This is a genomic window from Alteromonas sp. 1_MG-2023 (assembly GCF_030547075.1).
Classification (GTDB): domain Bacteria; phylum Pseudomonadota; class Gammaproteobacteria; order Enterobacterales; family Alteromonadaceae; genus Alteromonas.
Genome location: NZ_JAUOQH010000027.1, coordinates 1 through 48,062, shown reverse-complemented (window position 1 = coordinate 48,062; position 48,062 = coordinate 1). Strand labels below are relative to the sequence as shown.

Annotated in this window: 43 protein-coding genes and 1 tRNA gene; 27 read left to right on the top strand and 17 right to left on the bottom strand. The window is 43.1% G+C overall.

The window, feature by feature from the left end:
- The first annotated feature begins 525 nt into the window (after window positions 1-525).
- The 3 genes from Q4561_RS19300 to Q4561_RS19290 are packed head-to-tail and all read left to right on the top strand — an operon-like array spanning window position 526 to window position 2,966.
- On the top strand, window positions 526-1,476 hold the full coding sequence (locus Q4561_RS19300; protein WP_303462887.1) for an SDR family oxidoreductase: 951 nt from the start codon (window positions 526-528) through the stop codon (window positions 1,474-1,476).
- A gap of 36 nt (window positions 1,477-1,512) precedes the next feature.
- The gene (locus Q4561_RS19295; RefSeq protein ID WP_303462886.1) at window positions 1,513-2,217 is read left to right on the top strand and encodes a fibrobacter succinogenes major paralogous domain-containing protein; all 705 of its coding nucleotides are present in this window, start codon (window positions 1,513-1,515) and stop codon (window positions 2,215-2,217) included.
- Window positions 2,218-2,225: 8 nt separating this feature from the next.
- Window positions 2,226-2,966: an alpha/beta fold hydrolase gene (locus tag Q4561_RS19290; RefSeq protein ID WP_303462885.1), complete on the top strand. Its 741-nt coding sequence runs from the start codon at window positions 2,226-2,228 to the stop codon at window positions 2,964-2,966.
- 11 nt (window positions 2,967-2,977) lie between these two features.
- On the opposite strand, the gene Q4561_RS19285 is transcribed toward Q4561_RS19290, so the two are convergent.
- Entirely contained in the window at window positions 2,978-4,108 is a 1,131-nt protein-coding gene (locus Q4561_RS19285) for a succinylglutamate desuccinylase/aspartoacylase family protein (RefSeq protein WP_303462884.1), read from the bottom strand.
- A 119-nt stretch (window positions 4,109-4,227) separates the two neighbouring features.
- Complete coding sequence (locus Q4561_RS19280) at window positions 4,228-5,043, bottom strand: ThiF family adenylyltransferase (protein ID WP_303462883.1); 816 nt, start codon at window positions 5,041-5,043, stop codon at window positions 4,228-4,230.
- Window positions 5,044-5,472: 429 nt separating this feature from the next.
- Between Q4561_RS19280 and moaB the strand changes: the two genes are divergently transcribed.
- The 7 genes from moaB to Q4561_RS19245 are packed head-to-tail and all read left to right on the top strand — an operon-like array spanning window position 5,473 to window position 10,672.
- Window positions 5,473-5,976 carry a molybdenum cofactor biosynthesis protein B gene (moaB, locus tag Q4561_RS19275; protein WP_303462882.1) on the top strand — a complete coding sequence of 168 codons (504 nt, stop codon included), beginning with the start codon at window positions 5,473-5,475 and terminating at the stop codon, window positions 5,974-5,976.
- A complete protein-coding gene (gene moaC, locus Q4561_RS19270; RefSeq protein ID WP_303462880.1) occupies window positions 5,976-6,494 on the top strand; it encodes a cyclic pyranopterin monophosphate synthase MoaC in 519 nt (172 codons plus the stop codon). Before moaB ends, moaC begins: the two co-directional genes overlap by 1 nt.
- Before the next feature lie 36 nt (window positions 6,495-6,530).
- Complete coding sequence (locus Q4561_RS19265; protein ID WP_303462879.1) at window positions 6,531-6,887, top strand: MoaD/ThiS family protein; 357 nt, start codon at window positions 6,531-6,533, stop codon at window positions 6,885-6,887.
- 2 nt (window positions 6,888-6,889) lie between these two features.
- Window positions 6,890-7,363 carry a molybdenum cofactor biosynthesis protein MoaE gene (locus Q4561_RS19260; protein WP_303462878.1) on the top strand — a complete coding sequence of 158 codons (474 nt, stop codon included), beginning with the start codon at window positions 6,890-6,892 and terminating at the stop codon, window positions 7,361-7,363.
- Window positions 7,364-7,412: 49 nt separating this feature from the next.
- Window positions 7,413-8,774: a molybdate ABC transporter substrate-binding protein gene (gene modA, locus Q4561_RS19255; protein WP_303462877.1), complete on the top strand. Its 1,362-nt coding sequence runs from the start codon at window positions 7,413-7,415 to the stop codon at window positions 8,772-8,774.
- Complete coding sequence (modB, locus tag Q4561_RS19250) at window positions 8,775-9,467, top strand: molybdate ABC transporter permease subunit (RefSeq protein ID WP_303462876.1); 693 nt, start codon at window positions 8,775-8,777, stop codon at window positions 9,465-9,467.
- Complete coding sequence (locus tag Q4561_RS19245) at window positions 9,446-10,672, top strand: ATP-binding cassette domain-containing protein (RefSeq protein ID WP_303462875.1); 1,227 nt, start codon at window positions 9,446-9,448, stop codon at window positions 10,670-10,672. The genes modB and Q4561_RS19245 overlap by 22 nt, the downstream gene beginning before the upstream one ends.
- Before the next feature lie 97 nt (window positions 10,673-10,769).
- Here Q4561_RS19245 and hemN read toward each other — a convergent pair whose 3' ends face one another.
- Complete coding sequence (gene hemN, locus Q4561_RS19240) at window positions 10,770-12,137, bottom strand: oxygen-independent coproporphyrinogen III oxidase (RefSeq protein WP_303462874.1); 1,368 nt, start codon at window positions 12,135-12,137, stop codon at window positions 10,770-10,772.
- A 375-nt stretch (window positions 12,138-12,512) separates the two neighbouring features.
- Here hemN and Q4561_RS19235 point away from each other — a divergent pair, with 375 nt between their 5' ends.
- The 3 genes from Q4561_RS19235 to Q4561_RS19225 all read left to right on the top strand — a co-directional run bounded on the left by Q4561_RS19235 (window position 12,513) and on the right by Q4561_RS19225 (window position 15,004).
- Window positions 12,513-13,163: an SGNH/GDSL hydrolase family protein gene (locus tag Q4561_RS19235; protein ID WP_303462873.1), complete on the top strand. Its 651-nt coding sequence runs from the start codon at window positions 12,513-12,515 to the stop codon at window positions 13,161-13,163.
- An 89-nt stretch (window positions 13,164-13,252) separates the two neighbouring features.
- On the top strand, window positions 13,253-13,894 hold the full coding sequence (locus tag Q4561_RS19230) for a DsbA family oxidoreductase (protein ID WP_303462872.1): 642 nt from the start codon (window positions 13,253-13,255) through the stop codon (window positions 13,892-13,894).
- Window positions 13,895-13,990: 96 nt separating this feature from the next.
- Window positions 13,991-15,004 (top strand): XdhC family protein, encoded by a 1,014-nt coding sequence (locus Q4561_RS19225; RefSeq protein WP_303462871.1) that lies wholly within the window; start codon window positions 13,991-13,993, stop codon window positions 15,002-15,004.
- A gap of 217 nt (window positions 15,005-15,221) precedes the next feature.
- Here Q4561_RS19225 and Q4561_RS19220 read toward each other — a convergent pair whose 3' ends face one another.
- Window positions 15,222-17,759 carry a TonB-dependent receptor gene (locus Q4561_RS19220; RefSeq protein ID WP_303462870.1) on the bottom strand — a complete coding sequence of 846 codons (2,538 nt, stop codon included), beginning with the start codon at window positions 17,757-17,759 and terminating at the stop codon, window positions 15,222-15,224.
- A 328-nt stretch (window positions 17,760-18,087) separates the two neighbouring features.
- On the opposite strand from Q4561_RS19220, the gene Q4561_RS19215 reads away from it, so the two are divergent.
- The 4 genes from Q4561_RS19215 to Q4561_RS19200 are packed head-to-tail and all read left to right on the top strand — an operon-like array spanning window position 18,088 to window position 22,073.
- Window positions 18,088-18,762 (top strand): histidine phosphatase family protein, encoded by a 675-nt coding sequence (locus Q4561_RS19215; RefSeq protein ID WP_303462869.1) that lies wholly within the window; start codon window positions 18,088-18,090, stop codon window positions 18,760-18,762.
- 28 nt (window positions 18,763-18,790) lie between these two features.
- Entirely contained in the window at window positions 18,791-20,005 is a 1,215-nt protein-coding gene (locus Q4561_RS19210; protein ID WP_303462868.1) for an acyl-CoA dehydrogenase family protein, read from the top strand.
- A 30-nt stretch (window positions 20,006-20,035) separates the two neighbouring features.
- Window positions 20,036-21,055 (top strand): phosphotransferase family protein, encoded by a 1,020-nt coding sequence (locus tag Q4561_RS19205; RefSeq protein WP_303462888.1) that lies wholly within the window; start codon window positions 20,036-20,038, stop codon window positions 21,053-21,055.
- Window positions 21,056-21,098: 43 nt separating this feature from the next.
- Window positions 21,099-22,073, top strand: a complete 975-nt coding sequence (locus Q4561_RS19200; RefSeq protein WP_303462867.1) for an NADPH:quinone oxidoreductase family protein — start codon at window positions 21,099-21,101, stop codon at window positions 22,071-22,073.
- A gap of 162 nt (window positions 22,074-22,235) precedes the next feature.
- On the opposite strand, the gene Q4561_RS19195 is transcribed toward Q4561_RS19200, so the two are convergent.
- The 5 genes from Q4561_RS19195 to Q4561_RS19175 all read right to left on the bottom strand — a co-directional run bounded on the left by Q4561_RS19195 (window position 22,236) and on the right by Q4561_RS19175 (window position 25,751).
- Window positions 22,236-22,583, bottom strand: coding sequence for a VOC family protein (locus Q4561_RS19195; RefSeq protein WP_303462866.1), 348 nt, complete (start codon window positions 22,581-22,583; stop codon window positions 22,236-22,238).
- A 17-nt stretch (window positions 22,584-22,600) separates the two neighbouring features.
- Window positions 22,601-23,323 (bottom strand): hypothetical protein, encoded by a 723-nt coding sequence (locus Q4561_RS19190; RefSeq protein ID WP_303462865.1) that lies wholly within the window; start codon window positions 23,321-23,323, stop codon window positions 22,601-22,603.
- Window positions 23,324-23,564: 241 nt separating this feature from the next.
- On the bottom strand, window positions 23,565-23,897 hold the full coding sequence (locus tag Q4561_RS19185) for a hypothetical protein (RefSeq protein ID WP_303462864.1): 333 nt from the start codon (window positions 23,895-23,897) through the stop codon (window positions 23,565-23,567).
- Window positions 23,898-24,061: 164 nt separating this feature from the next.
- Window positions 24,062-24,826 (bottom strand): SDR family NAD(P)-dependent oxidoreductase, encoded by a 765-nt coding sequence (locus tag Q4561_RS19180; RefSeq protein WP_303462863.1) that lies wholly within the window; start codon window positions 24,824-24,826, stop codon window positions 24,062-24,064.
- A gap of 10 nt (window positions 24,827-24,836) precedes the next feature.
- Complete coding sequence (locus Q4561_RS19175; protein WP_303462862.1) at window positions 24,837-25,751, bottom strand: haloalkane dehalogenase; 915 nt, start codon at window positions 25,749-25,751, stop codon at window positions 24,837-24,839.
- Window positions 25,752-25,996: 245 nt separating this feature from the next.
- Here Q4561_RS19175 and Q4561_RS19170 point away from each other — a divergent pair, with 245 nt between their 5' ends.
- The 4 genes from Q4561_RS19170 to Q4561_RS19155 all read left to right on the top strand — a co-directional run bounded on the left by Q4561_RS19170 (window position 25,997) and on the right by Q4561_RS19155 (window position 32,311).
- Window positions 25,997-28,117, top strand: coding sequence for a 3-hydroxyacyl-CoA dehydrogenase NAD-binding domain-containing protein (locus Q4561_RS19170; RefSeq protein WP_303462861.1), 2,121 nt, complete (start codon window positions 25,997-25,999; stop codon window positions 28,115-28,117).
- 10 nt (window positions 28,118-28,127) lie between these two features.
- On the top strand, window positions 28,128-29,309 hold the full coding sequence (locus tag Q4561_RS19165) for an acetyl-CoA C-acyltransferase (protein WP_303462860.1): 1,182 nt from the start codon (window positions 28,128-28,130) through the stop codon (window positions 29,307-29,309).
- 9 nt (window positions 29,310-29,318) lie between these two features.
- Window positions 29,319-31,118: an acyl-CoA dehydrogenase C-terminal domain-containing protein gene (locus Q4561_RS19160; protein WP_303462859.1), complete on the top strand. Its 1,800-nt coding sequence runs from the start codon at window positions 29,319-29,321 to the stop codon at window positions 31,116-31,118.
- Window positions 31,119-31,198: 80 nt separating this feature from the next.
- Window positions 31,199-32,311 carry an alpha/beta fold hydrolase gene (locus Q4561_RS19155; protein ID WP_303462858.1) on the top strand — a complete coding sequence of 371 codons (1,113 nt, stop codon included), beginning with the start codon at window positions 31,199-31,201 and terminating at the stop codon, window positions 32,309-32,311.
- A gap of 104 nt (window positions 32,312-32,415) precedes the next feature.
- On the opposite strand, the gene Q4561_RS19150 is transcribed toward Q4561_RS19155, so the two are convergent.
- The 3 genes from Q4561_RS19150 to Q4561_RS19140 all read right to left on the bottom strand — a co-directional run bounded on the left by Q4561_RS19150 (window position 32,416) and on the right by Q4561_RS19140 (window position 34,789).
- Window positions 32,416-32,811: a DUF3718 domain-containing protein gene (locus tag Q4561_RS19150; protein ID WP_303462857.1), complete on the bottom strand. Its 396-nt coding sequence runs from the start codon at window positions 32,809-32,811 to the stop codon at window positions 32,416-32,418.
- 350 nt (window positions 32,812-33,161) lie between these two features.
- Window positions 33,162-34,118, bottom strand: coding sequence for a sugar-binding transcriptional regulator (locus Q4561_RS19145; RefSeq protein ID WP_303462856.1), 957 nt, complete (start codon window positions 34,116-34,118; stop codon window positions 33,162-33,164).
- A 14-nt stretch (window positions 34,119-34,132) separates the two neighbouring features.
- Complete coding sequence (locus Q4561_RS19140; RefSeq protein WP_303462854.1) at window positions 34,133-34,789, bottom strand: HAD family phosphatase; 657 nt, start codon at window positions 34,787-34,789, stop codon at window positions 34,133-34,135.
- An 834-nt stretch (window positions 34,790-35,623) separates the two neighbouring features.
- Here Q4561_RS19140 and Q4561_RS19135 point away from each other — a divergent pair.
- Together Q4561_RS19135 and Q4561_RS19130 are read left to right on the top strand one after the other, a co-directional pair.
- Window positions 35,624-37,339, top strand: coding sequence for a cytosine permease (locus tag Q4561_RS19135; RefSeq protein ID WP_303462853.1), 1,716 nt, complete (start codon window positions 35,624-35,626; stop codon window positions 37,337-37,339).
- Window positions 37,340-37,348: 9 nt separating this feature from the next.
- Window positions 37,349-38,863 carry a mannitol dehydrogenase family protein gene (locus Q4561_RS19130; RefSeq protein WP_303462852.1) on the top strand — a complete coding sequence of 505 codons (1,515 nt, stop codon included), beginning with the start codon at window positions 37,349-37,351 and terminating at the stop codon, window positions 38,861-38,863.
- A 244-nt stretch (window positions 38,864-39,107) separates the two neighbouring features.
- Here the strand turns inward: Q4561_RS19130 and Q4561_RS19125 are convergent, their stop codons facing one another.
- Window positions 39,108-39,500, bottom strand: a complete 393-nt coding sequence (locus Q4561_RS19125; RefSeq protein ID WP_303462851.1) for a DUF3718 domain-containing protein — start codon at window positions 39,498-39,500, stop codon at window positions 39,108-39,110.
- Window positions 39,501-39,744: 244 nt separating this feature from the next.
- On the bottom strand, window positions 39,745-40,647 hold the full coding sequence (locus tag Q4561_RS19120) for a LysR family transcriptional regulator (RefSeq protein ID WP_303462850.1): 903 nt from the start codon (window positions 40,645-40,647) through the stop codon (window positions 39,745-39,747).
- 189 nt (window positions 40,648-40,836) lie between these two features.
- Here Q4561_RS19120 and Q4561_RS19115 point away from each other — a divergent pair, with 189 nt between their 5' ends.
- Complete coding sequence (locus Q4561_RS19115; protein WP_303462849.1) at window positions 40,837-41,289, top strand: MaoC family dehydratase; 453 nt, start codon at window positions 40,837-40,839, stop codon at window positions 41,287-41,289.
- 75 nt (window positions 41,290-41,364) lie between these two features.
- Here Q4561_RS19115 and Q4561_RS19110 read toward each other — a convergent pair whose 3' ends face one another.
- The 3 genes from Q4561_RS19110 to Q4561_RS19100 all read right to left on the bottom strand — a co-directional run bounded on the left by Q4561_RS19110 (window position 41,365) and on the right by Q4561_RS19100 (window position 44,187).
- Window positions 41,365-42,486, bottom strand: a complete 1,122-nt coding sequence (locus Q4561_RS19110) for a mechanosensitive ion channel family protein (protein ID WP_303462848.1) — start codon at window positions 42,484-42,486, stop codon at window positions 41,365-41,367.
- A 500-nt stretch (window positions 42,487-42,986) separates the two neighbouring features.
- Entirely contained in the window at window positions 42,987-43,169 is a 183-nt protein-coding gene (locus Q4561_RS19105) for an entericidin A/B family lipoprotein (RefSeq protein WP_303462847.1), read from the bottom strand.
- Window positions 43,170-43,185: 16 nt separating this feature from the next.
- A complete protein-coding gene (locus Q4561_RS19100) occupies window positions 43,186-44,187 on the bottom strand; it encodes a mechanosensitive ion channel family protein (RefSeq protein ID WP_303462846.1) in 1,002 nt (333 codons plus the stop codon).
- A 406-nt stretch (window positions 44,188-44,593) separates the two neighbouring features.
- On the opposite strand from Q4561_RS19100, the gene Q4561_RS19095 reads away from it, so the two are divergent.
- The 3 genes from Q4561_RS19095 to Q4561_RS19085 all read left to right on the top strand — a co-directional run bounded on the left by Q4561_RS19095 (window position 44,594) and on the right by Q4561_RS19085 (window position 48,062).
- Window positions 44,594-47,305 carry a TonB-dependent receptor gene (locus tag Q4561_RS19095; protein ID WP_303462845.1) on the top strand — a complete coding sequence of 904 codons (2,712 nt, stop codon included), beginning with the start codon at window positions 44,594-44,596 and terminating at the stop codon, window positions 47,303-47,305.
- A 193-nt stretch (window positions 47,306-47,498) separates the two neighbouring features.
- Window positions 47,499-47,804 (top strand): 4a-hydroxytetrahydrobiopterin dehydratase, encoded by a 306-nt coding sequence (locus Q4561_RS19090; protein ID WP_303462844.1) that lies wholly within the window; start codon window positions 47,499-47,501, stop codon window positions 47,802-47,804.
- A gap of 181 nt (window positions 47,805-47,985) precedes the next feature.
- Window positions 47,986-48,062, top strand: a tRNA-Met gene (locus tag Q4561_RS19085).

Sequence of the window (48,062 nt, the reverse complement as noted above, 5' to 3'; positions counted from 1 at the left end):
CAAATGATAAAGCTCTCCTGTGGATTCTTGACCACAAGAATTGCACTTTTGTGTGTGTTTACTCATCGGCACCTAACAATTTAGTGTATGGAAAAAATCCGCTATGTAGCGAGGAAAAATTCCATATTTCATTAATTTATAGGGCAGTTTATTTTTCAACCAACTGATTAGCAAGCTGTATTTACTGATCTTAAAATCGTAGTTGCAGAAATACGGAAAAATACCGTAATAAATCAAGAAGATGCAATTGAATTAAGGTCTGTATAAAAAAACAGTATTTTAAGAGTCGGTTTTTTACCCAAACTCTCGCTAAGGCTATATATTTTCCCGACTCAAGCCATTTCAAAAAAACGTTTTAATCCTGAAAATCATCACTTCGATACAAATAGGCAATATTTAGCGATTATCTCGCCTGCTAAATCATCATGGCAGACATTATAATGCACTACATAGTGCAATTTAAATCCCGATTAAGTAATCACGCTTCTAAGCTATTACTAAGTCAGCAATCATTGAAGGTAATTTATGTCTACTGATACTCAATTTGGTCCTGAAGGCTGGACTCCTGAACGTTTAGGCTCACTTACTGGCAAAACTTTCGTTATTACTGGCGCTAATACGGGTGCGGGTTTTCAGGCAAGTCGCATTTTGCTTTCAAAGGGTGCAAGTGTGGTGATGCTAAATCGCAATCCAAGTAAATCAGAAGCTGCTATTGCTGAGCTTGAAAGTGAATTTGGTGATACTGCCCACGTTAGCTATATTCAAATGGATCTCGCGAATCTTGCGTCAGTAAGACACGCAGCAGAAGAGGTGTTAGAAAAAGTACCTAACATCGATGCCTTAATGTGTAATGGTGCTATTGCACAAATTGCTAACCAAGAGCTTACGGTTGATGGGTTCGAAAGCCAGCTTGGTGTAAATCACTATGGTCATTTCTTACTGTGCGGATTACTTTTTGAAAGAATTAATGCGTCAGAAGGCAGAATAGTCGTTGTGTCTAGTGAAGGTCATAAAATGGGGCTAAGAAAAATTCAGTTCGACGATATGAATTGGGATAAAAACTATAATGCTAATAAAGTTTATAGCCATAGTAAATTAGCCCAGATGATGTTCGCCTATGAATTACAAGACAAAATCAAGGCAGCTGGCAAAAGTGTAAAGGTATATGTTTGTCACCCTGGTGCATCGAACACATCTTTAATCAGAGAAAGTGCTAGCTTTTTAACCCGTATTTCTTGGTCCTTCATGGTTAAGATTGGGCTTGCCCAAACTGCTGAAAAGGGCGCTTATCCGGAAGTGATGTGCGCCACTGAAACTAACTTAAAAGAGCGGGCATACTACGGGCCTACGGGGCTTATGAATTTTGGAGGTCCGGTAGGTGAAGGCGAACTTCAGTCATTTGTTTTGGACAAAGAGACACTAACTCGATTGTGGGCACTTTCTGAAAAAGAAACATCAATAGATTGGCCGCTTTAACTTAACGAGTAAAACCCTTTGTGTTTGAGCAATAAGATGAAAAAGATAATTTTTGGTATGGGTGTCAGTATGTTAATTGCAATGAATTCATCAGCTAGCGTTAGTAGTGCATTGGACGATACTCAGCTAACAGTTCAAGGCGCTGTAGAAGATAATGAAGGAAATATTTATCGTACAGTGAAGATAGGCGATCGGGTTTGGTTGGCTGAGAATTTAAGGTCGACCAAATTTCAGAATGGCGCGCCAGTCAGTACGGGATTTATACCAGATGATGATGAGAATAACCTTCCAAAATACGGAAGGCTGTATGATTGGAATGATGTTACTGATGAACGCAATATTTGTCCTTCTGGTTGGCGGGTCGCGTCTGACGACGATTGGAAAACCCTTGAAAGTGCGATAGGCATTGCTGAATCAGAGCTTGATAAAGAAGGGTGGAGGGGCGAAAACGATATTGCTATTACCCTTAAAGCTGAGCAGCCAAATACACTGTTTAAGCGTTTTGATCAGTCGAAGGTGAATCAGTACAAATTTTTTGCCACGCCGGCTGGTGTGAAATTGGGTAATTGGTATCTTACTCAAGGGGCGTACACTGAATTTTGGACAAGTACTAACGCTACTGACAAAGAGGCTTTTGCTAGAACATTGGCTTATTCTTGGTGGAACTCCCATAAAGGAGAGATACGCCGCGCTAAGCTAAAAAAGAGCTATATGTTTTCGGTTAGGTGCGTACAAATTTAGGTAGCAAAATGTTTCGCATAATTGCATCGATGGTTTTATTACTCATGCTGTCTCATACGGCTGGGTGTGCCACCGCTAAAGTAAGTTCGCCCAAATACCAAGCAGATGATGAAATTGTAGTACTTGCGCATGGGCTAGGGCGAAGCGATTGGGCGATGTGGCTTTTTGCCCACCGAATAGAACACGCCAACTATAAGGTATGTCTATTAGATTACGCGACGATAGGCGTTAGTGTTGCTTCGTTACTAGATGAAACTACCCGTCAAATCGATACTTGCCTACAAAATGCCCCTAAAGTACATTTTGTCGGGCACTCTCTTGGCGGTTTAGTCATTAGGGCATACCTACAAAACAACGAAGATGAATTAGAATCAGTAAACGTAGGTGAGGTAGTGCTAATAGGCACACCAAACAAAGGCAGTGAACTGGCCGATTATTATAGTGACTCGTGGCTAATGAACCTAGGCGGGGGAGTTAGTCGTGCGCTAGTAACGGGTAGCAGAAGCTTGGGCAATAACCTTGATGCGATAGATTTCAATATAGGTGTTATTGCTGGTACTAAGCCACTGGGCTTAACTAGAAACAAGTTCAAGGGGCCAAACGATGGTCTAGTATCGGTAGAATCTACCAAACTCGAAGGCATGAGTGATTTTATTACCATCGAGGTTGGTCATTCTCAAATGCGATATAGCGAAGAAGTGGCAAATCAAACTATACACTTTTTGCAACAAGGCGCATTTGAGCACTAGCACCACACCGCTCACCTTGGCCAGGTGAGCGTTTCGTAGTTGGTAAATACTTTATAGAGCTGTGTTCCGCTTAGCACTGATGCCGACGGAAAGTGCAATATGGGTATTAAATCGCATGGGGCGTTTAGCAAGCGGCTACCCTTGTCGTTATCAAGCTCATCAATGTTTAGAATCTTAGCCAGTGGTTCACCAGCCTCAATACTCTCCCCCGGTTTTGCTATGTATTCCACCATGCCGCCCCAGTCAGTAAATAAGGTCTTATAGTCTTTCAGCATAACTCCTAACCGAGTCATATCACTGGGTTTAATATTGCAATTGTGTAGTGAGCCCTTTGCATTTAAGTAACTGAGTATACTAAGCGCATCTACATCGCCTTCGGTGAAGTTAATCACCTCTTGGCTGCCCATTTCAAGGGTGAACGCTTCTACATTAAATTGAATAGTTCGCTGTAGGTTTGCGTCAATGTTTTCTTGTAGTGTCCACCATGGGCAAAACGTCGCTTCATCTAATGCGCCAGCGAAAACATTTGGGATAAAAATACAATGTGGTATGTTGAATAGGCTAGCGCTGAGCTTCGCATACTCAGGCACATAAATATGCCGTGTGGAAACAGGCCCATTATGTAAATCCAGCACAAAGTCAGCGTTCACCGCTAATTGCTGTAGCTTTAAGTTAAGCTGCTGTGCCAAACCTAAACCCCAAGGGGTGGCCAGTTTGGTATCAATAGCACTTGATAAAAAGGCTCTAAAGCGCTGCTTTATGCCTGGTACCGACTCTTCTGGCGTAACGGTTTTAGCAAATTGCTCTACGCTATCTTTGTCGAAATGATAGCCTCGGTTCCAATTAGTACCGTTTACTGGGTCGAAGCGGCCCATAGTGTACTCACCAGCTTTTATGTTGGTGCCAACAGGGTTGCAATTAGGCACTAAGATAACCTCACCGCAAATATCCATGTCTTTTAAGCGTTGGATAAGATGGTAAATCACCACGTTGCCTTGCACTTCGGCGCCGTGTATCGAGCTTTGAATATATACGGTGGGGCCTGGTCTTGCGCCTTTCATTCTGTATATTGGCACATTCATGTTTCTGCCAGAGGCGTTTTGCGCCACGACAATATGCTGTTTAACAACCTTAGTTGTCATAACTCTCTCTTTTTAGTTCGTTGTTATTCATGTCGTTGTTTGTTGCTGGTGGTCTCGCAAGTGCTCATCTAAGCGCTTATGTTAGCACTCGTGCTAATACCTATGATTGCTGTCGTGCGCTAGCCGTCGGTATTGTTGGTATCTTTATTTTGCTCACCGCAAACATCACACTGCATAGTATTAGGTAATGACCATTGTTGCCATTCATGTTGCAAGCCGTCGAAGGTTAACAAGGTATTTAGCGGCACTGAACCTACTCCCATCAATACCTGCATAGCAAGCAAGGCTTGGTAGGTGCCTACAATATTAACCACGGGCGAAAAAATCCCTGCTTCTGTACAGCTTAGTTCGGGGGCGCTGAATAACCTGCGTAAACACGCATAGCACTGGCTTTCACCGGGTTTGGCTACAAACAGTTGCCCCTCGAAGCGAATGGCTGCGCCGGAAATTAAAGGAACACCGTGTTTATAACACAAGCGATTTATGAGGTCGCGGCTTTGGGTATTGTCGGTACAATCAAGCACAATATCGTGCTCGCTAATCAGTTCGTCGTTGTTTATCTCTGCGCTGTGTGTATCTGCTAGCTGCGAATTATCTGATTGCAAGCTCGCTTCAATACCTACAGTTACGCAGTCGCTATTCAGTTGCGATAACCTAGCTTTTGCCGCCGCTACTTTAGAGTGGCCAACTTGGGTTTCATCGAACAAGGTTTGGCGGGGAAGGTTGGTATGCTCAACAATATCTTCGTCCACTAGCGTAATTTTGCCTACGCCACTGCCACATAAACTTGTGGCCGCTGCATTACCTAAACCACCTACACCAATAATTAAAACACGAGACGATGCCAACAATTCCTGCCCGTCAATATCAATTTGAGGCAGCACAATTTGTCGGTTGTATCGCATTACCTGCTTTGTTGTCAGTGGCGCTTTCATTTAATAACAAACCTTAGTGTAAGCGGTCAATTGGCGAGTAAACGTTAGCATTGAAAAGCATCTTTTTACCTTGCCAATTGGCATGCAAGCTATTAACTCCAATACTTTTACCCTCATAAATGATTAGTGTTTTCGTGTTACGTACCGTTAAAGGCTGTTTATCGATTTTTACGACAACATATACGGCAACCCTTTATAAATAACAGCTTCAATATTTTATCCCCAGTATTTTGCAGGCGCCGAGCAGTATTATAAAAATTCTGCGTGGCTGTATAGAACGGCTAGGTTTGACTAAAAACTCGGTGCAACGCGGTTGCTGTATATGTTGCCATTTCTATCAATGTGGTAAGCTGAACGTAACAAGTTGTATTAATTAGGCGTACTTTATCAAAGCCTGAATAAATGTCGCATATCAATTTAGGATTTCTTATGTCTGTAGTTAGTCAGCCGCTTAACTTGGCGGTGCTTACCATTTCTGATACTCGTACACTTGAAAACGATAAGTCAGGGGATTATTTAACTGGCGCATTAGAAACTGCGGGGCATAACTTAGGTGACAGAGCCTTAGTAAAAGACGATATCTATCAGCAGCGCGCTATAGTATCGGCGTGGATTGCAAACCCCGACATCCAGGGTGTGTTAGTTACCGGTGGCACGGGCTTCACCCACAGAGATTCTACGCCAGAAGCGATTAGTGTGTTGTTCGATAAACAGGTAGATGGCTTTGGCGAATTGTTCCGTCAGGTAAGCTATGAAGAAATTGGCACTTCTACCATTCAGTCTCGCGCTATCGCGGGCTTTGCCAATAACACAGTGATTTTTTGCTTACCAGGCTCTACTGGGGCATGTAAAACTGGATGGGAAAAAATTATTGCTAGTCAGTTAGATGTCGATTTTAAACCTTGTAATTTCGTTAAACACTTGGTGTCGTAATGGCCACATTTAGTCATTTAAACGCGGGCGGTGAAGCTAACATGGTGGATGTTAGTGATAAAGCCGTAACCGTCAGAGAAGCCACCGCTCAAGGCTATTTATATACTAGCCCAGAGGTTATCAGCCAAATAAGCAATGCTACTATTGCTAAGGGCGATGTATTTGCCGTTGCGCGCATTGCAGGTATTCAAGGGGCGAAACGCTGTGCCGATCTCATTCCTCTGTGCCATCCTCTAGCGCTTTCAAAAGTCGATGTAAACTTTGTCATAGAGCCCGAAAATAATCGTATTAAAACCACCTGTTTTTGTAAGCTAAGTGGAAAAACAGGTGTTGAAATGGAAGCCCTTACTGGCGTGAACGTAGCGCTGCTTACCTTGTTTGATATGTGTAAAGCTATCGATCCGGGTATGCGTTTAGAGGGTATTCAGGTGCTTGATAAAAAAGGTGGCAAAACAGGGCATTGGCAAAGCAATGAAGCTGCTAATACCACTGAACTGGCTGATAACAATAACAAGTAAACATTAGGTGAGTAATTTACCTTCATAGGAAATAACATGAATGTAACCGTGAAAACCTTTGCGCAATTACGTGAAATTACCCAAGAGGGCAGCTTTACCTTAACGCTGCCTGATAACATCGTCACTATGGGAGATGTTATTACTTTGCTAAAAAGTCGAAGTGACAAATGGGCGCAAGCCCTTGGTGCCAATGCTGATAGCGAGAATACTAGTGAGGAAGGGCACGAGAATGGCAGCGAGAACGGAAGTAAAATAGTCGGCAAAAGCGCCGAAACCGACGCCGGAAATAATAGCAGTGTACTAATGGCGCGAAACCAACAATTGTGCGATGTGAATACACACGTGGAATCTGGCGACGAACTTGCCTTTTTCCCACCAGTAACAGGGGGGTAGCTATGTTTGCACTAATTGGCGACGCCGACTTCGATCAACAATGGTTATACAATCGCTTGCGCCAAGAATCTAGCCAAAAAGCCAAAGGCAACGTAGGCGCTATTGTCACCTTTACTGGTTTAGTGCGCGACAACAATGTCGATGGCAATATTTTAGGCATTGAGCTTGAGCATTACCCCGGCATGACAGAGCAAGCCTTAACCGACTTAGTGCAACAAGCCATCACTCGGTTTTCGCTGACTTCGGCAGGCGCGGTGCATCGTGTAGGCCGATTGTATAACGACGAGCAAATAGTATGGGTGGGTGCTGCTGCACCGCATCGCGCCGCTGCTTTTGAAGCTGCGAATTTCTTGATGGATATGCTTAAGCAATCTGTACCCTTATGGAAAAAAGAATTTACGCGAGATGATTCACGCTGGGTAGACGTAAAAGCCTCAGACGACAAAGCTGCAATGGCATGGCTACGTGAAAAATAAGAGAGAAAATATAAGAATGGCTGTTTGCTCAATCTTGCCGACCTTTTCAATGTTCGCTTTTAACAGATTGCGGGAGCAAGCCTCAGAGAAAGCCAGCAGACCCGAAATTAATCACTCAGTCATTGGTACAAGCGATTATAAACGCGCTTGTACCAGCGCTTGCACCAGCGCTTATACCAGCACTCGTGTGAACGTACCTACAAATTCTCATACAAGCCCACATTCTATTGCTCATGCCATCACTTATATAGGTAAAAACGCGGGAAAATTATTAGGTCGCAATGGCATACTCATGGTGCATGTTTTATGTTTTCTTAGCCTATGGCTTTTCTGCAACGTAGCGGAATCGAAGAGCGTTTTCGACCCTAATAAACAGCCTGTTTCTAACAGCGAAGCTGTGCCTTTGCTAACCTCACCCTTACAGGTGGCAGTGGCTGCGAATTTTGCCAAACCTCTGCGAGAAATCGCCAAAGAGTATTATGTACGAAGTGGGCAAGAAGTAAGCGTTGCCGTATCGTCCAGCGGAACCTTGTTTGCCCAATTAACTCACGGGGCACAGTTCGATGTGTTTTTATCTGCCGATACAGCAAGGCCCAATGCCTTAATACAGGCGGGGCGTGTTAGCGCTGAAGATGTACATACTTACGCTAAAGGTAGGTTAGCTTTTGTATCTTCTACTAGTAAGGCTTTAACCCCATACTTTTCGGCTGATTCTCTAGCAGGCAAAAAGCTGGCTATTGCTAACCCTAAGCTTGCTCCCTACGGCGAAGCCGCCAAACAATACCTTACTAATACTGAACAGTGGAATAACGTTGCCCCCCATTTAGTAATGGGCAAAAACGTGCTGCAAACATATCAGTTTTTTACCACAGGAAACGCCGATTATGCCTTGGTAGCATACTCGCTTACGGTGAATCCAGAACTAGATAGAGAGCTAAATAGAGAGCTAAATAGTGAACTAAACAGCGAGCCTAGCGCGCCAATTACTCGCTCACCAACCACTCACTTACAAAAAAATAGCAAGGCCGTAGTACTTATTCCTGATAATTTGCATCAACCCATTTTACAAAGCCTCGCAGTGACTGCCGCGCTAGATAGAAAAGCAGCAGCTACGGCTTTTGCAGATTATTTATTATCATCAGCAGTACAAACAAGTTTACCTCTTTGGGGGTATCAGCCCGTTGATGATTCACTCCACGCTGATGTGAGTGCAAATAACCATGAGCAGGGAATTGCAAAAGCAGATAAATATAGCATTGGAAGTAAACGGGAAAGCGAGAGTGTAATTGCGGCTGTCCATGGCAGTGTTCAAAGCAGTATCCAGAGCAAGGCTCAAACAAGTGCCCAAAGCAATGTTCAAACCAGTACCCAAACCAGTGCCCAATCCAGCGTAGTTAGAGGCTTACACTAAATGCTAGAGAACAGCGCTTTTGCCGCCGTTGGTTTAACCCTAAAGTTAGCACTTCTGACCAGCATACTGTTGATACTGTTAGTTACCCCATTGGCCTGGAAGCTGGCGAATTGGCAACACAAATTGAAACCCGTTTTCATGTCAGTGCTTGCCTTGCCATTAGTGCTACCACCTACGGTACTAGGGTTTTACTTGCTAGTGGCTTTCTCGCCCCAAAACCCAGTAGGCCAGGGCTGGCAATGGTTAACGGGGCATCAACTTGCATTTAGTTTTGAAGGCTTAGTGGTAGGTTCATTCATATATTCGTTACCCTTTGCGTTACAACCCTTGTATAGCGGCTTCACTCAGCTAGATAAGCGCTATGTTGAAGTGGCCCATTCATTAGGGTTTAGTAAAATAGAAACCTTTTTTAGAATTATTCTGCCTTTGTGCAAAGCCCCGTTTATAGTGGCATTCGGTCTTAGCTTTGCCCATACCATAGGTGAGTTTGGTGTGGTGCTAATGATTGGGGGGAATATTCCAGGCGAAACCCAAGTGCTCTCAATTGCGTTGTATGAACATGTTGAAGCCTTAGAGTATGAAAGTGCTCACGCACTGTCGTTGGGCCTGCTTTTATTTTCATTTTTGCTGCTAACACTGCTTTATCGCTTTAATGGAAAAGGAGGGCATGGGTGGAGTTCAATGTCGCGTTAACCAATCGCATTAACGCGAAAGCGGTATTGCCTGAGTCCATGCAAGTGATAGGTATTACTGGGCCATCAGGAGCGGGCAAAAGTAGTTTACTTCGATCGCTAGCAGGCTTCGAACCACAAGCGAAAGTGAGTGTAGATTGGGTTGGTGATAATCAAGCAAATCCAAATAGCCGGTCGAAAGCCAAGTCTAAACCTGTGCGGGTGGGGCTCGTTTTCCAGCAACCTATGTTATTTCCTCATGTTGATGTAAAAGGCAATTTAGCACTGGCGCAGCGTCATGCAGGTGAAAAAGCGTTGTCTATCGACCATGCCCTTGCCGGGTGTGAGTGCGAACATTTACTGCACAAACCGATAGATAGCCTATCCGGCGGCGAAGCTCAGCGTGCGGCGTTAGCCCGGGCGCTAGTAAATGGGCCAGATGTGTTAATGCTCGATGAGTCGTTAAGTGCCTTGGATGCCGCTTTACGCAGTAAAATTCTTCGCTTTTTAGTAGAAACCTGTAAACGTTTAAATATAAAGCTAATTATGGTGTCTCACGATGTTCAAGATTTAGCGCTATTTTGTGATGGGCTAGTGGCTATTGTCGATGGTGTTATAACCGCAGCGGGGGAGGTAGCTTACGTTATGGCGCAAATCGCCAGCCAAGGCACCCTTGAAAACCCCTGTGCAATTCTTGAAGGTAAGGTAATGCCCAGTACGGATGACTTCCCTCATCCATTCACCCGTTTAGATTTTAGCGGCAATATCTTGTATGCGAAATCCATCTACGCGAATTCCATGCACGTTAAACCCAAGCAGGCTAAATCTATCGAAAGCACTGTCGCATGCTCTACCGTAAGCTCTGCAGAAAGCTTCACCGTAAGCTCTACAGTAAATAAAAGTGACACTCAGAATGCTGAGTTGGGGAAAATTGCGGTATTTGCCAGTGAAGTGAGTATCGATACCAATACACAGATAAACACGCCATCTAGCAGTATTTTAAATGCGCTGCCCTGTGAGATTATGGAAATTTATCAGCCTGACGGGCTACAAGGCTCTACCTTATCCCACTTAGGACAGCCGCTTCCACCCACCCAATTGCAGACTGCAATAGTGGTGCTTTCGCATGATAGCCAAACCCTTTATGCCAGAGTCAGTACTTTGTCTATTGAAAGGTTGGAGTTGAAGCCTGGGCTAAATGTTGTGGCTAGGTTTAAGCTTCAGTAAACTTAGGAAAATGTTTAAAACCTAGGTCTAAATATCTAGGTCTAAATATCTAGTCCTAGCCCCGTGATTGTTAGCTCACCACTTTTTAAGTACAGTGTTAAATTGCCGCTGAGTAGCGCGATATGTGATGGTCTTTGTTTAGGTAAGCATCAAATCGTGCGCATATTGCTCTTATATAAATACGAGACTTATCCGGTACGTTAATGTACCGCTCACTCAACTCAATAATACCGTCGTCTACCAAAGATTTAAGGCTGCTTAATTCAACACAAAAATAGCCGTTAAACTTAATATCGTATTTCTCTTCAATATCCTGCTTATCTAAATATAAATTACACATTAGCGACATGATCACATCGCGACGAATGCGGTCATCTAGGGTTAATGCTACGCCATTAGCAGTTAATGAAGTTTCGTTGTCTAGTCGGCTGTAATAGTCTTGCAGTTGTTTGGGGTTTTGACCGTAAGCATTACCAATCGTGCTTATTGCAGACACTCCCAACCCTAACAAGTCACTATTTTTATGGGTGGTATAGCCTTGAAAGTTTCGATGTAACACATGATTGTGCTTCGCCACCGCCAATGCGTCGCCAGATTTAGCGAAGTGATCTAACCCAATCATTTCAAACCCCGTTTTCGTGAAGCTGTCTACTGCCATCTGATGAAGCGCGGCTTTTTCATCTGGTGTGGGTAGGGTTTCTTGAGGTATTTTTCGCTGAGAGGCAAATCTATCGGGCAAGTGAGCGTAACTGAAAAGCGATATTCTATCGGGAGACATAGCTTTAACGGCCACAACCGTCGTGCGAAATTTCTCCATGGTTTGTTTAGGCAAACCGTAAATTAAGTCTAAGTTTACTGAAGAAAAACCAATGTTTTTTGCATCAAATACTAATTGAGCAATATGGGCTGTGCTTTGCACTCGGTTAATAGATTGCTGAACATCCACATTAATATCTTGCACACCAAAACTCACTCGGGTGTAACCCAAGTCATGTAAACCTTGCAAGTATTCAGAGTTAACGTTTCTTGGATCTAACTCAATAGAGAATTCCGCATCGGCAGATATTAAAAAGTGTTTTCTGATTAAATACATTAGATAGGTGTGCTGTAACACCGAAAGAAAGCTTGGAGAGCCCCCCCCTAAATGCAGGGCTAATACCTTCTTGTGCTTATAAAGCGACTTTTTCGCTACCATCTCTTTTTCAATGTAGCTAAGGTAATGGTCGGCCTTTTCGTTGTGTCTGGTTACAATTTTATTGCAGCCGCAGTAATAACAAAGCTTCTCACAGAAGGGAATATGAATGTACAAGCTAATAGTATCAGCACCACAATGCTCTGACGCATTTTCGAGTAAATCGTCATTCACTGCTTCAAACTTCAGCGCCGTAGGGTAAGAAGTGTAACGGGGCGCCTGTTGTGCATACTTTGTTATAGTCGTTGTAGCTTGTTCAATTGGCGAATTCATAGTTATCTTCTGTTTAGTTTGCGTGTGAAAAGTAGTGAAAGACTATCAAGCAAGGTATCTTTCCCTTTGCGTAAAACCCCATCTCATAATTTATAGTAATGCAAACTTGTAAGGTGTTTATTGATCTCGTTCAAGGTTTTAGTGCTAAACATATTCATTATAGTCTTTTTTCCAATATTGCTTGTGCAAGCGGTCATAGTAAGGAAAAAAACACTCAAATTACCCGAACCTAGCGGTGAACGTTTAGGTCAGTGTGAATGTCAGCGCGATTTTAAATCCGTATATGCAGAACCAGAGCCAGACATAAATTCGATACCACAGACAATAAGTAAGCCCGAAAAATACAGTGGCCCTCATACAAAACCACCTTTAACTGTGCTGATCGCCGGTGATTCTGCTGCCGCTGGGGTGGGGGTATCAACTCAGCAAGATGCTCTTTCTGGGATGCTATGCGAAGGGTTATCTGCACATTACTGCGTAAACTGGCGGTTAAAAGCCAAAACCGGAGTGAATAGTGCTTCGTTAGCTAACATGTTGCAGGACACTAATTCACACACTGACTCACCACTTACCTCAACCAGTATGGTTTTTGATTTAACCGTTATTTCCATTGGGGTTAACGATGTTACGGGGTTTACCTCCTTGTACCGATGGCGGCGCAATATAGTGCAAATTATTGAACTACTTCAAACGAGTTACCACTGCCAATCTATTGTGTTTACTGCACTTCCTCCTATGCATGAATTTCCAGCGTTACCCCAACCATTACGATGGGTACTGGGCCAAAAAGCCAAGTACTTGAATAACGCATTAGTGAAATTGGTGAACAAATATCAAGGGGTTAACGTACTCACTCTTTCACTGCACCCGCAAGAAGATAGCAGCAGTAACAATACGCTTGAGTATATGGCTGAAGATGGTTTTCACCCTCACAGTGCAGGATATCAATTGTGGGCTAACGCTATCATTAAGTTAGTGAACGAAGAAGTTGACGGGTTGGTCGGTAAAAGTAACAAAGTGAGTTGAAGCGTGACATTTCAACCCTACAATGCATTTATTAATTCAGTAGGTGTTAATACCACACTAAAATTTAAAGGCTTCGCGCTGGAGGTAGAATGAAAAAATTAACGATAGATATGGTCTCAGACGTGGTTTGCCCTTGGTGTATCATTGGTTACGAGCGACTACAAAAAGCCATCGCGCAGTTAGATGACATAGAAGTCACTATTCAGTTTCATCCGTTTGAGCTAAACCCTCAAATGCCGCAAGAGGGGCAGGATGTGCGCGAGCATATTATGGAAAAATACGGCCTTACTCCCGCGCAAAGCGATCAAAACAGACAACAGCTTATTGATGCCGGCGCATCAGTTGGTTTTACCTTCGATTATTTCGATGGTATGCGAATGGCTAATACGTTCAATGCACATCAAGTTCTGCACTATGCAGACGAGAAAGGTAAGCAAGAAGCGTTAAAACTGAGATTGTTTGCCGCTTATTTCACCGAAAGAAAGAACGTTAACGATGTAGAAGTATTAGTAACCGAAGCAGTATCTGTGGGGCTAGATGAGCATGAAGTGCGAGAGCTTCTAGCTAATCAAGCCTACGCCGATGTAGTGCGAGAACATGAAAATTTGTGGTTGCAACGTGGTATCCAAAGCGTGCCTACTTTTGTTATTGGCAATAGCGGTGTAGCCGGCGCTCAAGACCCAGATACGCTGGCGCAGTTTATAACCCAAGCTTCAAATGAACAGCAATAAAAACCACGGTAGTGTCTACAGAAATTAAGGTTAAATCATTGAACGAAAAATATTTTTCAGTGGCTGCGTTTTTAACTGGCTACGCTCAGGTGTGCTATGAGTAATCAGTTAGTACACTTGTTGGCCCAGTGGCAGCCACTGAAAGATTCCCACCAATGGGTACTGGGGCTTATTTATAAAACAGAAGGCTCGTGTTACAGAAAAGCCGGGGCGGTAATGCTGTTTAGCGATGCGGGCCATCAGCTTGGTGTGTTAAGCGGTGGTTGCCTTGAATCTGATATAAACAAGCAAGCTCAGCGTGTCATGCAAGATGGTAAACATCGTACGGCAGTTTATGATGATAACGATGAAGAAGACATCGCGTTTAAATTAGGCGTAGGCTGTGGTGGCGTTGTGCACTTAGCGCTACTGCCAGTTAACAATAGTAATCAATATTTACAGTTAAACACGGTTTATTCTTATTTGGTCAGTGGGCAGGCTTGTTTATGGATACAGGAAATTAATGGCGAACTTTCCTCTGCTGTTAGCGTTTGCGCTGAGGGAGATTCTGATAGCAGTGAGTCGAATGTAAACAAGCCGATTACTTGTGCCGTACTTGATACCCAAAATGGGAAAAGTGTTCTAACTGTACCTTGTCAGCCGCCGCCACATCTTCTTATTGTAGGGGGAGGGTATGATGCAACGTTTGTAGTTACTATGGCAGTAAATTTAGGCTGGTCTGTAAGCGTGTGGGATCCTAGGCCGGCGCAGGCTAGGGTAGAGCACTTTTCGAATGCCAATTTTATTATTGAATCTTCAGATCCTGAAGCGCTAAGTTTACATAGCGCAGCGCATAACGTAGATGCAGCCGTATTAATGTCTCACCATCGTGAGATTGACAGCAAAGCACTGGCTACCTTGAGTCGGCATCCTTTGAAATACGTGGCAATGCTGGGCCCAATTCACCGTAAAGAAGAAATATTCGCACTTGCTGGGGTTAAAGAAACTGATTTCAGTGGATATTTTGCCAGCCCAGCGGGGTTTGATATTGGTGGTGATTTACCAGAAAGTATCGCCTTGTCCATTATTGCTCAATGCCATGCCGTACTTGCGCAAAAATTGCCGCTTTGAATTTGCTAAGCGCTTCAAAGAATAAGCGCTTTCAAAAAATAAGCGCCTTCTATTAAAGTTTTTACAAGCTAAGCAGCAATAGATAACCTATTGAGAATAAGCCCCCAACTCACATTAGGTCTTTTTATTTGGGGGCTTGCTGTTTAAGGACTTAATATTTAACGGCTTGCTATGTGGCCTTCATAAACACACTTATAAACGCTGCAATGACCTTCGATTAAAAACGTTTTCGTACCGAAACACCATAGCTTCGTGGTGCCCCCGGATATGCCATGATTTTGCCTTCTTGCACAGGAACGTCGAACCCGCTGCGAGCAATGTATTGTTCATCAAAAAGGTTTCTAGCCCACACTATGACTTCTGTGTCCCACTCATCAAGTTGCAGTGAAAGCCGTGCATTTATAATCTTAAACGAATCCGATTGTTTATACGGGTCATTCGAGTCATCTAAATACACATCGCCAGTATATTGATAATCGGCGCTTATCATGGCGTTGTAACTCGCCACTGAAAAGTGGTGGTTTAGCATGGCAGAAAAGCTGTTTTGAGGTTCAAATCCAACTCTATCACCGTCGCGAGCACAAAAAGGCTCGGTAGGGGAGGCGCGGCCCGGATCGTCAATGCCAGTGTGCCATGAATAAGCCACCCAGCATGTGCCTTGTTTGAAAGTGTCAAAATTGGCTAGCGTGCGAGCGGCATTTAGGTGAAATTCTGTGTTTGCGCTAATTAGCCAGGTGGTTTCAAGCTCAAGCCCTTTCACATGAATATCGCCAGCGTTTTGCAAGTTAAAGCCCGTGCCGGTAAAAGTGGTGGCCTGGAAATCTTTAATGGTTGAATAATGCGCCGCAACATTTACGCGAAGGCCATAATTGGGCCATTCCTGCTTTAATCCTACCTCAGCACTGCGGGCTTTTTCGGCGTTAAACGTTGCGTCTAACGACGGTGAAATTCTGTCAGTATTAGTACCTCCGGCTTTGTAACCTGTCGCAAAGCTTGCATAAATGAGTTGGTTTTTACTGCTGTGATAGGCCAGCTTTACAGTACCAGTCAACTGGCTATCATCTATGCTTTCGTTCAGATCGGGTCGAGGAAGCACTGCCGCCGAGCCCAAAAAGAAATAACCCCACCCAGCTTGCTGAAATGGCGCAAGAGCATTTAGCAATGTTGAGTCAATCGCACCACTCGTGCTTAGCCCGGTACCTATGTTATCTAATGCTGTTAATGTGTCAGCTATGTTTGGCCTTCTGCCAAGACCATCTATATCGGGGCCTTGTTCGGTATAACTACCTACTATCGACTTTTCCTCATCTGTAAATCGCAAACCGGTAGTTAGCGTAAAGGAGTCTGAAAGTAACCAATCGGCTTGAGCAAAAAGGGCAATGCTGTCTTGTTCTTGATTAGCGGTATGCATAAATGCAGTATTACTGGGTGCTGGTGCGGCAGAGGGCGCAATTAGCCCACCCGTGGCTGCACTCAATCCATCAATAGCATTGGCAAGAGGGAGTAATTCAGCGCTTGCGATACTAAAAAAGGTGGCGAAGTCAGATTGGGTGGTTGTATTAAAGCTTAAGTTTAAATTTTGGCTAAAATAATACGCGCCTACCAATCCTCTAACCTTGTCGCTTTTATAATGTAGCCGAAGCTCCTGAGAAAAAGACTGTTGTTCAGCATCATTGGTTGCCATCAGTAAGTCGGCATCGGAAAAATCGGTATCCACAATATCCAAACTGTCGAAAGCCCGATAAGCCGAAATACTCACCAATGACCATTGATCATCAAGCGCAACGTCTATTTGAGCGGAAAGCCCTTTATCTTCCATTTTTGAAATGGGAGGTTGCGACAAAGCGGTGCTGAAGTCGTAGTAATCGTCTTTACCGTAAATAGTGGCGTTAAACGGCGCTTGAGATAGCAATGCATCGGTGCCAAATTTACCTGGAACATCATTTGCCTGAAAATTATTTTGCCACGTAAGCGCGCCGCAGCAACGTTCGTTTAATTCGCCGTAGTCGGCAATAATTCGCACGCGCACGTCATCAGAAGGGGTATAAAGCCACTGGGCTTTTATGGCAGAACGGTTTTTGTTGTTTAAGCTTTGCCCCGACGTTGCGTCGGTAATGTAACCATCGCCATCGGTTTTAAAGCCTGAAACACGCATAGCTAATACATCGTCAATTAATGAAAACGACGTGCCTGCACTTATTCTCAATAATGCATCGTTACCCGCAAGTACTTCTACAAAACCATCTCTTTCTGTATGGCTTGGCGCTACAGAGGTTAGTGTCATTGCACCTGCTGCGGTATTTTTACCAAACAAGGTGCCCTGTGGCCCACGCAATACTTCAATAGATTCAATATCGACTAAGTCATTAATAAGGGCATTTTGGCGAGAGCGGTATACCCCGTCTACATATAAGCCCACCGACGATTCAAAACCGAAGTTTTGTGATGATGTGCCTATGCCTCGAATGGAAAAACCTGAATTTGTCACACTTTGATTTTGAAAGGCGCCAAAGGCAGGCACATAATTTTGTAAGTCGAAAACGTCTTTCACCACAGTTTCAACTAAGTCATCGCCAGACAGTGCGGTAACTGCCACGGGCACTTCTTGTAGGTTTTGTGATGTCTTCTGCGCCTGAACGATAATGTGCTCTAACGTGGCTTCTTGGCTGTTCGCCAGTGTAGAAGTGCAACCTGCTGTTACAGCTAATACAACAATTAATGCATCTTGGTTTTGTTGGGACAGCAATTTATTCATTTTTGTTTTTTTACCTAACGTCTAACTCACTATAAACGAACAAAGTCGTTTAACTACAGCCAGAAACATAGCAGTAAATTTGCGCTTTGCACTTTTGTTTTGAAATTACCGCACAAAGCTCGTTCTGAACTGATTTTTCGTCGATAAACATAAACATGGAATCCATCTGCTTTAACTTAACGTAACTCGGTTTTAGATAAGACTTGTATACATAATCGGCTTTATTCTCCATAGCCTAACATGATGTATTCCCATTCAAAATATCAATTAAACTTATGCTGATAGATTTCTTACCATGGTTAACATATTGGTAACATCAGAGTGTAGAATGACTGACATCTATCTGGTTCGGCACGGCCAAGCTTCTTTTGGCGCAGCAAACTATGACAAACTTAGTGATTTAGGTATTCAGCAAGCCGAGTGGTTAGGTGACTATTTCCGCCAACGTGATATCACCTTCGACAATGTATTTATGGGGGACATGGTACGTCACAGAGAAACAAAAGATGGCATAGCTAAAGGCATGGGCGCTCTTCCCGAAGCCGCTATCAATAGCGAATTAAATGAATTCAATTTCCAAGCAGTGGCAACCGCATTTTTAAACCGTTACCCAGATCAAAAGGTGCCTGAAGGCGCTTCACGTCCCGAGTATTACCGCCTACTTAGAAAAGCCATGCTGGCATGGGCAGCGGATGAACTCGACCATAATCTATTAGATGAAAGCTGGGCAGCATTTGAAGCTCGCGTGGCCGCTATGCTTTCCATGCTTCAAAATACAGACGCTAAGCGGGTATTAGTTGTGAGTTCAGGCGGTGCTATCGCAATGATGCTCAAACACATACTCGGTTACGACTCAGCAACAGTCATTAATATGAACTTGCAGATTAGAAATGCGAGTTTTTCTCAGTGCTTCGCCAACGCGCGATCAGTGCATTTAAACAATTTTAACAGCGTACCACATTTAGATGTTGTGGATAGATTGCACGCTGTGACCTACAGCTAGACAGTGCTATTAGCAAAAAAGGACCGTTATGAATTTTGAATACAATGAAAGAACACAGACGCTTTTAACCCAATTAAAAGCCTTCATGAAAGAAGAAGTGTACCCCATTGAAAAGGAATATATTCACGAGGTTGAAAACGGCGAAAATCGTTGGCAAACCCCTAAAATGATGCAGACCCTCAAGCAGCGCGCTAAAGATGCGGGTTTGTGGAACCTGTTTTTGCCGGAAGAATATAAACCTTACGGCGCTGGCTTATCGAATGCTGAATACGCGCCTTTGTGTGAAGAAATGGGCCGTGTGTTGTTCAGTCCAGAAATTTTCAACTGTAGTGCGCCAGATACTGGCAATATGGAAGTACTCGCCAAGTACGGCAACGAAGAACAAAAGAAAAAATGGTTAGAGCCCCTGCTTCACGGTGAAATTCGTTCTGCGTTTGCGATGACAGAGCCTGCTGTAGCTTCAAGTGATGCAACCAATATTGAAACGTCAATTACCCGAGATGGTGATGAATACGTTATTAATGGACGTAAATGGTATACCAGTGGTGCCATGAATGAGAATTGCAAAATCATGGTAGTAATGGGGAAAACCGATTTTGATGCCCCTCGTCACCAGCAGCAATCACAGATTTTAGTGCCCATGGACACCAAAGGCGTAACCGTGGTTCGTCCAATGGCTGCGATGGGTTATTTTGATGAACCCATAGGCCATGCCGAAGTATTGTTTGAAAATGTTCGCGTTCCGGCAAGCAATTTATTGTTAGGAGAAGGCCGAGGATTTGAAATCGCACAGGGTCGATTAGGGCCAGGTCGCATTCACCACTGCATGCGTTTAATTGGCTGTGCACAGCGCGCACTTGATTTAGCCTGCGAGCGGGTAGAACAACGAGAAGCTTTCGGCAAGCCACTTAGCAAACAGCAATCTGTACGTGAAAGCATTGCGCAAATGCATTGTGACATTGAACAAGCGCGTCTGCTTACGCTAAAAGCAGCAGATAAAATGGATAAATACGGCAATAAAGTGTCTCGAGATATTATTGCGGCAATTAAGATTGTGGCGCCTAAGATGGCATGTAAAGTTATTGATGAAGCGATTCAAATGCATGGTGCAGCGGGTACAAGTCAAGACTATGCATTGTCTGCCATGTACGCTTATGCACGTACTATTCGTTTAGCTGATGGTCCTGATCAAGTCCATATGATGCAATTGGGCCGTAACTTAATTGCAGAAAAGAATGCTTAAGGAGTATATGTGGCTACGCACACGTTAGATATAGACACGTTAAATAGCTACCTGAGTAAAGCGTGCCCTGAAATAGGCACAGTGTTATCAGCAGATAAATTCTCAGGTGGGCAATCTAACCCTACATTTAAATTAAATGCTGATACTGGTGTATACGTGTTGCGTCGCCAGCCGCCGGGCAAACTTTTAAAGTCTGCCCATGCGGTTGACCGCGAATATCGCGTTATCAATGCACTAAGTAATACAGAAGTGCCTGTGCCTAAGGTATATCACTTATGTGAAGACCCCGACATCATTGGCAGTATGTTCTACATTATGGCCTACGTTGAAGGCACTATTTACTGGAACAGTGCGCTGCCAGAAATAGAAAGCCCGAAAACTCGCACTGCAATGTACGATGAAATGAATCGTGTATTGGCTGATATGCACAGCGTTGATATTGAGAGCGCTGGGCTAGCTACTTACGGAAAACCTGGCAGTTACTTTTCTCGCCAATTGAGTCGGTGGACACAACAATACCGTGCGTCTGAGTTGGAACATTTAGAAGAAATAGAGCAGCTTATTGCCTATTTAGAAGCGAACCTTCCTGAAGACGACGGCCAAATAGCCTTAGTTCACGGTGATTTCAGATTAGACAATATGATGTTTGATATGTCTAACCTTGATGCACCTAAAGTCATTTCAGTATTAGATTGGGAGCTCTCGACATTGGGGCACCCGTATGCTGATTTAGCTTATCAGTGTATGCAGCTGCGTTTACCTGCTGATATTGCCCATGCTTCTGGCCTTGGCGGTTTAGACAGAGACGCATTGGGCATCCCTAGCGAAAAAGAATATGTTGCTGCGTATTGTAAACGACGGGACATCGATCAAATAGACAACTGGACGTTCTATCTTGCATTTAGCTTCTTCCGCTTAGCGGCCATCATACAGGGCGTGGTAAAACGTGCTCACGATGGCAATGCATCAAGCGATAAGGCGATGCAGCTAGGGGCAATGGTTCGTCCACTAGCGCAAATTGCGAATAAAACGATTCATCAAGACAGTTAACGCGCAGATTCGCTAAGCAAAGAAACAAATTTTAGGAGTGGCTATGAAAGCTATTGTATGTGAAGCATTTGGTCCTATTGACGATTTGAAGTGCAAAGAGATGCCAGATCCAACTGTGAAACCGGGTCATGTAGTGGTTAATGTTGAAGCGGCTGGGGTTAATTTCCCCGACGGGCTTTTGGTACAAGGTTTGTATCAAATGAAGCCACCATGCCCCTTTATTCCAGGTAACGAAGTAGCAGGCGTAGTAGCCGAAGTCGGTGAGGGCGTAAAGCATATTAGTGTAGGGCAGCGTGTTATTGCTTTATCTAACTTAGGTGGCTTTGCAGAAAAAGTGCTAGTGCCAGCTACCCATGTGATGCCATTACCCGATCCTATCGATGTTAAAGAAGGGGCTGCATTAGTAACCGCACATGCTACCGCACACCATGCGTTAAAGCAGAGAGCTAAAATCCAGCCAGGTGAGACTCTGGTGGTAACTGGCGCGGCTGGGGGCACTGGTTTAGCCGCGGTGCAAATTGGTAAGGAAATGGGGGCCAAAGTTATTGCGGTTTGTTCTACGGAAGAAAAACTTGCGTTAGCCAAAGAACATGGCGCCGATATACTTATCAATTACAAAGAGAAAGATTTGAAGGAAGCCATTAAAGCCGCCACTGATGGCAAGGGCGCAGATGTAGTTTACGAATGTGTGGGTGGTGACACTTTCCATGCATGTAGCCGCAGCATGGCATGGGAAGGGCGTTTATTAGTGGTTGGTTTTGCGGGTGGCGAAATACCTCAATTCCCTGTGAACTTATCTCTAGTGAAAGGGTACTCAGTAGTGGGCGTATTTTGGGGGTCATTTACTCAGCATGATCCAAAAGGCTTCGCGGCTAATATGCAGGAGCTTCTAACGTGGTATGTGCAAGGTAAGGTGAAAGTGGTAGTCGACGAAGCGTTACCAATGGAGCGCGCCACCGAAGCCATGGCAAAAGTGATGAACCGTGAAGTAAAGGGCAAAATGGTTATTACGCCTTAGACCTTTAATGTTCACCTTAAAAGCTTACGTTTACTAGAACTTAAGTAAACGTAAGCTTATATAAACAAGAGCTTATGTAAATAAAAGAAGCATGACTTCAATAGAGGCCATGCTTTTCGCCTTTTTGGGAAACGCTAATCGAAAGGCCTGTCTGTACTACAATTACATTGAGGTAAGTTCGGTCATATGTAAAAGCTCACCGCTAGGGCCCCATAAATAAAATACCTTTCCCCAGGGTTCATGAGTCACTTCTGATATTTTAAGTTTATCCACCGCTTTTGTACAAAGCGCGTGGGCTGCATCAATGTCTGTTACGCAGATTTGTAACATGAAATTATTGGCCAAATCTTCGTTATAAAAGCGCTGTAGCAGTAATTGACAACTGCCGTTTTCAAACAAGGTTAAATCGCTAGAAACAAACTCAGCCTTAAACCCGATTTGGGTATAAAAAGCTTTAGATACGTCATAGTCTCTACTGGGAATAAAAGCTTTAATATCTATAACTTCCATGCTTTTCTCCTACTATCTTATAGAACAGTAATTTCTCTTTTGCATGTTTGGGTGAGTAGCGCATGAATAGAATTATTGGTTAAATTCGCAGTTTGCGCGTTTACTTTCTTTATGGCTGCTTCTAGCTTGGCTTTTAACGCTATATGTTTCTTGTTGATATAATGATAAATAACTTGGTGAAGTGCTTTTTGTTCCAAGAAAAATAAGGTGGGTGAGTTTGACGCACAATTAATAAAATTGGTTTCAATAGTGCTGGAAAAAGCGGCATCAACAATGCCCTTGTCAATTAATTTAGCAATGGCATTAGGGGAGTCTGCAAACGTGCATTGTAAACCAATACCCGAACATAAGGTGGTCGCCGACTCAAAACCTTTTAATACCGCTATTTTACTGCCTGCATGAAGGTTACATTTATCTTTGTGAGTACACAAAAAACCTAGCTTTAATGTATAAATAGATGCGTCTATTTTGACTAAATTTTCGAATGTATCGCCGACTATTTCTGTGCGGGTGGCTTCCGCATCAAGCTGAGCGGAATTAACCATGTGAAGGCCCCGTTTTGACGGGTAATAGACAAAGTTAGGGGTAATGCCTACATCACTATAAACGAGGGGGAAAAAAGCGTCTATTTCCTTGCCTTTCTGTTCGCCTTCAAACTGAGAAAGTACATTAATGGTAAAGCCTCTAGCAGTAGCGCTTATCATCAATAAAATAAATAACAAACTCGAACGAAATTTCATCAATACCCCTTCTTTTTTCAGTGTAACACGGAAATTTCAAGAAGGAATTGTCTTCAAAAATTTAGTGTTTTTTTAGTGTCTTTTAAGTAATGCTTTTTTATTTCTATGAATTAGAATTTATAGAAACAAACCTATTAAGAAAAGAAAAAGTTTATAAAAAGGACATTTTTAGAAGAAAGAGACTTAGAAGAAAACGTTAAGGCGTTGTCTACCGTTAGTGCTTTCTAGGTCGTTAAACCTATTAGTCTGCTGATACGGTGCGGTAAGGAAGCGAAGAGTGGATTAACAATGCACTTTCAGATAGGGGAAGATGTTGTGCTGAACGAATAAGTAAACCTTGAAATACCGCATTTGATTCAGTGTTTTCGCTACGGGCTTTTTTCACCATATAACCTGAACTTACACCTTGGTCATTAGATGAGGTATGCGCTGGGTGATAACTAATAGCACTCGGCTGAATAGGGTAGTTCTGGCTAGTTTGGTAAGGTTGGGTGCTCGCCACGGCATGTGACGTAAAAGTCGTGAACAAAATAAAAAAACTGCTGGTAGCGAAGTAACTCATCGATTTTTTCATAAGAACTCCTTACCGTTAGTATTCAATTTAAAAAAGAAGAAGCGGCCAAATTAAGCCGCTTCTTTCAGGGGTCATGTTTGTTCGCGTTCATTACAACTAAAGTTGAACTGAAACAAAACATGACCTTCTATACTAAGGTATAACACTCAATACACGAGTGAGGATTACCACGCCGTAACGCCACCATCTACCGCTATAGTTTGGCCATTCATATAGCTGTTGCATGGCGATAGCATGAGTATCATGGCGTTCACAATTTCCTGAGGCTCGCCCAAGCGTTTCATAGGGCTTCCCATGCCAAGCTGTGTTTGCGCTTCTTTGGTATTGTAACCATCCACATTTAAAATGTTTGTCGGGCTATAGAATGGGCATACCGCATTTACCCGCACATTTTTTCGGCCATATTCAATAGCCGCAGTTCGAGTCACGCCTGCAACGGCATGCTTAGCCGCAGCATATGCGCCACCCTTCGGTGCGCCACCTAATCCGGCAAGGGAGCTCACATTCAATATATGTCCTTGCTTTTGCGATAGCATCTGCGGCAATTGATACTTCATGCCAAACATCACGCCTTTTACATTCACAGCAAACTGAAGGTCGATGATCTCTTCAGTCATTTCATGCATAGGGGTAGGCACATGGGCAATGCCAGCATTATTGATAGCGATATCTAAACGACCAAACTTGTCCTTTGCCAACTCCACTAAGGCTTTGTTTAATTCTTCGCTGGCAATATCGCCCGCTTTCGCTACCACATCGGTATAGCTTGCGACGTCAGCACGACACGATTCCAAATTTTCTTCATTAATATCAGATAATACTAATTTAGCGCCACGGCTTCCTAACCCTTGCGCTAGAAGACGGCCAAAACCGCTGCCCGCGCCAGTGATCAAAATCACCTTATCGCTAAAATCTAATAATGAATCCATGTTTATTTCCTTAAGCTTGCCCAGTGGCATTAATAAAAGTGATAAGAAGATCGGCTAACTCAGGCCCTTTATCTTCTTGTACGAAATGGCCGCCTTTAATTACGGTGGTGTGTTGCACCCCTTTACAACCAGGGATGCGAGATTGCATCAATTTGTCGCCGCCAGCGGTCACTGGATCACTGTCACTAAACGCGGTCATGAAAGGCGTATTAAATTGTTTTAATCTGTCCCATGCATCGCGATTAGCTTGGGTTTGTGGATCGTCTGGTGTAGCGGGCACTAGCAAGGGAAATTGCCTTGCACCTTCTTTATATTCTTCAGAAGGAAAAGGCGCATCGTAGGCATTCAAGGTATCTTGCGATAGGGTCGATACGGTTCCACTTTTTATTACCCCAGATACCGGAAACACAGGGACATCTTGAGAGTAGCGACGCCAATTAAGAAAGGCATCAGGGGGAGTATGTTCACCGGTGGGTAAAAAGGTATTTGATGCCATTACACCTGAAAAGCGAGCAGGCATGTCTGCCACAAGCCGCAGACCTAAAAGGCCACCCCAATCCTGACAGAAAAGCGTTACTTTTCCCGTAATGGTCTGATTAAACCAGTCTTTAAGCCAAATAAGATGGCGGGCGTAAGTGTAATCTTCGCGGCGAGTGGGTTTATCTGAGCGCCCGAAGCCAATTAAGTCAGGAACTAAAACATTAAACCCAGCATCAGCTAATATCGGAATCATCTTACGGTACAGATAGCCCCAAGATGGTTCGCCGTGTAATAACAAAATAGTGTGTCCGTCTTCAGGGCCACATTGATAATAGGCCATTGAAAGCTCACCACTTACAGTGTCGGTGACTTGAACAAACTTCGGCTTATAGGGAAAGTCGGTAATAGTTGAGAATGCACTTTCAGGTGTTTTTAAGACTTGCATACTAGCTCACCTCAAATGTTAATTATATGTAATTAGTTATTGTGTTAGTTAACAAAAACACTAGTGAGGTAATCTGTCAATTCTTCCTTATACCTTACTCTATACGTGTTTAGAGAAAGTTATGCACCAATAAAGGGTTTGGTGTCTTTATTAAATATTGTGATGAATGTCTATAACACCAATAAACTTGGATGATTGACTACACTGCAATAACATCCGATTAACGTGAATAACAGGATACCGTTATGACAGAGATGGAAAACAACGCAGTGGACTACACAGTCCAACAGGGTGTAGCTACATTAACAATGCAAAGTGCACCAGTAAATGCACTTTCCCGTGCAGTACGAATTGGGCTAATAGATGGTATTGAAAGCGCGTTAAGCGACGACAAAGTTAGCGCTATTGTCATCACTTCTTCACTCGGCCTCTTTTCAGGTGGTGCTGATATTAGTGAGTTCTCCGGTGGTGACTTATCGCCTAATCTTCCTGAAGTACTCGACAAAATTGAAAATGCGACCAAACCGGTAGTGGCAGTATTGCCGGGGCCAGCGTTTGGTGGCGGTTTAGAAGTCGCATTAGCGTGCCACCACAGAATTACTTTCGCTGGAAACCAAGTTGGCCTTCCAGAAGTAAACCTTGGCATATTGCCTGGTGCTGGTGGAACCCAGCGTTTACCACGCCTAGCTGATGCAGCTACCGCACTGTCTATGATAGTGACAGGTAAACCAACGTCTGTTGTTAAGCTTCCAGGCGTATTCGACAAAATTTCTGATAAGCCAGAACATTTGCTTGAAGATACCAAGCAGTATCTTAGTTCGTTGAACGCTGAAAATGGCATTAAACGTACCAGTGATATCACGCTGACTATGTCTGAAGAAGTGCAGGGCGTATTCGACGCGGTATCCGCGCAAACTAAAATGGCAGCACGGGGCTTTTTTGCGCCGTTAAAATGTATTGAAGCGGTTAAAGGCGCTTATACGTTGGCCTTTGAAGATGGCCTTAAACATGAAGGTAAGTTGTTCATGGAATGTATGAACACGCCACAAGCCCGTGCACAGCAACATTTCTTCTTTGCAGAACGCGCAGCGGGTCACGTAAGTGACTTTAATAAAAGCACACCAGAGCGAAGCATTGAAAAAGTGGCAGTGATTGGTGCTGGCACCATGGGTGGCGGTATTGCAATGAACTTCGCTAATGCGGGTATTCCGGTCACTATGCTAGAGCTTAAGCAAGAAGCGCTAGATAAAGGCTTGGCCCTCATTCGTAAAAATTACGAAAACTCAGCGAAAAAAGGCAAGTTAACTCAGGAACAAGTGGAAGCACGTATGGCGCTGTTAGGCGGCACCACAACGTATGACGACTTAGCCGATGTGGACCTTGTTATTGAAGCTGTGTTTGAAAAAATGGAAGTGAAGAAAACGGTTTTCACTAGCTTAGATAAAGTATGCAAGCCAGGGGCTATTTTAGCGTCTAACACATCAACCCTTGATGTGAACGAAATTGCCGCGTGTACCTCACGTCCACAAGATGTTATCGGCCTTCATTTCTTCTCGCCAGCTAACGTTATGAAGCTGCTTGAAATTGTGAAAGCAGAAGATACATCCGCCGATGTTATCAAAACTTGTATGAAGCTGGCCAAGCGCATTAAGAAAGTGGCGGTCTTGGTTGGCGTATGTTTTGGCTTTGTAGGTAATCGTATGATTGAACCTTATGGCCGTGAAGCTAACCGTTTATTACTTGAAGGTGCAACTCCTGAGCAAGTTGACCGTGTACTAACGCAATTTGGTATGCCAATGGGGCCATTCACCATGGGTGATATGGCCGGCTTAGATATTGGTTACTATGTTCGCCAGTCTCGCCAAGCCTTTATTTCTCACGATCCTGCCTACGGCGCAGTAGCCGACCGTTTAGTAGAGAAAAATCGTAATGGCCTTAAAACAGGCCGTGGTGCTTATCTTTATGAAGCTGGTAGCCGTGTCCCAATTCCAGACCCTGAAGTATTAGAAATTGCCAAGCAAGAAGCGGAGCGTTTAGGCGTTACGCAGCGAAGCGACATTAGCGACGAAGAAATTTTGGTTCGTTGCTTATACACCCTTATTAATGAAGGGGCATGCATTCTAGAAGAGGGTATTGCTGCGAAGTCTAGCGATATCGATGTTATTTACGTGTATGGCTATGGCTTCCCAGTTTATCGCGGCGGCCCTATGCAATATGCCGATGAAGTTGGTCTTGGTGAAATCGTTGATAAGCTTTCAACCTACGCAGAGAAGCTTGGTGACTACGGAAAAATGTGGTTACAACCGAGCGACCTATTAATCAAGCTTGCGCAAGAGCGCAGTAGCTTCGCAAAATTTAAAAACTAAGGAGTACGCTATGCGCGATGCAGTAATAGTAAGTACCGCAAGAACGCCTATTGGCCGTGCCTACAAAGGTGCACTTAATAATTTACCAGCCCCTACACTAGGTGGCCACGCTATTCGAAACGCGGTATTACGTGCAGGTGTCGATCCTGCCAGTATCGATGATGTGATTATGGGCGCAGCCCTAACACAAGGCAGTGGCGGCATGAACATTGGCCGCTTAGCAGCACTAGCAGGCGATTTGCCGGTAACGGTTGCGGGTATGACCCTCGACAGACAGTGTAGCTCTGGTATGTATGCTATTGCCAATGCCGCAAACAGCATTCGCTCTGGCGATACCAATATTATGGTTGCTGGCGGTCTAGACTCTATTTCTTTGGTACAAACCAAGGCAATGAACATGTCTCGCGCTGTTGACCCAGAGCTTGTGGCTAAGCATAAAAGCATTTATATGCCTATGCTGCAAACTGCTGAAGTTGTAGCCCAGCGCTACGGCATTAGCCGCGATGTGCAAGACGAATACGCTTATCAAAGTCAAATGCGCACCGCAGCAGGCCAAGAAGCTGGCAAGTTCGACGATGAAATTGTGCCAATTACGGCAACCAAAGCCATTTTCAATAAAGAAACTGGCGAAACGAGCGAGCAGGAAGTCACTTTATCGAAAGATGAAGGTAACCGCCCTGAAACTCAGCTGGAAGGTTTGCGTTCACTTAACCCTGTTATTGAAGGCGGCTGTATTACCGCTGGTAATGCTAGCCAGTTATCAGATGGTGCTAGTGCAACCGTGATTATGGATGAACAATCTGCTGCGAAAGGCCAAGCGAAACCATTAGGTATTTACCGGGGTATTGCGGTAGCAGGTTGTGAGCCAGATGAAATGGGTATCGGCCCAGTGTTTGCCATTCCTAAATTGTTAAAGCAACACGGCTTAACTATGGACGATATTGGTTTGTGGGAATTGAATGAAGCCTTCGCAGTACAAGTCCTTTATTGCCGCGATAAGCTGGGTATTCCTGATGAATTACTAAACGTAAACGGTGGTGCTATTTCCATTGGCCATCCTTACGGAATGAGTGGCGCACGTATGGTGGGTCATGCATTAATCGAAGGCAAGCGACGTGGCGCGAAGTTCGTTGTTTGTACTATGTGTATTGGCGGCGGTATGGGTGCTGCTGGTTTATTTGAAGTTATATAGGTATTTGGTATGGAAGGTTATAAAGCTCCACAACGCGACGCCATGTTTGTTACACATGAGCTATTAAACTATCAAGAACATTATCAAAAGCTTGGTTTTGAAGAAGCATCAGAAGATTTAGTTTCGGCTATCTTCTCTGAAGCAGCTAAGTTTTCTGAAAACAGCCTTGCACCCATTAATATGTCGGGTGATGAAGAAGGATGTAAGTGGGTAGACGGTGAAGTGACTACGCCTGCTGGTTTTAAAGAAGCTTATCAACAGTACGTTGAAGGCGGCTGGCCAAGTATGTCTCATCCTGAAGAGTTTGGTGGTCAAGCATTGCCATACTCACTGTCATCTATTATTGCAGAATGGTTCTCGGGTGCTAACCACTCGTGGGCTATGTACCCTGGCTTAAGCCAAGGGTGTATGGAAACCATTAAAGCGCACGGTACTGAAACATTACAAAACCAGTATTTACCAAAGCTTATTAGCGGTGAATGGACAGGTACCATGTGTTTGACAGAAGCACATTGTGGCTCTGATTTGGGTATGCTTAAATGCCGTGCAGAACCGCAAGACGATGGTAGCTACAGCTTAACCGGAACGAAAATCTTTATTTCTGCCGGTGAGCACGATATGTCAGAAAATATCGTTCACATTGTACTAGCGCGTTTACCTGGTGCGCCAGAAGGCACTAAGGGTATTTCGTTATTTGTTGTACCTAAATTCAACGTTTCTGATGAAGGCGAAAAGCTAGATCGCAACGGCGTTGCTTGTGGAAGCATTGAACACAAGATGGGGATTAAGGCTAGCGCCACCTGTGTGATTAACTTCGATGGCGCAAAAGGCTTTTTGATTGGCCAGCCTAACCGTGGTCTTAATTGCATGTTTACATTTATGAACACTGCCCGTATCGGTACTGGTCTTGAAGGTTTAGCGGCTTCTGAAGCGTCTTTCCAAGGTGCATTGCGTTACGCTAAAGATCGTATTCAGTTTCGTTCTTTAACGGGTCGTAAAAACCAAGATGGCCCTGCAGATCCAATTATTGTACATCCTGATGTGCGCCGTATGCTACTCACGCAAAAAGCCTTCTCTGAAGGTAACCGTGCACTAGCGGCATATTGCATGCAATTAGTCGATGTAACCCTTTATGGCGATGACGCTGAAGAAAAAACGCTTGCTGATACTAAGCTTGCGTTCCTAACGCCAATCGTTAAAGCATTTTTAACTGAAAGTGCGCAGGAATGTACTAGCTACGGTATGCAAGTGTACGGCGGTCATGGCTTCATTAAAGAATGGGGCATGGAGCAATTAGCACGTGATACCCGTATCTGTACTATGTATGAAGGTACTACCGGTATTCAAGCTATCGATTTATTAGGCCGAAAAGTAATGGGCTCTAATGGCGAATTGCTTAATGTATTTGTTCAAGAAGTGCGTGAATATTGCGAATCCCTTCGCGGTAAAGCACAGTTCAGTGCATGGACTAACGCATTATCGTCTCATTTAGATGAATGGCAGCAAATTACCATGGATATTGGTAAGGCAGCGGCGTCTAACCCTGATGAAATTGGTGCAGCTTCGGTAGATTACCTAATGTACTCAGGTTATGTAACGGTAGCGTATTTCTGGTTGAAAATTGCGGTTAAAGCGCAAGAGCAGCTAGATGCGGGAAGTTCAGAAACCGAGTTCTATAAAGGTAAAATTATTACTACTGGTTTTTACTTTGACCGTTTGCTAACACGCACTCGCTCACTAGTATCAGCTATGAGCTCTGGTGCAGACAACCTTATGTCTATGCCTGAAAGTATGTTTGCCGTAGAGTAAGCATAATAGATAAATGCCGAGCGCCTGCTCGGCATTTTTATTTTTAGCAAACTTCATTAGTACCGAAAACAAGGCTGGGTATGCATACTAACTCAGTGACATCGCAACACATCCGTATTCAAAACCACAATATTCATTATCTAGAACGAAAAGGGGACAGCATAGATACTCATGCTGATCACGCTGATCACGCTGATCACGCTGATAACACGTTAGTTATCATGTTTCATGGCTTCCCAGAAAATGCCCATACGTGGGAAGTATTAATTAGCGAACTGCCTAACAACTTTCATATTATCGCGCCAGATCTACCTGGTTATCACAAGTCAGAAGTATTGAGCCGAACTAGTGATTATCGTATTCCCGCACTGATTAACCGAATGGCCGACTTTGTGCGCACTGTTAGTCAGGGCAAAAAAGTAACGTTAGTGGGGCATGACTGGGGTGGGGCAATCGCGTGGCCGTTAGCTGCGTTTCAGCCTGATTTATTTCACCAGTTGATAATATTAAACGCCGCACACCCAAGTACTTTTACTCAAGCGCTTAAAACAAGTAGCAAACAACGCAAGAAAAGTGAATACATAAAAGCACTAGTGGCTGAAGATGCCGAAGTTGAATTACGGCAGACCCACTTTGCCTTGCTTAAGGGCATGCTTGGTGATGACATGTTCACAGATTACGACCGAAAAGCCGAAAGAAAGCTACTAAGTGACGGAGCTAGCAGCGTTTCCACTGAAAACACTGAAAACACTGATTTAGCTGATTTAGCTGATAGGAGCTGCTCCGATAAGAGTAGCTTCAATAATAGCTACGCCGGTAAAAGCTATGCCCATAAAAGCAGCGGGGATGGCAACAGTAAATATAATTACGTTGCTAGCTTACTTAGCAGTTGGAATGACAATGAAACCTTGTCTGCCATGCTAAATTATTATCGCGAGATGCCGCAGATGGCACCTGATGAAAACGCTTCGGCCGAGGTGTTGGCAAGCATACGAGTGCCCGAGCTAAGAGTGGAACTACCAACATTAGTGTTGTGGGGGCGATTAGACGACGCGTTCGATGAAGGTATTTTAGATGGTTTAGCAGGCTATGTAAGTAATTTGCAGATTATGTATCATGACACAGCAACGCACTGGGTTCATAGAGAGCAAGCTGCATGGGCTGCAAGGAAAATCACTGAGTTTGTGGCTTAATGTTTTAAAAAAGGGGGGTGGCCCCCTGCGGGGCCACAAGTACGGCGTCCTGCCGTGACCATGTTGAACTGTGTATCATTACATGGTGCGACGTATCTTATTAACTAGATACGTTCGTTAAGTTCGCTTGAGATTGGACTTGATTGAAGACCCTGCTCAGCAATCCACGCTTGAAGTGTCTTACCGTCTGCTTCTGGGTTTTGTAATTCACGGCTTGGCATTTTCTTAACCAATAGTGTACCTACATCAACCGCGTTGTTTACTAAAGCGGTACGGATAAGGCTATTACCGTTACACGAAATACCTGAGTAGTAATCATGTAGTTTTAATTTGAAATCTGACTGTACACGACGCATTTTCTTACGAAGTTCGCCTTTATCGTCTGCTTGCACGATAGTACAAATGTTTGCTAGCGCTTCGTTAACGTCTGCTTGAGCTGCGTTAGAAAAAGCCAAAGTAGAGGCTGCGATAACTAAAGTGGTTTTAACAATTTTCAACATGGTTAAATTCCTTTGGTGTAGTAAGTTGTTGCTCGGTTCGGAATGAATTTAAGACTATAAGTGAAAATTGAAAAACAGTGCTTGCGATAACTAGGTATCCGAAAGTATACATTACACTAAAGTATTGAAAGAGGCTTTGAGGCTTAGTTGTTGAGTTATAAGGACTTATTAGAAATCTTATAAATATACCTAGGATGCGTTTTAAATGTAGCTTCACTTAAGACAATATGTAGCTACCGTGTTGCCGCACTCTCTTTCCCAAACAGTGCAAGACGATTGGAAAGCGAGTGCGAAATGAATGTAGCGCGAATGCAAAACGAATTTAGCACCAAAGCGCTTAAATGGCTTAACTAGCCATTTAATAACGCTTGAGCAGTCGTTTCGTTGGTGATGAGTGAATTGATAAGCTTAGAACGTAGCGCGCCTAAAATAGCGTCTTTCTTATTCATACCTGATGCAACACCTACAACCGGCTTTTCTGATGCAAGGGTCAATTTGCTGCTTGTAACACGGCGATTAACTTCACAGTCAACAATGGCGCCTTCACGATTGTATACCCACCCGATAATTTCTCCCGAGGCACCTAAATCAGATAAACTCTCCGTTTCGTTATCGTTAATAAAGCCATCTACATGTAGTGGTGAGGTGTTACCTAAATTCCCGATACCCACAAAAGTGATGTCAGCCTGTTGAGCAAGTGCATGAATGCGTGCAATGTGAGGTTGTTGATGCAATTGCTCGCGTTCAGCTTCTGAGCCAGCAATAACCGGTAGTGGCATAGGGTAATGCTGCGCTTTTACTCTATCGGCAATATGCACGGCTACATCGTAGCGAGTGGCTTCACCATTGTTGGCAATATTACCAACCAAAGAAACAATTTTATGTTGTGGGCAGTTCATTAACGCTAGTTCGTCAGCACAAGCACGCAGAACTCGGCCCGTACCGAAAGCAATAGTCTGCGGTGAAGTAGACTTTAACGCCCGCTCAATGGCACTAGCGCCAGCTTGCCCTAAGCCTAGGGTAGAGTTTTCATCACCAACCACCGACGGAACCACTTCACAAAATTGCAGGCCGAAACGTTGCTGTATGGTTTCAGCTAATTCCATACAACGGGCAATTGGATGCTCTAATCGTACTTTTACTAGCCCCTCAGACATGGCTAGCGCCACTAATCTTTGGGCACTTTGACGAGAAGTGTTTAATCGTTTTGCAATTTCGTCTTGTGTCTTTCCGCCCACATAGTAAAGCCAGCCAGCACGTGCGGCTTCGTCGAGACGTTGATTTTCTAGTTGTTGTTTTTTACTCATTTATTCATGTTCCATCAATCAGATACCAACATTGGGTAGTCTTGTATAAAGTTATCCCAATCCGTAATTGTTGTCGTGTGGTTTGTTGGCATATCCTTTAAATGACTCCCTCCAGTGTAATGAATAACTTGCATGTTCGCAGCAAGTCCAGCTTCAATGCCAGCGGGAGAGTCTTCAATCACAATACATTGTTCTGGGGCAAACCCCATTTTTTCAGCGGCATATAAAAAAAGATCAGGGGCAGGTTTTCCTCTTTTTACCAAAGAACGTGTATAGAGGTTATTAGTAAAGTAAGGTGCTAACCCTGTACAAGATAATGCATGCTCTGTACGTTCGGGGGAACTGCTTGTAGCAAGGCAATAGGGAACCTTTAAGTTGCATAGCAAACGCGCAATACCCGCTGTTGGTTTTAAACTTTGTGTAAAACGCTGGTTCAATAAGGTATGAAACTCTTCTTTCATTAAAGGTGTAATACTTACAGCGAAATCTTGCTGAACTTGCTCCTCAACATGTTGCATGCTTTTACCGAGGAAGTTGTTAACAAAATACTCGGCATCGATAGAAACGTTATATTTTGAAAGTAAATCCTGCCATGTGTTCATAGACAACACTTCACTATCAATTAACACGCCGTCACAGTCGAAGATGACAAGATGACTTTCTACTGTCATGTAAATCCTTACGCCTATATTTATATTCTAGGGGCGAGTACAAGTCTTATAAGTAGAATTTTACGTACAACCCTATAAAGAAACCACACCAATTTACATTTATTTAAATAACAATCTATATATTGTTTAGCGTTTTTATACATTCCTTTCGAATTTATTAGTAACTATATCTAAAAGCGTATGTCTGAAAACGTCGAGCCACCGCGCCTTAACGAGGTTTTATAAGAATTTAAAGGTTATTTAGCGCTTTCTAATAAGTAATTATGGGAGTGGAGGGCAAGTGCTCATGGTTTGTTTAAAAGTTGATCTTGATTATTTAAACGAAGAATTCAAATTTACGTAGTGGTAACAAGTGTCCGATATGCGGGTATGTAGCACCTACCTCCATCGCGTTTGGCTTCCTTTAATAGCTTTGTAGTGCATTAATACTAAAAAACAATCAGTCTGTCGGCTTAGGTTCTTATTAGATGCTTATAAATAGGTAAACATTTAAGTCAGTGAAATTAAGTTGTTAACCGAAATATAACGTTAAGCTTGTTAATTCCGTTTACAATTGAATATTGATGTGTAAGTATTGCGGCTGAGAAATAACTCACACTAATGGCAAATGCTCATGATGATGAAAATCATGCTTGATAGTAAGTATGAGTAGTAGCTGAACCGAGTGTAGATATTGAAGAACGGTGTTCTATTTAGGTTCATGCAATGATGTCGTTTTTATAAGTGTTAACGTACTAAAAATATTCATAACAAGTGAAGCTTTGAAAATTAGCTGTATAAGTACAGCAATTCATGCCAAAGCGATGAATGATGAATAAAGTAGCGAGATAGAAAATGAAAACAAATTCAAGCAATGTCGACATTGCACAAATAGGTGACGAGCAACTACCCGTTGCTAAACACCAGCTGAAAGGCTGGAAGCACTTCATGGGACTTTATGCCGGTGAGCACGTTGCAGCCACAGAGTTTGTGTTTGGTGCTACCTTTGTTGCCCTCGGCGCAACCATGACCGACATCCTGTTTGGTTTACTTATCGGTAACATCTTAGCGGTACTTAGTTGGACATTAATAACAGCACCTATCGCTGTAGATACACGCCTTAGTTTATATACTTACTTGCAAAAAATTGCTGGTGATTCAATGACTAAGCTCTATAACTGGGCCAACGTCATCATATTTACTGTCATTTCTGCCGCAATGATCACGGTATCAGCGACCGCGGTTAGATTTGCTTTGAACATTCCTGCCCAACTAGATTGGTATCCAACGAACCTAGCGTTTGTAGGTGTTGTTGCGGCCGTTGGCGTTATCGTGGTGTTTGTTGCCATGTACGGCTTCAACGCGGTTTCTGACTTTTCGCGTATTTGTGCGCCATGGTTATTCACTATGTTCGTGTGTGGTCCACTAGTGTTAATGCCAGCGTTGGCCGATGCAGTAATTGGTCAAACATTCCTAACAAGCTGGGCTGACTTCATGCATATTGGTTCTGTGTCAGTGTGGACTGGTTTAACGCCATCGGGCGAACAGGGCATTGGCTTACTTGAGGTTATTGGTTTTTCTTGGGCTGCCAACACCATCACCCATTTCGGTTTGATTGATATGGCTATGCTTCGTTTCGCTAAGCGTAAAGTTTACGGTCTTACTACGTCAGCGGGTATGCTTTTTGGTCATTATGTAGCATGGATCTCTGCCGGTATTATGGGCGCAGGTACTGCTATCATCGTTCAAAAATCTATTACAGAATTAGATCCAGGTGACGTTGCTTTCCATGCATTAGGTTTATCTGGCTTGGTTATTGTTATTGTTGCCGGTTGGACAACAGCAAATGCAAACTTATACCGTGCAGGCTTAGCGGCTCAGGCTATTTTTAAAGATAAATCACGCATTAAAACCACTGCTACAGTGGGTATGGTTACCGTTGTTATCGCGTGTTTCCCTTTCGTATTCACTAAGCTGCTTCCGTTGTTGACTTATGCTGGGTTGTTAGTGGTTCCTGTTGGCGGCATTGTTTTCGCTGAACACGTAATCTTTCCGCGTATTGGTTACACACGCTATTGGGCACATTTCCAAAACTTAACCCACAGTACACCTGCGGTTGCAACGTGGGGACTTGGGCTGGTATTTGGTTTTGGTCTTAATGCATTAGATATTATTTCTTTCTACTATCTGTTTATTCCAACGTGGATATTCACCATCATTGTTTACACCTTATTGGCAGCAAAATATGGTGCAAAACGTCAATACGTTGAAGAAAAAGCAGAAATGGATGCTTTCGATAAAGAAGTTGAAGTGCAGCAGGAGCGTCAAGGCGCTGAACTTCCAACACCTGCAATTGACACGTCAATGTTATCGAAATTACTACAAGTTGTGTCCTGGGGTAGCCTTCTGGTTACAACGTTATTAGCGATTAATACGTTTTCGCTAAGCCCAGATGTAGCCAATTATGAAGGTAACAGAGAGCTGTTCTTTAACTTGGCTTTCGTATGCACAATTATTTACTTTACTACTGCTTACTGGTCAATGCGTCGCCACAAAGCACTTGCGAAATAGAGGTTTTTTATGCAACCAGCAACTAATATGCGTTTGAACCGTACTGCGTTATCTTCTCTTGATGAGAGCATCGCTGTACCTCAGTACGATGTATCTCGTGTAGAAGCCGGTATTGTCCATGTTGGTGTGGGCGGCTTCCATCGCGCCCACGAAGCCATGTACGTAGATGCGTATATGAATGTAACAGGTGATACCTCTTGGGGCATTTGTGGGGTAGGGCTGCGTGAAGCAGACCGCCACATGCAATCGCTACTAAAAGAACAAGACTACCTTTATACCTTGGTGGAAAAGCACGCTAACGGCGAGCGTAAAGCTCGAGTTATTGGTGCACTTACCGACTTTCTAATTGCCGGGGATAGCCCTATGGCCATTATTGATAAAATGGCCTCTGAAGCAATTAGAATAGTGTCGCTAACTATCACTGAAGGCGGCTATAACTTCGACCCTACTACGGGTGAGTTTATTGCCACCAATCCAGATGTACAGCATGACCTTGCTAACCCAGAATCGCCAAAATTAGTATTTGGCTATTTAATGGCGGCGCTGAAAAAGCGTAAGCAAGCGGGCATTGCTCCTTTTACCGTTATGTCGTGTGACAACATTCAACACAACGGTAATGTGTTAAAAGCTATGTTGTTGTCTTACATTCGTCTAGCTGATGCCGATTTCGCCACATGGGTAGAAGAAAACGTAAGCTTCCCTAATTCAATGGTAGATCGCATTACACCGGCGACCACGGATGAAGATAAAGCAGCTTTAGCTGAGTCGGGCGTTGAAGATAGCTGGCCTGTAGTATGCGAACCTTTCGATCAGTGGATTATTGCTGATGAGTTTTGCAACGAACGCCCAGCGTTTGAAGATGTAGGCGCTCAGTTTGTTGATAACGTAGCACCGTACGAAAAGTTAAAATTGAGAATGTTAAACGCAGGTCACTCTGTATTAGGTTTAACAGGCTCGCTAGCCGATCTTGATACTATCCACGAAAGTGTGGGTCAATCGGAACTTCGTTCGCTACTTGCTACCTTTATGGTGGAAGAAGTGATGCCTACCTTGGATGCGGTGGCAGGTATCGATGTTCACGATTACAAAAATATTTTGTTAGCACGATTTGCTAATCCAAATATCAAAGATTCACTGTCGAGAATTTGTTTAGAAAGCTCAGCAAAAATTCCTGTGTTTTTATTGCCTACCGTTCGCGAAAATTTAGCGAAGGGCGGAAAAGTTAATATAAGCGCATTAGTACTTGCAGCGTGGAGTTTTTACTCAGATAAACAAACTTCGCAAAAAGGTACTCCATTGGTTATTCAAGACCAACTTGCTGATGAATTGCACGAAGCTGCTGCGAAGTACAATACTGACGCGTTATCTTTCTTAAATGTAACCAGTGTCTTTGGTGATTTACGTGAAGATGCGGACTTTACTGCTGTTTATCAAGAATATTTAGGCCGAATTTATAATGGCGAATCTATCCTTGATATCGCTAAGCAATTAGCTTCTGTTGAAACAGAAGTGGAAGCTGTATAGCTCGTTGCCTATAGCGGTTATTTTATAGCAGGAATATAAGAAAAAGGGCGACCATATGGTCGCCCCTTTAAATGCAGATTTCTCTGCAACCATGTTGAATCTGTTCACATGGTATGTGAATTCTTATTATAATGTCGCTCAGTGCTTTCTACAGTCGTCCGCTCAAGACTACTTATAAACGTCCACTCAAGACTACTTATAAACGTCCACTCAAGACTACTTATAAACGTCCGCTCAAGACTACTTATAAACGTCCGCTCAAGACTGTGGCAATTTCGTTTCCTTCAAAGCCATTCTCAGATACCCACGCTTGCAATGTTTTACCATCAGTCTCTGGGGCTGATAAATCACTCTTTGGCATTTTCTTAACCAAAAGTGACCCTGCTTCTACAGCGTTGCTAAGCATAGCTGTACGTATCAAGCTGTTGCCGTTACAGCTAACACCTGAATAGTAATCTTTTAGTTTAAGGCGGTAGTCAGATTCTACAGAACGCATTTTTTTGCGTAACTCACCTTTATCGTCTGCTTGTACGATAGTACAAATGTTTGCTAATGCTTCGTTTACGTCGGCTTGCGCCATGCCAGATACACCTAAAGTAGCTGCAATTACTAGCGAAGTTTTAACGATTTTCAACATGGTTAATTCCTCGGTTTATTTAAAATTATGTTTGCTCGTTGGGGTCTATTAAACGCAAATTAGGAGGGGTTAGAAAGACTACGTCTAATACTAAGGTATATAGTCCGATATCTAAACGGAGGGCTAGGTTAAGAGCGCATCTAGGTAAATGAGGGGCTAGCGAAGTGAATGAGTAGGTTATAAGAAGCAGAAACAAAAAAGCACAGCCTATTTAGGCGGTGCTTTTCGCTAGAATGAACGATATTTAGTGACTTTTAAAGTGACTCGATACTTCCATGATTTGTTCACGCATCCACATATGGGCGTAATCATGGTCTGCACTCACGTGCCAGTATAAGAAGTACTCTACTGTGGGTAAATCGAAGGGCAATTCATAAATCGCTAAATCGTAATGCTTAGCTAAATGAAAAGGTAAACAAGCAATAAGGTCAGTTTTTACTATGGTGCTGGGCACGGTTAAAAAGTGCTGACTACGCATAACTTCTTTACGGCGTTTACCCATTCTATCTAGTGCAACATCAATTGGACCTGAGCCTGACTTACGTTGCGATACATTAATGTGGCCTAAGCGTAGGAAAGTATCGAGATCTAAACCGTTCTTTAATGCAGGGTGGTTTTTACGGGCCAACACTACAAATCTATCTTGCGCTATTTTTTCTTTGCATAAATGCGGATCGCTAAAAGTCGATGCGTCGGCGAAGAAATCTAACGTACCGCTGGCCATTGCTGACACAATTTGGCTACGGGGGATCTCATAGTTAGTCAGGCTAATATTAGGGGCTAAATTTTGTAACCGAGAAACTAGCCTAGGCATTATGCTAACTTCAAGTAAGTCTCTGCTTGCAAAATTAAATGCTTTTTCAGCAGTTAAAGGGTCGAAAGTGTGGCTCTCTTGAACACTTCTTCTCAAAAGTGCTAATGCTTGTCGTGCAGGCACAATAATATTCTGTGCAACTGGCGTAGGCGTCATGCTGTGCCCTGTACGAACAAATAAAGGGTCATTAAGCATTTCTCTTAACCGGGCCAGCGAGTTACTTACTGCAGGTTGAGTGATACATAAAACATCAGCTGCTTTTGTTAGGCTTCCCGCTGTATAAATTGCGTCGAATACAGCAAAAAGGTTCAAATCGATTCTATTAAGATTCATTGCGAAATCCTTGTCTGGCGAGTGCCAGTATGAAAATACCAAAAAGTAACCGGCGAATTCTTTGGTTAATATTATTTTTACGTTATTGTAACAAGGTTATTTATAAATACCTATTATTAAAAGTTAATTGAATTATTCAACGCATCAATAGTACTGTTTATCTTAAATTTACTACCACTGGTCAAAAAAATGAAAACACTCATCGACTTAGAAGTAGGGGAAACCCTTGAACAGGCAGAATGGCTGACCATCTCACAAGATATGATCAATCAATTTGCTGAAGCCACTGGAGATTATCAGTGGATACATCTCGACACTCAACGATGTGAAAAAGAAAGTCCCTTTAAAACGACAATCGCACATGGCTTTCTTACCGCCTCTGTTATGCCAAAAGCATTCGAAGGTGTGCTTGCTCCATCAGATAAAATAGCGTCCACCATCAATTATGGTATTGATTCATTACGCTTTTTAGAGCCTGTAAAATCAGGTGACGCTATTAAATATCATTTTAAACTGACAGAGGTAGTAAATAAGCCTGCTGGTAAGTTATTTAAGATGGAATCAAGTTGTGTGCTGGCTTCCTCTGGAAAGCCGGCATTGGTAGGCACCTTTTTGATGTTGGCGGTAATGCAGCCAGGTTAGGCGTGTGGGTTTAGTTAACTAGGCCCAATGCACTTAAAGCGCAAGCCACGCTTATAAGGGGCTTGCGCTTTTGTGTTAATTGCTATCGTTGCCAGTGCCTTGATTTGCGGGTGGGATAGTGTTTCGAACATCAACAATGGCGCTTTCCTGATCGGTATTAATTGCCCTAATCGGGTAAGGAATAATAATACCTTCAGCGGCATAGCGCTGGTGCAAAGCTTTGATAAACGCCGATTTAATGAAAAAGCGATGGAAGTACTCTTGTGCCCTTAACATCACCGTAAAGTTTATGCTGGAATTATCAAAAGTGTGATACACCACGAACGTATCGTAATCGTCTATTCCCCATTTGTGTGACACTAATATCTCTCTAGCAACTTCAAGGGTAACGCGCTCGACATGTTCAAGATCTGAATTATAATGTACGCCTACATCTACCGGTACGGACAATTCTTTGCTTGGATAAAAGTAATTAATAATTTTTGATTCAGACAGCACGCTGTTTGGTACGATGATGGTGTTGTTGGGTAACATCTTTATCCAGGTTGAACGCCATCCAATTCTTTCTACAAAACCTTGTTCTTTACTTTCTAGCTCAATGAAATCTCCCACTCTAATGGGTTTATCCATCACCAACTGTACACCCGAAAAGAAATTTTCGAGGGTAGGCTGAAGCGCAAGCGCTACTGCTAGTGAAGTAATACCTAAAGAGGCAATAATGGGTGTGATTGATATCCCCAAGGTGCCAAGCATAATAAGAATGCCGATGCCGATAATCAGGCCCTTAACAATGCCTTTAATAATGCCTGTACTGCTGCGTAGAGAATCTGAGCGTTGGGTATGATTGGCCAGCAATCCCACAGCAAAGCGGTTAAGGAAGAGTATGGCCGCTGTAATCAGCAGTATCTTTGATGACATTGATATAGAAGTGGCATACGATTCATTTGAAATATCGTACTTATCCAGTAGCCAATTTAGCATCCAAATATCGATGACAAAGATAAGGATGGTTAAAGGTACGTTTAATGAGTGTGCTAGTAGCGAATCGTAAAAGTGTGTGGTTCTGTCTGTGAAGGATGAGAATTTGCGAAGGAAAATACGTTTTATCAGAAACATTAATAAGTTAGCTACTATCACAACAACAGCGATAACGAGTTCAGGCACTAGCATTAAACTTTCAAAATTAATCTCTGGCATGGCGCTCCCTTTACCAACTACGTTTAAAAATCTATCTAAAACTTATTTAAAATCAAACCTCACAGGTTTCCTCGAAAATAGACGTGCGTACAGATGGAAACGCTTGAAGATAGCCGCTTAAGTGCAGCAAGTACCGTTCCAGAGAATTTCAATAAACGACAAACTCAGTAAGTATTTGCCTTAACGAAGTACTTTTAGTTGGTTGAAAACTGAGTGGGATGGGATAGCGGGATGAGGTGTGACGGGGGCTTTGGGTCAAGCAGTTCAAATTTACTACTTATAATAGCAGTAATCCTAGGTACTTATTTATAAAGAAAAAAGCTTTGAATCTGCGATCTTTGAGCATAGTTTGTGCGCTCATTGAGCATAAAGTGTGCAAAAGGTTGGGTCTCCTAGACTATATGCTTTATATAAGTGCATAGCTTTTACATTGCAATTTAAAAGAAAGACCACGCTAAAGTGTAAATAGCGTGGTCTTGGCATATCATTTTATACAGGTATTAATTTGAAGCGTCTTGTGCGCCGTCTTCAATTGCTTCGCCAGCACTTTGGATATCTTCCCCAGCACCTTCTACAGTAGCGCATCCGTTTACGCCAACTACAGCAGTTGAAAATAATAGTGCAGTAAAGCTGCCCCTTAGTAACTTAGATTTTAGAAATGATGATAAAAGTGAAGTTTTCATTTTGTACCTCCTGATGTTAATCATCTAGTGGTGTGTCGTTAGTTGATTCATTTGCAGAATCTGCCTGTTCGCCAGATTCGCCTGAATTGCTGCGATTAGTATTTGAATCGCGGTCTTTATTCTCTTCTTTAGCTTCCAACATACTACTGAGCTTGTCGCTGCCTTTAGCATTAAAGTCCAAGGTACGAATAGGGAAGGGGATCAAGATATCGTTTTCTTCCAATACGCGCTTTACGGTACAAATAGCTTCGTGGCGAACCACCATAAAACCAGGATCTCCAGGGTAGCGTATCCAAAACCACAGCAATAAATTGATACTTGAGTCGCCAAAAGACTCTGCATAGACTGCGGTTTCATCTTTTTTAATCACATAATCTTTTTTGTTTATAGCTTCGGTAATTACATCGGCTGCTTTTTCAATATCATCGGCATATGATATGCCAACAGGCACTTCAATTCGTCGAATGCCTTCTACTGAGTAATTAGTCAGGATATTGCGGAATAAAATTTTGTTGGGGATGACTTCACGTTGCCCGTAGAACGTAGATACAAGGGTATTTCTCAGGTTAATTTCTTCTACTGTACCAAAAACACCTTCTGCTTTAACTACATCGCCAATCTCGAACGGTTTGCGTATTCCCATGGCAATACCGGCTATTAAGTTTTCTGTCATGTCTTGAAATGCAAAACCAATGGCGAGACCGACAATACCAGCACCTGCTAGTAACGAGGTAACAGTTCCCTTAAGCCCAACAAAATCTAAAGCAATGAAAATACCAAAAACAACGATTAATGCTTTAACAATTGATGTAAGAAGTTTTGCAATTTGGCGAGATTCAAATGCTCTGCGCATTACCTTACCAACAACATTTCCTACTACTTTTGCCAATAATCCGAACACAATGGCAATTAAAATTGCGACTACCAAATTAGGTAAATGTTTAATTCCGCTCTCTATCCAGCCTTCTAGTTTCTCAGTAATCAGTTGATAAAAGTCATCGACGTTTGGAAATTCCATAAAACTCTTTCATTTTTCTCATAGTAGTGCCTTGGTTATTCAAGAATTATTCCGAGGTGATATGTATCTAAGGGTATGAATTTAATATGCTTTATTTTATATGCTGTAGAGGTTGAAAATGTTGATCTAAGAAAAAAATACAAAGTTGGGAAAGAACTACTCAATCAGTGTGGTGATTTTTTTTGGCATTAGCCTTAAGTCGATGTGGTCTGACCATATGTAAAATTAATGTAAATACATTATTCACAATAAATTTACAAAGTGTGTGATGACGCTTAACATCGATTTTGCAGGTCAAAGATTGTTCATTGACCTTACACAATAACAATGAGAAATCGTTCAGCCTGTTACTAGCGGAAAGTGTGGGTTTTGCCGGTAGTGATGCGCCCAGATTTGGAATCACACTATGAAATTTAAAACGCGTAAGACTGCAGTAGCTGCATTAGTCAGTTCTGCCTTATTTTGTTCTCCTTTTTTAGCGTATGCGCAAAACGTTGACGAAGAAGTTGAAGCTAAATCGAAAGATAAAAAGGATGTAGAATTAATCCTCGTTACAGGGAGCTTTGTTCGTCGTAGTGAAAACTTTGAGTCACCGTCACCATTAGCGGTGGTAGACAGTGTAGCTATCGATTCGATAGGTGCGAAAAATATAGCTGATATTACACAAACACTCACTATCAATACCGGTGCTGAGAACAATCCTGACGCCTTTACACAAAATGCCACAGCTGGCACCTCAAACATCAACTTACGTGGGTTAGGTGTTGCCTCTACCTTAGTACTGTTAAATAACAAACGCCAAGTGGTAACCGCTCAACCAACTAACGAAGGATTAAACTTCGTTGATACCAGTTCTTTAGTACCAATGATTGCCATTGACCGCATGGAAGTCGTTAAAGACGGGGCCTCTGCGTTATATGGTTCAGATGCCGTCGCCGGTGTCGTTAACTTCATCACCAAACGTAACTACGATGGTGCGATGGTTAGCGTTGATTATCAAGATGGTGCCCATGGTGATAACAAAGAATACATTTTCCAAGGTTTATGGGGTGCCACTGGAGAAAAAGGCAGTGTGCTAGCAGCAATTAGCTACACAAACCGTTCTCCGTTGTTTTTAAGTGACAGACGCTTAAGCCGCCCTGAAGATGATACGAGTGCTTTAGGTAACCCAGCCTCTTATTTTGTAACGGTACCAGGCGTGGGTGCATTACCGATTATCGACCCGTATGGATGTGAAGAGTTTGGCGGCTCGCCAGATTTATTAGCACCCAGCGGTACTATTCCAGGACTAGAAGTCGGTTTCTGTGGATTCGATTTCGGTAAGTTTTATTCGTATGTTGCTGATGAGAGTAGAATAAATACTTATGTTAGAGCTGATTATGAGTTTGCTAACGATATAACCTGGTCTGCCGAACTGAGTATGGCACGTAACCGGGCTGAACGTGGTGGTGCACCAAGCTTCCCCATTCTTACTTCGCCAATTGTTCCTGACTATCATCCACAAAACCCATTCGGTCAATCTGTCGCCTTCTTTGGTCGTGCAGAAGGAAATGGGTTTGAAGGTGATGCTGCGAATACAGAATCTGATACGTTTAGATTCAGCACCAATGTTCAAGGTGTAACAGACACGGGTTTCTGGGAAGTAAGCTATACCCGCGCTGTGAATGATTTTCTCTTTACGGTACCTGATGTGTTAAATACTGAGTTTCAGCTTGCCTTGTATGGCTTAGGTGGCTCATCGTGTGATCCTATTGCGGGCACACCGGGGGAAGGAAATTGTGAATTCTTTAATCCATTTGCAACTTCTTATACTACGGCACCGAATTCAGATTATGTGGTAGATTCTTTCACTGGTACTGAAATGATTGATTCGAAAGCCGATCTTGAAGTTTTTGAAGCCTTTACCTCTTTTGATATTTTTGAAATGAGCAGTGGCTTTGCTGCCTTGGCACTTGGCGTTCAGTATCGTGAAGAACAGTTAAGCCAAGACTATGATGACTTAGCTAACCAAGATAGCTTTACGTTTGTTATTGGTAACCCAGATATTGATGGTAAACAAGATGTATGGGCCGCCTTTGGTGAATTAGCCTTACCATTAAGTGAAGATCTAGATGTGCAGCTAGCAGTACGTTATGAAGATTACGGCGGCAGTATCGGTAGTACGGTAGACCCTAAGCTTGCGGTTTCATATCGTGCAACTGATGAATTCTCACTACGGGGCTCAATTTCTACCTCGTTTAGGGCACCAACCGTGTTCTTAGCACAGGGCGGAGCTACCTCGTTACAACAAGTCATCGACCCGGTTCAAGGTGCAACAGCATTCGTTGCTGTAAGAACCTCAGGTAATGAAGATCTTAAGCCTGAAGAGTCTACCGCTTACAATGTGGGGTTCTCTTATGAACCATTCAGAGACTTCTCGGTTGAATTAGATTATTGGAATTTTGAGTTTACCGACTTAATTATCCAAGAAAATGCCCAAGCCGTACTTAATCTAGACCCCACAGACACTGACCGAGTTGTTCGTGCCGGTGACCCTACAACAGGGCCTGTATTGCAAATTAACAATACCTATGTGAACGCCAGTTCTATGGAAACCTCGGGTATAGACTTTGTTGCGAGTTACAAAATTGACACTGAGCTTGGTAGCTTCACTCCGTCATTAAATGGGACCTATACCATGAAGTATGACTTGATGGACCCTCAAGCAGGTAACATCGACGGGGCAGGGCGCAGAAACTTCAATAATATTGGGGTGTCGTCACCAGAGCTTCGAATGAACTTTGGTTTAGCGTGGAAAAACGACGTACATGCGGCAAACGTATTTGTTCGCTATATTTCATCCTATGACGACGACCAAAACTGTGCTGATGGCACCACTAACTTGGGAAGCTGTACAAATGGGTTATATGAAGTTGATAGCCATGTAACGGTAGATGCCCAGTACAATATTGACCTAGGCTCACTATTTGAAACAGAGCAAAGTTATGTTGTTACCGTTGGCGGGTTGAATTTGTTTGATGAAGATCCTCCTCAGTTGTTTACCAATAGTGGTTTTGACTCGAAGGTTCACGATCCACGTGGGCGTCAAATCTACGCTCGGTTAGCGGTAGAGTTTTAACGCTTTACGCTTTTAACCCAAACCAAGTTAGCGGCCTATGAAGACTGTTCATCACGAGCACTTTCATAGGCCGCTTTTTATTGTAAAGATTTCTTCCCAAACCAAGCCTGACTTTCCCGGCTCATCCTTAGTAAAAATGCTGAATTCAGATCGCTTATTGTTTACATTGTTTACTCTAACAAAGGAGACCTATATGAGTACGTTACTAAGTAGTGAAGAAATTCAGGAATCTCTTGATAGCTTAAATGCAGGTTTAGAAAAAGATGAACAATGGGTTTTGAACAAAGATTCTATTGAGAAGACATTTACGTTCAAGAGCTTTATTCGTGCGTTTGGTTGGATGTCACAAATTGCTATTTGGGCCGAGAAACTGAAACATCACCCTGAATGGTTTAATGTTTATAACCGAGTTGATGTGAAATTAACGACTCACGATGTAGGTGGTTTGAGTGAACTTGATTTTAAATTAGCGAATAAAATGGAAAGCTTTAAGCCCTAATGCTTAATAAATACGCTTAAATTGGTTGATGATTGAACGTAACGATTAAATATAAAGCATTCAGTCAGAAAAGTAGAATAATTAAGTAATAAGTCCTTGTGTTACAAAAGTGCGTATGTATAATACGCCCCACGTTGAAGGGAGACATCAAACACCTCAAACCAACAACGTTATTTTCTGGCGCGGGATGGAGCAGTCTGGTAGCTCGTCGGGCTCATAACCCGAAGGTCGTAGGTTCAAATCCTGCTCCCGCAACCA

Coding starts and splice junctions, on each gene's coding strand:
- Q4561_RS19160 (WP_303462859.1), top strand. CDS start 29,319: ATGGAAGGTTATAAAGCTCCACAACGCGACGCCATGTTTGTTACACAT.
- Q4561_RS19285 (WP_303462884.1), bottom strand. CDS start 4,108: ATGACAACTAAGGTTGTTAAACAGCATATTGTCGTGGCGCAAAACGCC.
- Q4561_RS19210 (WP_303462868.1), top strand. CDS start 18,791: ATGAATTTTGAATACAATGAAAGAACACAGACGCTTTTAACCCAATTA.
- Q4561_RS19170 (WP_303462861.1), top strand. CDS start 25,997: ATGACAGAGATGGAAAACAACGCAGTGGACTACACAGTCCAACAGGGT.
- Q4561_RS19230 (WP_303462872.1), top strand. CDS start 13,253: ATGAAAAAATTAACGATAGATATGGTCTCAGACGTGGTTTGCCCTTGG.
- modA (WP_303462877.1), top strand. CDS start 7,413: ATGTTCGCTTTTAACAGATTGCGGGAGCAAGCCTCAGAGAAAGCCAGC.
- Q4561_RS19175 (WP_303462862.1), bottom strand. CDS start 25,751: ATGCAAGTCTTAAAAACACCTGAAAGTGCATTCTCAACTATTACCGAC.
- modB (WP_303462876.1), top strand. CDS start 8,775: ATGCTAGAGAACAGCGCTTTTGCCGCCGTTGGTTTAACCCTAAAGTTA.
- Q4561_RS19110 (WP_303462848.1), bottom strand. CDS start 42,486: ATGCCAGAGATTAATTTTGAAAGTTTAATGCTAGTGCCTGAACTCGTT.
- Q4561_RS19260 (WP_303462878.1), top strand. CDS start 6,890: ATGTTTGCACTAATTGGCGACGCCGACTTCGATCAACAATGGTTATAC.
- Q4561_RS19195 (WP_303462866.1), bottom strand. CDS start 22,583: ATGGAAGTTATAGATATTAAAGCTTTTATTCCCAGTAGAGACTATGAC.
- Q4561_RS19095 (WP_303462845.1), top strand. CDS start 44,594: ATGAAATTTAAAACGCGTAAGACTGCAGTAGCTGCATTAGTCAGTTCT.
- Q4561_RS19130 (WP_303462852.1), top strand. CDS start 37,349: ATGCAACCAGCAACTAATATGCGTTTGAACCGTACTGCGTTATCTTCT.
- Q4561_RS19120 (WP_303462850.1), bottom strand. CDS start 40,647: ATGAATCTTAATAGAATCGATTTGAACCTTTTTGCTGTATTCGACGCA.
- Q4561_RS19280 (WP_303462883.1), bottom strand. CDS start 5,043: ATGAAAGCGCCACTGACAACAAAGCAGGTAATGCGATACAACCGACAA.
- Q4561_RS19295 (WP_303462886.1), top strand. CDS start 1,513: ATGAAAAAGATAATTTTTGGTATGGGTGTCAGTATGTTAATTGCAATG.
- Q4561_RS19190 (WP_303462865.1), bottom strand. CDS start 23,323: ATGAAATTTCGTTCGAGTTTGTTATTTATTTTATTGATGATAAGCGCT.
- hemN (WP_303462874.1), bottom strand. CDS start 12,137: ATGAATTCGCCAATTGAACAAGCTACAACGACTATAACAAAGTATGCA.
- Q4561_RS19220 (WP_303462870.1), bottom strand. CDS start 17,759: ATGAATAAATTGCTGTCCCAACAAAACCAAGATGCATTAATTGTTGTA.
- Q4561_RS19155 (WP_303462858.1), top strand. CDS start 31,199: ATGCATACTAACTCAGTGACATCGCAACACATCCGTATTCAAAACCAC.
- Q4561_RS19165 (WP_303462860.1), top strand. CDS start 28,128: ATGCGCGATGCAGTAATAGTAAGTACCGCAAGAACGCCTATTGGCCGT.
- Q4561_RS19185 (WP_303462864.1), bottom strand. CDS start 23,897: ATGAAAAAATCGATGAGTTACTTCGCTACCAGCAGTTTTTTTATTTTG.
- Q4561_RS19290 (WP_303462885.1), top strand. CDS start 2,226: ATGTTTCGCATAATTGCATCGATGGTTTTATTACTCATGCTGTCTCAT.
- Q4561_RS19215 (WP_303462869.1), top strand. CDS start 18,088: ATGACTGACATCTATCTGGTTCGGCACGGCCAAGCTTCTTTTGGCGCA.
- Q4561_RS19300 (WP_303462887.1), top strand. CDS start 526: ATGTCTACTGATACTCAATTTGGTCCTGAAGGCTGGACTCCTGAACGT.
- moaC (WP_303462880.1), top strand. CDS start 5,976: ATGGCCACATTTAGTCATTTAAACGCGGGCGGTGAAGCTAACATGGTG.
- Q4561_RS19265 (WP_303462879.1), top strand. CDS start 6,531: ATGAATGTAACCGTGAAAACCTTTGCGCAATTACGTGAAATTACCCAA.
- Q4561_RS19180 (WP_303462863.1), bottom strand. CDS start 24,826: ATGGATTCATTATTAGATTTTAGCGATAAGGTGATTTTGATCACTGGC.
- Q4561_RS19225 (WP_303462871.1), top strand. CDS start 13,991: ATGAGTAATCAGTTAGTACACTTGTTGGCCCAGTGGCAGCCACTGAAA.
- Q4561_RS19115 (WP_303462849.1), top strand. CDS start 40,837: ATGAAAACACTCATCGACTTAGAAGTAGGGGAAACCCTTGAACAGGCA.
- Q4561_RS19090 (WP_303462844.1), top strand. CDS start 47,499: ATGAGTACGTTACTAAGTAGTGAAGAAATTCAGGAATCTCTTGATAGC.
- Q4561_RS19100 (WP_303462846.1), bottom strand. CDS start 44,187: ATGGAATTTCCAAACGTCGATGACTTTTATCAACTGATTACTGAGAAA.
- Q4561_RS19200 (WP_303462867.1), top strand. CDS start 21,099: ATGAAAGCTATTGTATGTGAAGCATTTGGTCCTATTGACGATTTGAAG.
- Q4561_RS19105 (WP_303462847.1), bottom strand. CDS start 43,169: ATGAAAACTTCACTTTTATCATCATTTCTAAAATCTAAGTTACTAAGG.
- Q4561_RS19135 (WP_303462853.1), top strand. CDS start 35,624: ATGAAAACAAATTCAAGCAATGTCGACATTGCACAAATAGGTGACGAG.
- Q4561_RS19140 (WP_303462854.1), bottom strand. CDS start 34,789: ATGACAGTAGAAAGTCATCTTGTCATCTTCGACTGTGACGGCGTGTTA.
- Q4561_RS19150 (WP_303462857.1), bottom strand. CDS start 32,811: ATGTTGAAAATTGTTAAAACCACTTTAGTTATCGCAGCCTCTACTTTG.
- Q4561_RS19145 (WP_303462856.1), bottom strand. CDS start 34,118: ATGAGTAAAAAACAACAACTAGAAAATCAACGTCTCGACGAAGCCGCA.
- Q4561_RS19125 (WP_303462851.1), bottom strand. CDS start 39,500: ATGTTGAAAATCGTTAAAACTTCGCTAGTAATTGCAGCTACTTTAGGT.
- moaB (WP_303462882.1), top strand. CDS start 5,473: ATGTCTGTAGTTAGTCAGCCGCTTAACTTGGCGGTGCTTACCATTTCT.